The organism is Ruegeria sp. AG1 (assembly GCF_056541705.1).
Window position 1 is genome coordinate 113,333 of the sequence record NZ_JBQFYU010000007.1, and the last position, 53,446, is coordinate 166,778.

Genomic DNA, 53,446 nt, shown 5'->3' on the forward strand with positions numbered 1-53,446 from the left:
ACGCTCGGGCATCAATCTCTACAAATACTGGTTCTCGGTCACGCAAGAAGAGCAACAGCGCCGCTTCAAGAGCCGTGAAACCGATCCGTTGAAACAGTGGAAGCTGTCGCCCATCGACAAAGCGAGCCTGGACAAGTGGGACGATTATACCGAGGCGAAAGAGGCGATGTTCTTCTACACCGACACCGCTGACGCGCCATGGACCGTTGTCAAATCCAACGACAAAAAACGCGCGCGCCTGAACTGCATGCGCCATTTCCTTTCGACGCTGGATTATCCGGACAAAGACGTCTCCGTAGTTGATCAGCCTGACCCGCTGATCGTCGGTCAGGCGCATCATGTGATTCACCGCTCGGATCATATTCTGGGAACGGCGCTGCACCCGGACGCCAAATCCAACTAAAACGCAAAGTGGAAAGAAGCCGTTGAGTGCCAACCCGCAACGGCTTCTTCTTTTGGTGGGCATCTATCTAAAGTCTCAAATCGAGTTTTTCTTTTCTGCCTTGATTTTGGGCAGGGCGCGGGCCTATGGCTGGCGAGATGACGAAAGTGATGACATATCCCGCCCATTTCCGGGCGATTGCTGTGCTTGGCTTGCCGCTGGTTGGCGGGCATTTGGCGCAGTTCGCAATCGGCCTGACCGATACGGTGATGCTCGGCTGGTACGGGGTTGAGGCCCTGGCCGCAGTGACGCTGGCGAGCAGCTACTACTTTGTGTTGTTTCTGTTTGGGGCCGGATTTGGCTGGGCCGTTATGCCAATGGTTGCGACGGCCGCGGCGGAAGAGGACGAGACTAGCATCCGACGCTCGACTCGCATGGGCTTGTGGCTGTCACTGCTCTACGCCGCGTTGATGATGCCGCTGCTGTGGTGGTCCTATCCAATCCTGATTGCCCTGAAACAGGAGCCGCAGGTGGCGCAGACCGCCTCGGAATATCTTCGCGTTGCAGGATGGGGGTTGTTTCCTGCGCTGCTGGTGATGGTGCTGAAGTCTTATCTGGCCGCGTTGGAGCGTACTCAGATCGTGCTATGGATCACCGTGACCGCTGCGGTCGTGAATGGCGTCACGAATTATGCATTGATCTTCGGCAATTGGGGTGCGCCCGAGCTTGGGGTCATGGGGGCAGCGATTGCGTCCGTGGTGACACAGATCGTGTCTCTGGTTGCGGTTATCATCTATGCGGTTCGGGTTCTTCCGGAGCATAGTCTGTTTCAACGCTTCTGGCGCCCGGACTGGGATATGTTTGGCCGGGTTCTGCGGCTGGGCGTTCCGATTGGTTTGACAACGCTCGCCGAAGTCACTCTGTTTGCGACCTCGGCGATCATGATGGGGTGGCTGGGGCAGGTGCCGCTGGCGGCGCATGGGATTGCGCTCAACCTCGCTTCGGCGACTTTCATGGTGCATCTCGGCCTGTCAAACGCGGCGACCATTCGCGCGGGCAACGCGCTGGGCCGCCGCGACCGCGCGCATCTGGAGCGTGGCGCGATTGCGGTGACGGGGATGTCTCTGGTCGTGTCCGTGCTGACGATCATACTGTTCCTAACCTGTGCCGAGCCTCTGATCTCGCTATTTATGGAGGCCGACAACGCGCAGCGCGGCGAGATTTTGGCGATTGGCACAGGCCTTTTGGCCATGGCAGCCCTGTTTCAGCTGGTCGATGGTGCGCAGGTTATAGCGCTGGGCCTGCTGCGCGGGTTGCAGGACGCACAAGTGCCGATGATCATGGCTGCCCTCAGCTATTGGGTGATCGGAATCCCGGCCTCTTACTATTTCGGCTTCGTGCAGGGCATGGACGGGATCGGCGTCTGGATGGGCCTTGTGCTTGGGCTGGCCTTTGCAGCCGTCCTGCTGATGGCACGGTTCTGGATGCGATCTGTCCGCGAGGTGGGCGTACCGGCCGAGTAGCCCTCAGCCGCCTTTCAGCCGGTCCGCTTTCTTGCGCACTAGAACCGAGCGCAAATCGTGCATCGCCATCAACAGCCGGTCGGTCACCTCTTCAAGCTGTTCTTCCGACGCTTTGGACTGCGCCCATTGCGTGGTCAGGTTCAGGTAGTCGACGGCCCGGTGAATATCGTCAATATCGCGCTGGGCCAGCAGGGCCTTGCGCGCATCCATCCATCGGGCGATCTCGGCCTTGTCGGCCTCGGTCAGGCTGCGTTGACCATGCGGCTTGACCTCTCCGTTGCGTATGTTGATGACCGCGATCTGATCCATCTCGATCCGCTGCTGCCGATTCTCGGTGTCGATCCTAAACACTGCGGCCCCGTTTTCTCGGATGCGGAAATAATACTCTGGCAGCTCTGCGGTCATGCGTGGCTCCGGCTTAGGTCAAAGAGGCACAGAAACGCTGGATACGCGTGCAGGCCTCGGTCAATGCCTCATCCGAGGTTGCGTAGCTGACTCGGAAGTTCGGCGACAGGCCAAAGGCTGCACCGAAGACGACGGCAACGTCATGTTCTTCCAATAGGGCGGTGGCAAAGGCCTCATCCGAGTCGATCACTGTGCCTTGCGGCGTGGTCTTGCCAATCAGCCCCGCGATTGAGGGGTAGACATAAAACGCGCCTTCAGGCGTCGGGCAGGTGATTCCGTCGATGGCGTTCAACATGCCGACGACCAGATCGCGGCGGCGTTTGAATGTCTCATTGTTGGGGGCCAGAAAGTCCTGCGTGCCGTTCAGTGCCTCAACCGCCGCCCATTGGCTGACCGAGCACGGGTTCGACGTGGACTGAGACTGAATCTTGCGCATCGCGGCGATGATTTCAACCGGACCGGCCGCGTAGCCAATCCGCCAGCCGGTCATCGCATAGGCCTTGGAGACGCCGTTGCAGGTCAGCGTGCGATCATAAAGACCCGGCTCAACCTCGGCTGGGGTGCAGAACTCGAACCCGTCATAGGCGAGATGTTCGTACATGTCGTCCGACATGATCCAGACATGCGGGTGGCGCACCAGAACGTCGGTCAGCGCTTTCAATTCGTCCTGGCTGTAGCCCGCGCCCGTGGGATTCGAGGGCGAGTTGAAGATGAACCATTTGGTCTTGGGCGTGATCGCGGCTTCAAGCTGTTCGGCCGTCAGCTTGAAGCTGTTTTCCAACGTGGTCTCGACCACAACAGGCGTTCCGCCGGCCAGCAGGACCATATCGGGATAGCTCACCCAGTAAGGCGCGGGGATCAGAACCTCATCGCCTTCGTTCATCGTCGCCATCAACGCGTTGTAGAGCGTCTGCTTACCGCCCGTTCCGACCGAGATCTGCGCGGGTGTGTAGTCCAACCCGTGATCTCGTTTCATCTTGGCACAAGCCGCCTGTTTCAACTCGGCAATGCCATCGGGCGCGGTGTATTTCGTCTTGCCTGCCGCAATGGCTGCGACGGCTGCATCCTTGATGTTCTGCGGCGTATCGAAATCCGGCTCACCTGCGCTGAGGGCGATGATATCGCGCCCGGCGGCTTTCAACTCGGCCGCTTTTGCAGTCATCGCGACGGTCGGAGAGGGTTTTACGCGTGACAATGTCGCAGACAGGAAACTCATGAGCGGCCTCGGTTTGTATGTTCAACTTGTCTGTCATAGGGTGCGCCCGATGGACGATCAAGCTGTATGACACACCAGAATTGGAGACCCCGATGAACGACGAAACCGACTGGTACGGACCGGATGCTGCAACGTTCGGAGACAGACTGGCCGGGGCGCGCGAAGCGGCGGGGATGACGCAGTCACAATTAGCACGCCGTCTGGGGGTCAAGAAGGCGACGATCGCGGCCTGGGAAAACGACCTGTCCGAACCGCGCGCCAATCGCTTGTCGATGATGGCGGGCATGATCAATGTCTCGATCATGTGGCTGCTGACCGGGGAAGGCGAGGGCATGGAGGCCCCGGTAGAAGAGGGCGAAGCCAGTCTGGAACTGGCGGGCGCGGTTGCCGAATTGCGTGCCATTCGTGGCGAGATGCGGGCCAGCGCGGAGCGGGCCGCCCGGTTGGAAAAGAAACTGCGTTTGATGCTGGAGCAGGACAAGAATGACTGAAACACGCGAGGTTCGGATCAAACGCCTGCAGATGCGCTCCATGCGGCGGGGGATCAAAGAGATGGATTTGATCCTGTCGGCATATGCCGAGCGCAATCTGAACGCGATGGATGCGGCCGGGCTGGACTTGTATGACGCGCTTCTAAAGGAAAACGATCAGGACCTGTATCAATGGGTCACAGGGCAGGTGAATACGCCTGATCCTTTTGCTGAACTGATCTCGGATATCGCGCAAACGTTTCAAAAATAAAGAAAATCAGACTTAACCGATTTTTCGGAAATTCAGGTCATCGTGTCTAAAACGACACGGCTGAATCGGAGGGTCGGATGAGTATGGAAATGCAGGTCTCTGCGTCGGGGGCCAAAGGTTTCATGACCAGCTATCTTGAGGCGCTCGCGCTGGTCGAGCGTCTGCATCGTCTGTTGCTGGATGTCATCAAGGATGAGTTCGAACGGGTGGGCGTGCTGGAAATCAACGCGGTTCAGGCGCTTTTGCTGTTTAACATCGGCGACCATGAGGTGACCGCCGGCGAATTGAAAAGCCGCGGCTACTATCAGGGCAGCAATGTCAGCTACAACCTCAAGAAGCTTGTCGAGATGGGGTATATGCACCACCAACGCTGCGAGATTGACCGGCGCTCGGTCCGGGTCCGTCTGACACCTCAAGGCCGCGAGATTCGTGATATCGTGTCCGAGTTGTTCTTGCGCCATGCCGAAGGGTTGCAGAAGCGCGGCGTTCTGGGGGCGGAAGGGATCGAGGATATCACCACTTCGCTGCGTCGGGTCGAACGCTATTGGACGGACCAGATTCGTTATATCTACTGATCAGAGGCTTGGGATAGGATGATCCCCTGCAGCTCTCGGATCAGTTTGCGGGTCATGGCATCCTCATAGGCCTCAAAGCCAAGTGCGACCTCGACAAACGCATCAGGGCCGAGGATGACCCAAGCGTTGTAATAGGCGGACAGCTCTCCAATCTGGACATCCCGTTGGTCGCCATAGTTGGAGTCGTCGACACCGATCACCAAACCGTTGATGGTGATGCCGGTATCCTGCAATAGCGCTTTGGCTGCGCGCGGGTGGAGACCGAGATTGTGCTTCCCATCTCCAGACAAATCCAAAGTGTGCTTCCAACACTCCGGTTGTTGGTTCAGGAGGTCCGCGCCAAACAGCATCGCATCGCCCACTGCTGTGCCTTGCGGCGCGGCGCTGCGGGTCACGTCGCCCAGTCTCGCCGCGATCTTGCCTAGATCAGATTCGGTGCGAATTTCGGTCCATTCCAAGAGCACGCGATGATGGCCGGGTTCGCTCCATTCGAACACCGCGAGGCGAACGGGAAATGCGGGGTTTGCCAAAATGATCTTGCGGATTTCAGGGCGCCGCAACGCAGCAGCCAAACCATCGATCTGCAACCTGTACTCGTGAACGTCGACAGAGCCGGACACATCCAACCCAAGCGCCAGAGCTTGACGGCATTGCGCCGAAACGGATCCTGCCAGAAGGCAACAAACAAGCGCGAGCAACCGTGTCATCTATGGCCTGTTTCTTGCAGAGATCCCAATTGTAGGCCGCTCAATTCTCGTTCCAGCTTGCGGCGCATGGCACGCTCAAAGTCTTCAAACCCCTGCGCGATTTCAAGAAAAGCACCCGGTCCATGCAGGACGTTTTCTTCGAAGAAAGGAACCAGAAACAACTCGCCCTCGAAATCGGCGGCATTGATCACCAACCCGTTCACCGTGACAGCATCGAAGGGAAAATGTTTGTAGGCGATTTTAGGGCCATAGCCATCATTGTTCGCTCCGTCTCCGGAAAGATCGATGGTTTGAAACAGACAGTCCGGACCATCCTGCAACATGGTAGCCCCGTAAGCCAGCGCATGCCCCATCGCGGTGGCAGACCCGGAATCCGAACGCTCGGACTGGCTGATCCGGGTTGCCGCGGCCAGCAAGTCGCCTTCGTTTTCAATCATCTTCCACGGCAAGACGACATGCTGGGTGGATCGGCCGCTCCATTCATAAACGGCCAGCGCAACAGGAGCGGGAGACGAGAAAAAAGCGGCCTGAACCTCGGGCGCGAGCATCGCGGCGGCAAGGCCCTGACGTTGCAGTGCATCCTCGGCCTGATCTACGGAGACCGAGATATCCAGCGCCAGCAAAAGGGCCAACCGGCAGCCCTCGGCCTGCGCGGGGCTGGCCAACGCGGCCAACCCCAGTGCTGTCAAAGTGCGGATCACCAGTGCCCGGTACTCTCCATGCTGCTCCATGGCTCGGCGGGCTCGAGTGCGTCACCGTTCTGCAGCAGCTCGACAGAGATGTTGTCGGGCGAGCGAATGAACGCCATCCGACCGTCGCGAGGCGGGCGGTTGATCACGATGCCATTGTCCTGCAGGTGCTGGCAGGTCTCGTAGATGTTGTCGACGCCATAGGCGAGATGACCGAAATGACGACTGTCACTCGGCAGCGCATCGTCACCGTCCCAGTTATAGGTCAGCTCAAGCGGGCGATCCTCCTGCCCGGGAGGGGCCATGAAGATCAGCGTGAACCGGCCTTGTTCACTTTCGTGGCGGCGCGTTTCCTTCAGGCCTAGCAGCTCATAGAACGCCATTGATTTCTCAAGATCCTTCACGCGGACCATGGTGTGCAAGTATCTCAGCCCCATCTTGGCCTTCCTCCTTTTCTTCGCTTGGTGCGCAGCTTAGCGCGGTTGCGCGAGGTGTCGAGAGGGGCTGGGAACACGATTTCGAACTTCGCGGCGCTTACGGCAGATATCGCGGTTCCAGTGGTGGAGTTGACGATATATAGTGGGTGTCGACTCATTCTTGGAAAGGATAATTTCATGCCTCTGTCTGCCGACCAACTGGCCGAGATCGAAGCGCAGCGCGCGCAATCGCATCCAACTCGCCGCGTTGTAGCACCGGGCATGGAAGACCATCTTTACACGGCCCATCAGGTGCTGGACCACGGTTTTGTCCGGGTCATCGACTATATGGGCGACGATGCAGCCATTTGTCAGGCGGCGCGCGTGTCCTACGGCAAGGGCACCAAGTCCGTGCAGAATGATGAGGGACTGATCCGCTATCTGATGCGTCATTGGCATTCGACCCCGTTTGAGATGTGCGAGATCAAGCTGCATGTAAAACTGCCGGTTTTCGTCGCGCGCCAGTGGATTCGCCACCGGACCGCCAATGTGAACGAATACTCGGCGCGCTATTCGATTCTCGACCGTGAGTTCTATATTCCCGCCCCTGACCACGTGGCCGCGCAGTCCGAAGTCAACAACCAGGGTCGCGGGTCCGCCTTGGAAGGGGAAGAGGCCGCGCGTGTGCTGGAAATCCTAAAGGCCGACAGCGCCCGGTGCTATGACAATTATCAGGCGATGATCAATCAGGACGGGCAACAAGGTTTAGCGCGCGAACTGGCGCGGATGAACCTGCCTGCAAACATCTACACGCAGTGGTATTGGAAGGTAGACCTGCACAATCTGTTCCACTTCCTACGTCTGCGCGCCGACCCGCATGCCCAGTACGAGATCCGGGTCTATGCCGATATGATGTGCAAGATCGTCGCCGATTGGGTGCCTTTCGCCTATAAGGCGTTCGAGGATTATCGACTGGGTGCCGTTAACCTCTCGGCCCAAATGGTCGACAGCCTGCGCCGGATGTTGGCAGGTGAGACTGTGACTCAGGAAAACTCGGGCATGACGGCGCGGGAATGGCGTGAGTTTGAGGACGTAATCCGCAAGGATTGATCCTCAGAAGCATATCGTTTGTCTATACGTTTTGTCATGAAGCTGTTACATTGGCTTAATGACCTATCTGTTTCGTCTGATCCCACTGTGCCTTGTGCTGGCGTCGTCAGCGCAGGCCAAATCACCCATAGCCGAAATACTGTGTGAAGCGACCCCACGGCTGCAAGAGAAACTGACCCGCCAATTCGGCGCCGAACGTGTGGCAACCGGCATGCGCGGGCCCGAGCAGATCATGGAGGTCTGGAGCAGCGACCGCGGTGATTGGACCATGGTCGTTACTTACGCGACAGGAACGTCCTGCATCGTGGCAATGGGCGAAGACTGGCATGCCCGCGCCAGCGAAAAATCGACACGTGGGTAACGCCGATTTCTAGGGAATATTTGGCTGACGGCCTGAAATTGGCCGTCAGCCTTGATTGGAAACACCCCACATCTGGCGGGGTGGAGGTTACAACGGCTTCAAATCAGCTGCCATCTGGCGGCCGTCACGCCCGTCCTGCAACTCGTACGAGACTTTCTGATTGTCTGCGAGTCCGGTGAGGCCGGATCGTTCTACGGCCGAGATATGAACAAACACATCTTTGCCCCCCTCATCAGGGGCAATAAACCCATAGCCTTTGGTAGTGTTAAACCATTTCACGGTGCCGGTTGGCATGTCCCGTGTCTCCTTCTACTTGCGCATTGTCCCACAAATTGGTGGGGGCTGTGTCGACGTCATGGCGTATCAGGCTGATTTCTGGGTCAGATACAGTCCGAAACGCACGTTTCGTCTTTTTCAACATTGCACGGTGAAGTAAAAAATCAAGAAATACCGCTGGGAACCAACCAGTTTGCATAAAAAAGTTACAAATGCAGGAGCAGCCCAAAAATGCGCCTTTATGGTTTGAAAAACTGCGATATTTGCCGTAAGGCACTGAAATCGCTTCCAGAAGCGACCCTCGTGGATGTAAGGGCGGACGGCGTTCCGGCTGAGACCCTTTCGCAAGCTTTTGCCGCGTTCGGCGAGGCTTTGCTCAATACACGGTCAACAACCTGGCGTGGATTGGACGATACCGAGCGCGCGCGGCCACCGTTGGAGTTGCTGGCCGATCACCCAACGCTGATGAAGCGCCCTCTTATCGAAAAGGACGGAGAGTTGTTTCTGGGCTGGACCGCTGAAACGCGGGCTTCTCTTGGTGTTGCGTAGCCGCGTACCTATCTGCTGATACGAACTGTAAAGGAATATACATGCGGAACGCTGCCATGATTTTGGGCGTCATCGCCGGTTTGATCGGTATGATTGTCGGTTTTTTCGGGTATGGCTATGTCGAGGCAATCAAGCATTTTGGCGATATCGAAGGGATTGCCGAGCAGGTGGATAACCCCGACCTGATTCAGGCGGCCTCGATCCTTGCGCCTTTGTTGGCGATTGCGGGCGGGGCCATGGCCCATGCGCGGGCGTTGATTGCAGGGATTTTGTTGTTGGCCTCGGCTGCTGGGATGTACTACGCGTTCGGTTTCGGCGTCTTCACCATGTTCCCGATTGCCTTTGCCGCGGTAGCCGGGGTGCTCGGGCTCGCCGCGGGAAAACCGGACGAACCCAAGGCTCATTTCTGAGCTATTTTAGGCGCAGGATGCGATCCAGGGACAGCGGGCCTGCGCCATTGATAACCATCACCAGGAACAGGAAGGTCCACATTGTGCGCTGATCCGCCAGGTCAGGCGCAGCATTGAACAGGCTACCCAGTTTCACGCCGTGGCCAGTCACGTCGACAATGGTCTGCACCCAGACAAACCCGATCATTGCGACCGCCGCCAGACGAGTGAACAGACCAACCAGCAGCAGCGCGGGCAGGACGAACTCGGCCACGGTGCCAAGGAAGATCACGATCCGCTGGAAGAACGTCATCTGCGTGACGTCCCAAAGTACGGCCTCGGCGGCTTTCGGAAAGATTTGCCCAAATGCACCGCTGGAGGGCGAGAAGATCGACCCATCAATCTTCAGCATCGCCGAATTCCAGTAATAGACGAGCAATACAGCAATAAACACGAGCCGGGCGAGGGTAGGCGTCAGCCAACCGGACGCATGGTCCACCTTTCCCAAAACGGAGTTGTGGATTGAGATGAGCGCAGTCATGACTCCAGCCTTTCGATAGTCACAGAGGTTATTGCACCGCCTTGCAAAAGCAGTGCCAGAGTGGTTCCAAGATCAAAGTCGGGCGTGTTAGCGGCGGTTTTTTCGAACGCGCCGCCGATCGTGTCGCCCGCTTGCATATGTGCGATCCAGTCTGCTCCGCCTTTTGGCAGCAGATGTGGGGTGGGATCATATTCGAGGCGGGTGACCAGAACGTCCTCAGCCTGAGCGACCGGTTTGGGGGCGTCCGCTTCCGAATTGTAACGCCAGATCGCATGGATCGGCCAATCCGACCGGATCACCCGCATCGCCGGGGCAAAACTCAGCCGCGCGCGCATCACGTCTTCGGGGGGAACCGCCAGCGCATCGGCGGGCGCAGGTGTGCTGTCTGCCGCGTGGTAGGAGTGGCGTAGGGCAAGTTCCAGCCGCGCCATGTCGGCAAGGTAACCCAGATGGGACAGCTGGGGCATTTCGGCTACAAAAGCGGGAAACGCCTCACCATAGAACATCATTAACGGGGATGTAGGTGGGTGCTGGCGCAGGAAAATGCCCGAAAGGCCATCCATATTCTGTGGCCCCAGCAGCTTGGTTATCACGGGAAAGGCCTGCTGCATGGCCTCGGTCAGTGAGACGGCGACATTGTTGCGATAGACGCTGAACCGACGTCCGGCAGGTTGGTTCTTGGAGTCCAGCAACCCCTCCGGAACCGGGGTCGAGGCGTCCAGAAGCGCGGCGCTGAACTGGGTTTGCGACACGCTCATGCCGGGATCCGCTCCAGTGCCGCCTGGGCGCGCACGGCCTCGTCCCGCAGGACCGGCCAGTCGGGGACATCTGTGTCCCACTCGACCAAGAGCGGCTTCGGCCCGGACCGATCCAGAACATAGTCCAAAAGCGCCCAGACCGGATCAACGACCTCGCGCCCGTGGCTGTCGATCAGCAGGGGTTTGCCGTGGTCGTCTTCGTCTTCATCGTGACCGCCGAGGTGAATCTCACCAACCTTTTCAAGCGGATAGGCGTCGATATAGCTCTGAGGTGAGAAGTCCAGATTGGTGGCTGAGACAAAGACGTTGTTCACATCCAGCAACAGCCCGCATCCGGTTCGGTTCGAAACTTCGCGCAGGAAATCAGGCTCGGACCAGGTGCTTTTCTCAAATGCCAGATAGCTGGAGGGGTTTTCGAGCAGCATTTGCCGTCCGACCACCTCTTGCACCTGGTCGATGTGATCGCAGATGCGGGTCAATGTGGCATCGGTGTAGGGCAGCGGCAGAAGGTCGTTCAGGAAGTGGCTGTCATGGGTCGACCAGGCCAAATGCTCGGAGAAGCTGGCCGGATTCAGCCAGCCGATCAAATGTTTCAATCGCGCCAGATGGTCGCCATCCAGCGGGCCTTCTCCGCCGATCGACAGGCCAACGCCATGGACTGAGATTGGGAATTGTTCTGACAGATGGCGCAGTTGCGCCAGTGGGCGGCCGCCGTCGCCCATGTAGTTCTCGGCATGGATTTCCAGCCATGCGACCGGCTGTGCGTGTTCAAGGATCTGTGCAAAGTGCTGCGGTTTATACCCAACACCCGGTGCTGCGGGCAGGCGGTTCGACCTAAGTGCGTCGTCCAGCATGAGGCAGTTCCCTATGATCACGTGAAAAGGGGCGGGCGATTTGGCCCGCCCCTTGGATTTCGTATGGCAGATATTATGCCGGCAGGTCGCGGTTCAGTTCTTCCAGCGAGCCTTTGCGCGGGGTGCCGTCTGCCTGTGCGGGCAGTTCGATATCGGCGCAGGTGCCTGCATCAACCAGAGTCCAGGCGTTGCCCTGATAGTCAACGGTCGAGGTGCCCGCGCATGTGGTGCCGGGGCCTGCGGCGCAATCGTTCTGACCGGCCAGCGAAACGCCATAGCATTTCTCTTTCGCTTGTGCGGAGGCGGTGGTTGCTGCGCCCGAAACGGCGGCTGCGACTGCTGTTGCGATAACCAGGGATTTGGCTGTGTTCGACATCTCGGTAATCCTTTTGATGACTGCGTATGTCTGCTTGTGACAATGACAAAGGTAACGACTAGTGAGCCACAGTTAAATTCACGAGGCCGTGTCTCACAAGCGCGTCAGGCATTGTCATGCCCTCTTGCAGGTTAACAAATTGTTTTTGAATTGAAAAATGGAAAATGTTTCAATCCGGCCCCGATTTCAGGGCCGGATGAGGGGTCAGAAACTGACTTATGTTACAGCAGGTCCGGAGGAGTGGCTGCCTTGGACAGCTCATTTGTTACAGTCTCAAGAGATTGAACCTGCGTTTGTTTTTCGCCCAGTCGGCGGACACTTACAGTGCGCTCATCCACCTCGCGGTGACCCACGGCCAGAATGACCGGAACCTTGCCGACCGAGTGCTCGCGGACCTTGTAGTTGATCTTTTCGTTGCGGATATCCGCCTCGGCCCGGACACCAGCGGAGCGGAGCGTTTCAACAACCTCGGCCACATAGTCATCCGCATCCGAGGTGATCGAGGCCACAACGACCTGCCGCGGCGCCAGCCAGAACGGCAACTTGCCCGCGTGTTCTTCGATCAGAATGCCGATGAACCGTTCGAACGACCCAAGGCAGGCCCTGTGCAGCATGTAGGGGCGATGCTTGGACCCGTCAGCGCCGATGAAATTCGCATCCAGACGCTCGGGCAGGTTAGGGTCGACCTGAAGCGTGCCGCATTGCCAATTCCGGCCGATGGCATCTGTCAAAGTGAACTCCAGCTTCGGACCGTAGAATGCGCCCTCGCCTTCCAAGACCTCGTACTCATACCCAGCGGCCTTGCAGGCATCGCCCAAAGCTTTCTCGACGAAATCCCAGCTTTCATCGCTGCCGATCCGCTTTTCCGGGCGGGTGGACAGTTTGATGGTCCAGTCGTGGAAGCCAAGGTCGGCGTAGACCTTCGACAGGAAAGCAATGAACTTTGCGGTCTCGGATTCGATCTGATCCTCGGCGCAGAAGATGTGACCGTCGTCCTGAGTAAAGCCGCGCACCCGCATGATCCCGTGCAGCGCGCCCGAGGGCTCATACCGCGCGCAGGAGCCGAACTCTGCCATGCGCAGCGGCAGATCACGATAGGATTTCAGGCCCTGATTGAACACCTGCACGTGGCAAGGGCAGTTCATTGGCTTCAGCGCGTTGATCGCCTTTTCGCGGGCATGCTCTTCGTCGACTTCGACGATGAACATGTTCTCCTGGTACTTGTCCCAGTGACCCGAGGCTTCCCACAATTTGCGGTCGACGACCTGTGGGGTGTTGACCTCGACATAGCCGTCACGGTCCTGCATCCGGCGCATGTAGTCCTGCAGGGTGGTGTAGATTTTCCAGCCGTTGGGATGCCAGAACACCTGACCCGGAGCCTCTTCCTGCATGTGATACAGGTTCATCTCGCGGCCCAGCTTGCGGTGGTCGCGCTTGGCGGCCTCCTCCAGCATGTTCAGGTGCGCTTTGAGCTTTTCCTTGCCCGTGAACGCTACGCCATAGATGCGCTGCAACATCGCGCGGTCGCTGTCGCCACGCCAATAGGCGCCCGCAATGCTCATCAGCTTGAAGGCGTCGCCCGGCAGTTGACCGGTGTGCTGCAGGTGCGGGCCGCGGCACAGATCCTGCCAGTGGCCGTGCCAGTACATGCGCAGTGGCTCATCACCCGGAATGGCTTCGATCAGCTCGACCTTATAGGGCTCATTGTTGGCCTTGTAGAATTCGATCGCGCGGTCGCGATCCCAGACCTCGGTGGTGACGGGGTCGCGCTTGTTGATGATCTCTTTCATCTTTTTCTCGATGAGGCCGAGATCTTCGGGCGTGAATGGCTCTTCGCGGTCAAAGTCATAGTACCAGCCGTTTTCGATAACGGGGCCGATGGTGACTTTGGTCGCGGGCCAGATTTCCTGCACGGCGCGGGCCATGACATGCGCCAGATCGTGGCGGATCAACTCATTGGCCTGCGCTTCATCCTTCATTGTGTGGATGGCGATTTGGGCATCTGCATCGATGGGCCATTGCAGGTCCCAGTGCTGACCGTTCACTGTGGCCGAGATGGCCTTTTTCGCGAGCGAGGTCGAAATATCGGCAGCCACCTGCGCAGGCGTTACGCCTGCGTCATAGGAACGTGCATTGCCATCGGGAAAAGTGAGAGAGACGGATTTTGAATCCAAGGCCATATCGGCTCTCCTCGTCGGTTTGGCGCCCACTGAACGCCCGGTTGCGGGTTATTTGCGTTTGGCTGCTTTGGCAGGTGGTTGTGCTTGTGTCAAGTGGTGGGAGCGAGGGGCCAGCCCCTCGCGCTCCCCGAGGTATTTTTAGCCAGATGAAGGAGGATCACGGAATTGCACTTGGGCGGGGGGCGTGCATGATGTCAGGAAAGCAAAGAGGGCTTCATGACAGCAACAGATTTTTTGGAAACGGCGCAGGGGCGGCGGTTGGCTTTTCACAAGAGTGAAGGGGCCGGTCCGACCATTGTTTTTCTGGGCGGTTTGAAATCGGATATGGAGGGCACCAAGGCCGTTCATCTTGAAGCTTGGGCGCAAGCCCGGGGGCAGGCGTTCTTGCGGTTTGACTATTCCGGTCATGGAGAAAGCTCTGAGGCGTTCACTGACGGCTGCATTGGCGATTGGCACGAAGACACGCTGGCAGCGGTGAGTGCTTTGACTGAGGGGCCTTTGGTGGTCGTGGGGTCCTCGATGGGCGGTTGGCAGGCGCTGCTGCTGGCAAAGGCGTTGCCGGAGCGAATTGTTGGCATGGTGACCATCGCGGCAGCCCCGGATTTTACCGAGGACGGCTATTGGGCGTCCTTCTCAGATGCGCAGAAGGCGGCGATGGAGGAGGTTGGGCATGTGGAATTGCCCTCGGATTATATGGAGCCTTACATCATCACAAAGCGTATGATCGAAGATGGTCGGAAGCGCCTGGTTCTGCGGGACGTGTTGGATCTGCCGTTTCCCGTACGTTTTTTGCAGGGGACGGCTGATACGGCGGTGTCGACTGAAACAGCCGTACGCCTACTAGAGCATGCGACCGGACCGGATATGCGATTGTTGCTGGTCAAGGATGCGGATCATCGGTTCTCCGACGGGCCGTGCCTTGGCTTGATCGAGATCGCCGTTCTCGACGTTTTGGGGGATGAATGATGCGCTGGTTCGGATGGGTGCTGGGTCGGGTTTTGCTGGTTCTGATCGTTGTCGGAGGCCTGATCTATTGGTTCGGGCCGCGGGAAGAGGTGAACCTGGACCCCGATTTCGACCCCCGCAAGTTTGGCGAAGGCGTTCAGGTCTATTTTGAAAGCACGGAATCCGCCTTTGACGATATTGTTCCCGGCGTTGAAAAACGTGTGATCTGGCAGGACGGGTTCAAAGAACAGCGCACGCCTTTTTCGGTGCTATATGTCCATGGCTTCTCGGCCAGTTCAGAAGAGATCCGTCCCGTGCCTGATATGGTCGCTGATGCTCTGGGGGCCAATCTGGTTTATGCGCGCTTGCAAGGACATGGGCGCGGTGGGGCCGCGATGGGCGATGCGACCGCCTCGGGCTGGATGCAGGACATAGCCGAAGGGCTGGCGGCGGCCAAGGCCGTTGGGGAAAAGGTCGTAGTCATTTCGACATCGACCGGGGGCACGCTGGCAGCGGCGGCCGCTTTGAACCCGGACCTCAGCGAGGATGTCGCGGCAATGGTGTTTGTGTCGCCGAATTTCGGAGTGAATGCGACAGGGGCGTTCATACCCGGTCTGCCTTGGGCTCGGGATTGGTTGCCACTGCTGATGGGGCCGGAACGAGATGTATCCGGGCCAGATCCAGAAAAGAACAAGTACTGGACTTCGGTTTACCCGTGGGAGGCCGTGGTGCCGATGACAGTTCTGGTCGAAACGGTCTACGGTCTTGATTTCTCGCAAGCTTTGGTGCCAGCGCTGTTCTGGTTCTCGGATGATGATCAGGTCGTGCGCCCGGACAAGACCCACAAGGTGGCCGAGGCCTGGGGTGCGCCAGCAACGGTTGAGCTTGTCACGATGGGGCCGGGGGATGATCCGATGTCGCATGTGATTGCCGGTCGCCTGATGTCTCCGGACCAGACAGAGCCGACGGTGAATGGGATATTGGCATGGTTGAAAACGCAGGGGATCGAATGACCCTACATTCAAGGGCATAGCGATGCGCAAGCCGGGCAGTATGTGGAGCCTTGAGACGCTGGGCCGTGTGCGTCTGTCCCGGCATTTCTTCATGCGCGATTTCCTGTACTCCGAGATCGGGAATTTCCACCAAAAGCAGAACCTGCCTGAGAACCCGGATCTGGCCATCGAAACCGGTAGCGCCTTTTGCCAAACCTTGCTTGACCCGCTGGAGGAGACCTTTGGCCGGGTCGCGGTGCGCTCGGGCTACCGGTCGCCGTCCTTGAATGCCTTTGGCAACGAAAACCGGCTGAACTGCGCGCGTAATGACAATCCGTTGGAGTGCCATATCTGGGACTGGGGGCAGGGTGAGGCACGGGTCGCTGGTGCATCTATCGTGATCCCCTGGTTTGCGGATCGCTACGCGCAGGGTCGGGACTGGCGCGATCTCGCGTGGTGGATGCATGATCATCTTGACTACTCCGAGATCTGGTTTTTCCCGAAACTCTGCGCGTTCAATCTGGTTTGGCGCCCCACGCCTCAGCGTCGGATCGACAGTTACATCGCGCCCAAAGGCTGCCTTTTGCGGCCGGGTGCCGAGCCAGTCGAAACCCTTGCTGCCCGTCGGAAACGCTATGCTGATTTCCCGCCGTTCCGTGGAATCGCCTATCCGTAAAGATTCACTTGCTGGGCTGATCCAAACCTTCCATCCTGATGAGAGGGAACGACTCGGATAACCGAGCAGAAGGAGGCCCCACGTGATTGAGCCGCTGGTGTTGTTGCCGGGTTTGATGTGTGATGCTCGGCTGTTTCATTCCCAAATTGATGCGTTTTCGCGCCGCCGCGCCGTGGTCGTCTCGGCGATCAGTCGGGGGGAGCGTATTGAAGAGATCGCCTCGGATTTGCTGGATCAGTTACCCCTTCGGTTCGCACTGGCCGGGCATGGGCTGGGCGGTGTGGTGGCGTTGGAGCTTGTCCGTCGCGCCCCGGATCGGGCGTCGCGGCTGTGCCTGATCTCGACCGACGCGCAGGCCGACACCCCGCAGATTGCGGCGGGGCGGGAAGATCTGATCATCGGCGCGCAGGCCGGTCGGCTTGAGGAGGTGATGCGGCAAGTTGTGGGGTCAGACACTCTTGCGCCGGGGTCGCAGCGCATCCCTGTGTTGAATGACCTACTGGCGATGGCACTGGACTTGGGCCCGGAGGTGTTCGTTACCCAGATGCGCGCTCTGCAGAGGCGCGCGGATCAGCAGGGCACGTTGCGACGGATCAAAGCGCCCAGCCTGATCCTGTGTGGAAAACATGACCGGCTGACGCCCGAGCGCAAGCATGCCTTCATGGCGGACATGATCCCGAATGCGGTGATGCACACAATCGACGCGGCCGGATATCTGCCAACTCTGGAAGCGCCCGGGCAGGTGATCGACCTGATGCAGGCGTGGCTGGATGAACCCTTGCGCATGGCCTAGGGGTAAAGCGCTGCGCGTTTCTCTTTGCTGATCACCGTCGGTGTCACGACGGGTTCAAAACTCTCAGGATCAAAGAACGGCGTGTTTTTCCACCCACCGGATAGTCTTGATTTGATCACGCGGCGCAGCAACCCGATTGCCGCCGGGGCCAGATTTTCGTGCTTTTGCTTGCCGTTGGGCCGAGGCACGAACCCACGAGTCGCAATCGGGCCAAGCCGCGCGTGATCGGCGATACGCAAAGCGATGAACCCCGCAAAGGGAAATCTGGCGGTGCGTGGCGTGGTTGCCAAGGGTGCATTGCAACACTTGGCATACCATCGCAGCATGCCCTTCGGACTCAGTGACATCGCCGCCAAATGTTGGGCGCCGCTGTCAATCGTGACCTCGTCGGGGGCGATTTGAAACACCTCAACCGGGCCGGGGGCCGGGTCGGGTTGGCCGAAGTAAAGCTGGGCCGCACGGCAGTCGTGGCAAAAACACTCGGCATGGGTACCCAGACGCGTACCATCAGATGTGATGCGGCCTGTCAGTTTCCCGCAGGCGCAAGAAAAGGTGAGGTCAGACTCTGACGCCAAAGCCCTTACGCGACTTTGTTGCTGTTGGCCGCCCGACGACGCGGTTTGCGGCTGTTCTCGTTCATGAAGTCGATGACCAGTGGGCGGATATTGTCGCGCCAGCTGCGGCCAGCGAAGATGCCGTAATGCCCCGCACCGGGTTCGACATGGCTTGCTTTCTTGCTGTCCGGCAGACCGGTACACAGATCAAGCGCGGCGATACATTGTCCGGGGGCCGAGATATCGTCATTCGCGCCTTCAACGGTTTTCACGGCCACATCGGTGATTTTGCCCATATCCACCTTGTGCCCAGCGACGACAAATTCGTTCCGCCCGATCTCGCGGTTTTTGAAAATGCGTTCGACCGTGGAGAGGTAAAACTCGGCTGGCATATCCATGACAGCGAGGTATTCATCGTAGAAGCGGTTATGGGCGTCATGGTCCGAGGCTTCCCCCCGCATAACGCGCTGGATCTGATCCGTGAAGGCTGTGGAGTGGCGTTCGGCATTCATCGACATGAACGAAGCCAGCTGCAACAGGCCGGGATAAACCATCCGACCCACGCCTTTGTATTTGAAACCAACGCGCTGGATCATGGTCTCTTCCAACTGGCCCATCGTGACGCGGCGGCCAAAGTCGGTCACGTCAGTCGGCGTAGCGTCGGGATCGACCGGGCCACCGATCAGGGTCAGGGTGCTGGGCTGGGCCTTTGGTTCGACCTCAGCCAGATAGGCAGTTGCGGCCAGTGTCAGTGGTGCAGGTTGGCACACGGCGACGACATGGGTGTCCGGGCCAAGCTCCTTCATAAAATCGACAAGGTAGAGGGTGTAATCCTCGACATCGAACTTTCCGGCGGACACGGGGATATCGCGCGCGTTATGCCAATCGGTGATGTAAACTTCGCAATTGACCAGAAGGCTTTTGACGGTCGAGCGCAGCAAAGTTGCGTAGTGACCGGACATCGGAGCCACCAAAAGCACCTTGCGAGGTTGCGTTTCGCGCCCGTTTACCTTGAAATGGAGAAGGTCCCCAAAGGGACGCTCCAGAACCGAGGTGACTTCGACCAGATGATCTTTGCCATCTTCACACGTGAAAGTCCGGATGCCCCAATCGGGCTTCGCGACCATGCGTTGAAAGGTGCGCTCGGTCACTTCACCCCAGGCGGCCATCCAGCTGAAAGCCGGGTTCGGAACCATCGAAAACAGCGGGTAGGAGGCCATCGCATTTGCCGTCGAACCAAGCCATTGGTTCGTATTGCGCATGGTTTCCATCAGATCGTAGGTCATCATGTAGCGCATCGAAGGATCCTCCGGAGTATCAACCTAAGAGTTCGGACCATTCGTCGCTTTGTCGACCAACGTCCGCGACGTTATTCTGCATAGCAGCGAGAGTAGGGGTGAATTGTTAAAATGACAACAAGTGAAGACAATACGGGCCAAGTTACCGAAGAACATATTGAACGCATTAAAGAAAATATGGAGAAGGTTGAGGCTCTCTCCAAGCGCCTGATCGAAGTCATGGCTTCGAAAAAGTCTCATGTCCCGGCATTGGACGGCCCGAATCAAGAGCTTTATGCACGTGCGGCAACGGCCTATTGGGCCGACGCCTTGCAGAATCCTGCCAAACTGCTGGAACAGCAGATCGAATACTGGGGCAAGTCCGTTTTGAACTTTGCCGAGGCTCAGCAGGCCCTGACCACAGGTGAAGTCGATGAAGACGAACCCAAACCCAAGGATAAACGCTTTTCCAACCCGCTTTGGGACACCAACCCCTATTTTCGCTTGATCCGCCAGCAGTACCAGACCAATGCCGAAGCGATCGCGCAGGCGGTGTCGTCGGTTGAGGACCTTGAAGAGAAGGACAAGCAGCGCCTTCAGTATTTCTCGCAGCAGATCATTGACCTGATGGCCCCCACCAATTTTCTGGCAACCAACCCCGATGCCTTGGAGAAAGCTGTCGAAACCGAGGGGCAATCCCTGATCCAAGGGCTTGAGAACCTCGTCTCGGACCTAGAGGCCAATGATGGTGAGCTTGTGGTCAAGCTTGCGGATGACAGTGCATTCGAGGTTGGGGTCAATATTGCGACCAGCCCCGGCGATGTTGTCTATCGCAACCGTATGATGGAGCTGATCCAATACAAACCGGCAACCGAGACGGTGCACGAAACGCCCATCGTTCTGTTCCCGCCATGGATCAACAAATTCTACATTCTCGACCTCAAAACCCAGAACAGCCTAATCAAATGGGTGACCGAGCAGGGGTACACGCTGTTTGTCGTCAGCTGGATAAATCCCGACTCCACCTACGCCGATGTGGGGATGGAGGACTATATTCAGGATGGGTTCCTGACTGCGATCGAGACGGTCAAGAAGATCTGCAAAGTAAAACAGGTCAACGCCGTTGGGTATTGCATTGCGGGCACGACGCTTAGCCTGACCCTGTCACTGCTCAAACAGCGCGGGGACAAATCGGTCAAGTCGGCGACCTTATTTACGGCTCTGACCGATTTTGGCGATCAAGGAGAATTCACGCCGTTTTTGCAAAACGACTTTGTGGATGGGATCGAGGATCAGGTCGCCAAAGATGGCCTTCTGCGCGCGTGGATTCTTGGACGCACCATGTCCTTCCTGCGTTCGCGCGACCTGATCTACACGCCTGCGATCCGAAGCTATATGATGGGCGAGACCCCTCCGGCCTTTGACCTGCTGTATTGGAACGGTGACGGCTCGAACCTGCCGGGGAAGATGGCGGTGCAGTATCTGCGCGGCCTGTGCCAGCACAACGAATTCGTGGGCGACGGCTTCGAGATGCTGGGCCACAAGCTGCATGTCAGGGATGTGGACGTCCCACTGATGGCTATCACCTGCGAGACGGACCATATCGCCCGCTGGAAAGACTGCTATCGCGGTGTTCAGCAGATGGGGTCCAAGTCCAAGACTTTTGTCGTATCAGAGTCCGGCCATATCGCCGGAATTGTGAACCCGCCCAGCAAGAAGAAATACGGCCACTACACCAACCCAGATCTGAAGTTGGATGCCGAGGCCTGGTTAAAAGACGCTGACTTTCACGAAGGATCCTGGTGGCCGATGTGGGGCGCTTGGCTGAAGAAACGGTCTGGCAAGCAGGTTCCGGCGCGCGAAACGGGTGATTCGGAGCATCCGAGCCTGTGTCCGGCGCCTGGCAGCTATGTTTTGCTAAAGGCAAATCGTTGAGCAAATCGCTGATTTCAAAATGAAATTCGATTTTTTTCTGCATTGCAGCAAGAAAAAACTTGAAATGCTGCGATGCAGAAATCATATTGTCCTCAAGCCGATGGAAACCGGGGTGGGCCCGGTTCGGTGAAAAGGATTAGGACAATGGCAAAGACCCAAGACTTCACCGCGATCATGAAAGACGTCATGGGCGCGTTTCCGGTAGACACCACCGCAATGGAAGGTGCCTTCAAATCGACCGCAGCGCTGAACGAAAAGCTGTCGGGCGTTGCTCTGGACGCGGCTGAGAAATCGGCTGAAATCTCGAACAAATGGACCAAGGACACCCTGGCCAAGCTGACCGAGATGTCGAAAGCAAAGGCCGAGCCTGCTGACTACGCAAAAGCCGCAACCGACTTCGCAAGCGCGTCGGCTGAAGTTGCTGCTGAAAACCTGGCTGCATTCGCTGAAATCGCAAAAAAAGTTCAGTCGGAAACCGTAGAGCTGCTGATGGCCGCTGGCAAAGACGCTGCTGAAGAAGCAACCGCAGCTGTCAAGAAAGCAACTTCTGAGGTGACGACTGCTGCCAAGAAAGCAGCAGCTGCCAAGTAAGAACGTCCGCGACGGGCATCTTATCCTCCCTATAGGTGCCATCGCGTTGGGCAGGTCGATTGACCTGCCCTTTCTTTTTGTGCTGCAGTCGCATAACCTCTGCTGCAACGCATCATCCTTGGGGAGGGTACAAGGTGTCGGACAAAGAAAAACCGCTGTTGATCAAGCGCTATGCCAGCCGTCGGCTGTATAACACCGAGACCAGCGATTATGTGACGCTCGAAGATATTGCGGGGTTCATCCGCGACGGGCGCGAAGTTCAGATCATTGATCTGAAGACGGGCGATGACCTGACCCGCCAGTACCTTTTGCAAATCATCGCCGAGCATGAAAGCCGGGGCGAAAACGTCCTGCCGGTGAATGTTCTGAACGATCTGGTGCGCAGCTACATGGTGCCGGGTGGGGGCATGATGCCGCAATTCCTGCAAAGCTCGTTCGACATGCTGCGCGAAAGCCAAAGCAAGATGATGGAGAATATGAACGCCATGAACCCGATGTCTCAGATGCCGGGGTTCGAGGCGATGCAGGCGCAGCAACAGGCGTTCCTCAAGGCGATGACGGGCGGGTTGTCCGGCAACTGGTCAGGCCCTGACAAAGAGGATGAGTCCGAACCGAAAGAGGATCTGGACGACATCAAAAAACAGCTGGCCGAGTTGCAGCAAAAGCTTTCTAAACTGAATTAAGAGCGCAGGCGATGCGCTGGCTGGTCCTGTGTGTCGCTGTTTTGTTGTCGCAAGCCGTTTGGGCGGAGGGGCAGTTCACTGAAAACTGGTCAGCAGTTTGTCGGTTGGGGACAGATACCTCTGCCGGATGTCAGGATATTCGGGCGCGTAAGATTCTCGATGCGTCCGAGACCCCTTGGCGCGCGATTGGTCGTGTGAACTACGCCGGGCGGGATCAAAGATCGCACTGTACGGGCGTTCTGATCTCGGAAAACCATGTGTTGACGGCGGCGCATTGTCTCTACAATCGATCACGCAAACGCTGGATACCACCCGAGAGTATTCGATTTGCTGCCGGGTACCAGAGGGGCGAGGCGGTCTCGGTTGCGCGGGCTGATGACTATATCTTGCCCGCGGGCCAGGAAGTATCAGCCGGCTTCTCCGATCAGCCCAAATTAGACTGGGCTATACTGGTGCTGGACGCTCCGATCGGGGCCGAGGTCGGTTTCGTGAAACCGGCGGACCAAGAAGTCGAGGCAGGCTTCGTCGCGGGCTATCCGGGTCTGAGGCCTCATGTCCTGAGCCAGACAGAGATCTGCGACATGCGTCCATATGCAGACCAACTGCTGCGTGGAATTTGCCCCGTGATGATGGGGGATTCCGGCGCGCCCCTGTTGGTGAATACCTCGGACGGGCTGCGGGTTGCTGGTGTCCTGTCCCGCATTGCGCCGACCCCCGAAGGGATCGACGCGTTGTTCGTCGCAGTGCTAGGCGTTCAGGTGCCGTAAGCAGGAACTGGACCAATGACCTCACCGACCGAGGCCAGCAGGATGTCGGCGATCACGTCCAGTTCCTCGCGCGTCAGGCGCACGGGCAGGCGCACGTCACAGGCTGTCATCAGCATGGCACGGGTTTGCGGCAGCTCAAACTGCTCAGGCAGGAACTGCCAGTTCCAGAAGGCGCGGGCATTGTCTTCGCTCATGCCAAAGACCTGAACTTTGACGCCGCGCGCCTCAGATGCTGCGGCAAAGGCGCGGATTTCACCCTCATCCATGCCGACCAGATTGAACTGAATCGAATCCGGTGCACGACGTTCGGGCGCAAGCGGGGCGGGGACATCGATATAGTCCGAACTGTTCAGACGTTCCGCAACATAGTCGTGGTTCGCCAGTCCATCGCGCACGCGGCGCGCCAGTTCCGGGATTTGGGGGCGGATCACTGCAGCGCTGAGGTTGCTCATCCGCAAATTATAAAGCGGCAGTTTGTTCTGCCAGCGGGCAAAAGCCTGCTCCAACTCAGGTGAGTTGTCGCCATGCGGGGTTTTGTGCTTCTTCCAGTTATGCTCATAGGCCCCTGACATGATCACGGTACGGGCCACCAGATCGGCGTCGTCAGTGATCAGAATGCCACCTTCGCCCGCGTTGATCATCTTGTAGGACTGGAACGAGAAGCAGCCAATTTTGCCGATGGTGCCGATGTTGCGCCCATGCCAGGTGGTGCCCAGCGAATGGGCGGCATCTTCGATCACCGGGATATCGCGCGTGTCGCACAGCGCCATGATCGCATCCATATCCGAGGTATGGCCGCGCATATGGCTAATGATGACCGCCTGCACATCGTCCAGCTTGGCCTCGAAATCAGCCATGTCGATGCGGTAGTTCGGACCAACTTCGCACAGAACCGGAACGCAATCCGCATGCACGACCGACGATGGCACAGCGGCGAAAGTGAAGCCCGGGATCAGAACCCGCGCATCCCGCGGCAGGCCCAGCGCCTTCAGCGACAGAAACAGAGCAGCCGAGCAGGAGGAAACAGCCAATGCGTATTTCGTTCCCAGCAGCGTGGCGAACTCGGATTCCAGCAAAGCAACCGGCGCGTCTTGCGGCGCGGTGTAACGAAACAGGTCGCCTGACTGCATCAGGGCGTCAATTGCGTCTCGTGCGGCGGCGGGGATGGGTTCGGCATCATGAACGTTGGGTGGCAGCGTCATATTTGGTTTTCCCGAATTCTAACTTTCACTTTATTAAATCAAGCGTGCCGCTCGTGCCAAGCCCCCAATCGCAAGATCGGCAAAATTTCACCAAATTGTCGTATGGAAAGCGGGGGCTAGATCCCCAGCCGATCCCGCATCGCGTACCAGGTCATCGCGAGTACCAGCAGAGGGCTGCGTAGGGCAGGACCACCGGGAAAGGGCAGGGCTGGGACGCGGGCCATTGTATCGAACCCTTCGGCCTGTCCCTGGATGGTCAATGCCATTAGCTGACCGGCATGTGTTGCCGTGCCGATGCCATGGCCGGAATAGCCCGAGGCGGACAGGATATTCGGCGCGACACGCGTTAGATAAGGCATCCGCCGCATTGTGATCGCCAGAGTGCCTCCCCATGCGTAGTCGAGCCTGACGTCCCGCAGATGCGGAAAAATCTCGGTCATTGGTTTGCGCACGGTGGTCGAGATATCCGAAGGGAACTGGTAGCCATAGCTTTCGCCTCCGCCAAACAGCAGGCGCCCATCGGCGCTGAGGCGGAAGTAGTTCACCACGAATTTCGTATCCGCAACAGCGACATCCTGCGTCAGCACGCGTGCGGCCTCACCCCCGAGCGGTTCTGTCGCGGCGATGAAGTTGTTGATGGGCATTACCCGCGCCGCGACCTGCCGGTTCAGTGTCCCAAGGTATCCGTTGCAGGCCAGAATGACGTGTTGGGCGCGAACCTTGCCGCCTTCAGTTAGAACCGTGGCCGGGTCGCCTTGTTCGATCCCTGTCACCTCGGTGCCCTCAAAGACACGCACACCCGCGGCCTCAGCAGCACGGGCCAGACCGAGCGCATAGTTCAACGGGTGCAAATGCGCCGCCCCCATGTCCAGATACCCCCCCTTGTAAGCAGGTGAGGGGCAGAGGGCGTGGCCCGCCTCTTCATCCAGCAGCTCGATCTGATCGTAGCCGTAACGGTCCGACAAATGCGCCGCATGGGCGTGCAGATCGCTGCGCTCGGAAGCTGACAGACCTAGGTTGGCGATACCGGGCTTCAGGTCGCAGTCAATTTTGTGTTTTTTAACCAGAGATTTGACCAAGATCTTCGCATCCTCGGCCAGTTCCCAAAGCTTGACAGCGTCGTCCTGCCCGACGAGCCGCTCCAGATCCTCCTGGTCCATGCGCTGGGCGCTGCCCAACTGGCCGCCATTGCGGCCTGATGCGCCAAACCCAACACGGTGCGCCTCAAGCAGGACAACGTCCATCCCGGCCTCGGCCAGATGCAGCGCAGCGGACAAACCAGTATAGCCGCCACCGACGATGCACACATCGGCGCGCGTTTCGCCCTTGAACTCAGGGAACCGCGCGAGAGGATTGGCTGTCGCGGCATACCAGCTTGCCGGATACTCGGCTTTGCTATCGTTAGAATAGAGAAGGTTCATCCCTGGCGACCCCAAAAGGCTCAGACGTTCAGCAAGAGATGTTCCCGTTCCCACGGAGAGATCACCTGCAAAAACTCTTCATACTCGGCCCGTTTGACGATGCCGTAGACGCGGGCGAATTCGGGGCCCAAAATCTCATGCAACTCAGTGGCTCCGTCAAACAAGTCCAGAGCATTCCCCATCACCTGCGGGATATCCCCTTCGCCCTCATAAGCGTCACCGTAGAACTGCCGACGTGGACGTTCCTGTTGGACCAGCCCCAGATAGCCACAGGCCAGCGACAGCGCGATCCCGAGATACGGGTTGCAGTCCATCCCGGCGATACGGTTTTCCACGCGCCGCGCCTCAGGCCCCGACAGAGGCACCCGGATGCCCGTGGTGCGGTTGTCCCGCGCCCATTCCAGATTGATCGGCGCGGCATGGTCTTTCACATAGCGACGGTACGAGTTCACATACGGCGCCATCACGGCAAGACCGGCGGGCAGGTGGGTCTGCAGGCCCGCGATGAAGTGGTAAAACGCGTCCGTCTCACCGCCTTGCGGACCGGAGAAGATGTTCTGGCCGGTCTCTATGTCGATGATCGAATGGTGGATATGCATCGCCGATCCCGGCTCATCCTCGATCGGTTTCGCCATGAAGGTCGCAAAGCAATTGTGACGCAGCGCGGCCTCGCGGATCAGGCGTTTGAAGTAGAAAACCTCGTCCGCCAGCTTCACTGGATTGCCGTGGCGCAGGTTGATCTCAAGCTGGCCTGCGCCGCCTTCCTGAGTGATCCCGTCAATCTCAAACCCCTGATGTTCGGCGAAGTCATAGATGTCGTCGATCACCGGGCCGAATTCGTCCACGGCCGTCATGGAATAGGCCTGACGCGCGGCGGCAGGACGGCCCGAGCGGCCCATCATCGGCTCAATCGACTGCGCCGGGTCAACGTTGCGGGCGACCAGAAAGAACTCCATCTCCGGGGCGACCACCGGCTTCCAGCCCTTGTCGTGATAGAGCTGCACAACACGCTTCAGCACGTTGCGCGGGCTGTAGGGGATCGGGTTGTCGTCGCGGTCATAGGCGTCGTGGATCACCTGCAGCGTCCAGTCGCCAGTCCAAGGCGCCGCCGATGTGGTCGAGAAATCCGGTTTCAGGATCATGTCGCGTTCAATGAATCCGTCCTCACCCGCGGCTTCACCCCAGCCGCCCGTGATCGTCTGGTAGAAGATACTGTCAGGCAGGTGGAAATAGGATTGCCGCGCGAATTTCGATGCGGGAACGGCCTTGCCGCGGGCAATGCCCGGCAGGTCCGAGATGATGCACTCGACCTCATCCAGCCGATGTCCGGCGATATAGTCTTGTGCGGCCTGCGGTGCTGCGTCTGTCCAATCGGCCATCAGGCCCTCGCTTTCTTCAGAAAATCCGCCATGATCTGCGCGATCCGGGCATTGTGATCCGGTGCTGTTTGTCTGTTCGCTGCGGCTTGCATGAGGTCATCAGGCACTAACCCTTTGCCCCGCGTGCGCATCAGGCCCGAGACGAAATCGTTGGAAAATTCAGGATGCGCCTGCACGGTCCAGATCTGGTCACCGTAGCGCAGCATGGCGTTTTGGCAGAAATCGTTGCTGCCGATCACCTCGGCCCCGTCCGGCACGGCCACGACCTGGTCCTGATGCCAGGCGTTCAGCCAGACGTTATCGCCATCGAAGTCATATTCGGTGCGTCCAACCGACCAACCACCTTGGTATTTTTCGACTTTGCCGCCCAGCGCCTGCGCGATGATCTGGTGACCAAAGCAGACACCCACCAGCGGCTTGCCGCTTTGGTGAATTTGGCGGATCAGGTCCTCAAGCGGGGGAATCCATGGCAGGTCCTCATAGGCCCCGTAGCGAGAGCCTGTGATCAGCCAGCCATCTGCGTCTTCTGCGCTGTCGGGGAAGATCCCGTCAACGACCGCGAACGTTTTGAATTCAAACCCATGTCCGTCCAACAATGCTGGAAACAGAGAGTCATAGTCCCCGAAATCCTGCATGAGCGCATCAGGGGTGTGGCCAGTTTGTAGAATGCCGATTTTCATAAGTCACCGAATTTGATCAAATTCAGAAATACCCGAGAGCGGGCCTTCGGGCAAGGGGTCACACGGCCTCGAGATAGTTTAGCCAGTGTTCGTCTTCGGGGCGGTCTGCAAAACGTGCAATTTCCTGCCGTTTGGTCATCGCCAGATTGCGGATCAATTCCGATGGGAAAAGCCGGGTTATGATCGGGTCACTCTCGAACAGGTCGATGGCGGCGGCCCAGTTGCCAGCAAGCTGAGGCAGACCGTCAATTTCATAAGCATTGCCCGAGATCGGGGCAGGGGGCACCATGCCGTCCTCGATACCGACCAGCGCCGCGCCCAGAACGGCACTCAGCATCAGGTAAGGGTTGATGTCGCCACCAGCCACGCGGTGCTCGATACGTCGGGCCACCGGGGCACCGCCCGGAATACGGATGGCAGCGGTTCTGTTTTCGTAGGCCCAGCTTGCACCGGTGGGCGCATGCGCGCTGGGCACTAGCCGTGCGTATGAATTCCCATGAGGGGCAAAGATCAGAGTGCTGGCGGGCATGGCGGCGAGGCACCCGGCCACTGCTGAGCGCAGCAGGTCGGTGCCCTCGGGCCCGCCATCGTCGAAGATGTTCCGCCCGTCTCGGTCCAGGACCGAGAAATGCACATGCATGCCGTTTCCCGCGTCCTCAGCATAGGGTTTCGTCATGAAGGTCGCGGCAAAGCCGTGTTTGCGGGCCAAACCACGCGTCAACGCTTTGAAAAGCCACGTATCATCGGCGCAGCGCATGGCGTCTTGATGATTGAGGTTGATCTCGAACTGGCCGATCCCGCTTTCGGATATTGCAGTTTGCGCGGGGATGCCCATTGCAGCGCACCCGTCATAGAGGTCGGTGAAGAACGCCTCGAACGCGTCCATTTCAGCGACGGAAAGAACCGCCTCGTCCGTCAGGCGGCGACCAGTGATGGGGTTGAGGGGCGGTAACGGTTGGGGGCCGGACGCGTCAACAAGGGTGAATTCCAACTCGGTCGCCGCAACGACTGACCAGCCGCGCTGCGCGTAGCGCGACAGCACGGAGGCTAGCGCATGGCGCGGGTCGCCCGCAAAGGGAACGCCGTCGTCGTCATAGAGGCTCATGGGAACCAGGGCGGTCGATGTTTCCAACCATGGCACTGGCACAGCCCCGCGCTCGGTCGGAAGCAGGATGCCATCGGCGTCACCGGTTTCGAACACGAGTGGGCTTCCGTCGATATCCGCGCCCCATAGATCGACATTCAACGCTGAGAACGGCATGCGCACGGCACCCTTGCTCAGCTTGTCGGCATAGGAAGGCGGGACACGTTTGCCACGCATCTGACCGTTCAGGTCGCAGGCGGCAACGCGGAAATTGTGCAAGGCGTTCAGGTCCATTGGGGCGGTAGCTCCTCTCGGTTATCCGAGATGTAGCGAAGCCAAACGGCCTTGTCACGAAATTTGATCAAATTTCAGGGGTGGAAAAAGGCGTCGGCACAAATTGCGCCGACGCCACGTGTTTTAGGATCAGACGAACGTTACGCCGTTTTCCGCCATGGGCAGGGTCGTGACCTTCACGCCCGAAAGAGCGCGAATGGCATTCGCCAGGGCCGGGGCGGACGGCGGTGTGCCCGGCTCGCCCACGCCCGTGGGCGCTTCGGCTGACGGAACTATATGGACGTCAATCGCCTGGATATCACCGATCCGCAGAGGCTCGTAATCCGGGAAGTTGAACTGGTCTACCGCGCCGCTGGTCAGCGTGATCTGGTCGCGCATGACGTGACCAATGCCATAGCCGACACCACCTTCGATCTGTGCTTTGACCACATCGGGGTTCACCGCGATGCCGCAATCAACGGCACAGGTGACTTTTTCGATGCGAACTCCGCTATCCAAATCGCCGGACACCTCGACTACTTCGGCCACATAAGAGCCAAAGGACTTGTGAACTGCGATGCCCTGCGCGCGCCCGGCTGGAGCGTTGCCCCATCCGGCCTTCTCAATCGCCAGCTTCAGAACTCCGGCCTTGCGAGCCTGATCTGCGTTGCTGTCATCGCTCAGATGCGCCAAGCGGAACTCGACCGGGTCGCGACCGGCGGCCTCTGCGGCCAGGTCCATCATGGCCTCCATCGCATAGCCCGTATGGGTGTGCCCGACCGAGCGCCACCACAATACCGTCGTGGCTTTCGGTGTATCAGTCAGACCTACGGCCATGCCGGGGATGGCGTATGGGCTGTCAGAAACCCCTTCGACCGAGCTGTGGTCGATGCCGTCATGCACCAGAACGGCTTCGAAGGGCGTCCCCTTGATGACCGACTGACCGGCGATTTGATGGTGCCATCCGACGATGTTTCCTTCACCGTTCAGACCGACGCGCACTTTGTGACCAAAGGCAGGGCGATAGTAGCCGCTGCGTATGTCATCTTCACGCGTCCAGACCAGTTTGACCGGGCGAGAGCGGTCTGTGACCACGAAGGCCAACGCAGCCTCGACCTGATAATCCGCATCAGGTGTTGCGCGGCGGCCAAAGGACCCGCCTGCCAGCATCGTGTTGATATGGATCTTTTCGGCCGGAAGCTCGAAGATCTGCTGGTAGGCCATATGCGGGCCGGTCGGCATCTGCGCGCCATCATGCAGGACAATGTCTCCGTCCGCAGTCTGTTCGATGGTGCAGTTCAGCGGCTCCATCGGCGCATGGGCCAGAAGCGGGAAGTAGAATGTCCGCTCAACCACCGTGTCAGCGCCGTCGATGGCGGCAGAGACGGTTGCAAAATCAGCCTTGTTGACATTGTAGGTCGGCTCGGCATCGAGCGCGTCCATGATCTCGGCCTTGATCTGGTCCGAGTCGCGGGTTTCAGCGCCCGACATATCCCATTCGACCTCAAGCGCATCACGCGCCTGGATCGCGGCCCAGGTGTTTTCCGCGTAGACGGCGACACCCGCTTGGTTGGGTAGAACTGCGGCACTGATGTAGCCTTTGACCTCTTTCGAGGCGCTATCATCAAACCCTTGCGCAATTCCGCCCTTGGATTCGGGGCGTTTGATCATAGCGATCATCTGGTTGGGCAGGTGGACGTCCATGGCATACATGGCCTGACCATTGCCCTTGATCGCCGAATCTTTACGCCGAACGGTTTCATTTCCGATCAGGCGGAACTCGGACGGGTCCTTCAGACGCGGCTCGGTCGGGGCGTCCAGCTGAGCGGCTGCGGCCACGAATTCGGCAATCGGAGCCGACTTGTCGCCGGATTTGACAATGCCTTCTTCGATTGTGACGCCCGATGCGTCGACGCCCCAGCTTTGGGCCGCCGCGTTGATCAGCATCTCGCGTGCGGCAGCACCGGCCTGACGGTATTGCAGCCACGAATTCGCCATCGCGGTCGACCCGCCCGTGCCTTGGAACGGGCCGAACAGAAGGTTGTTGTAGACGTTGGGATCAGAGGGCGCGAATTCGTATTCGATCTGGTCCATTGTCAGGCCGATTTCTTCGGCGATCAGCGTGGGCAGACCGGTCGCAGGACCCTGACCCTTCTCAAAGTGTTTGACGATTGCGGTCACAGTGCCGTCGGCATCAATTTTAACGAAGGGGTTGAACTGAGCGGTCTCGGTCGAGGTCGCCGCCAAAGCGCCATCCGGACGTGCGCCAACTAGCAGGACGGCACCAGCAGCAGCGGCGCCTTTCAGAAATCCACGGCGAGAGGTGTTGATGTTCATGGATCAGGCCTCCAGAATTTCAGATGCGCGCTGGATGCCGGCGCGGATACGTTGATAGGTGGCACAGCGGCAGGCATTGCCGTACATGTACGCGTCGATTTCCTCTGCGCTGGGCTTGGGGTTCTCAGCCAGCAGGCCAACGGCCGACATCACCTGACCCGACTGGCAGTAGCCGCACTGAACCACGTCCAGCTCGACCCAGGCCTGTTGGACAGCTGCGCCGATCATGTCCTCACCGACGGCTTCGATTGTGGTGATCTCGGCGTCTTCGACGTCTTCGATATAAGTCTGACACGAGCGGACGGGCTCGCCATTCAGATGCACGGTGCAGGCGCCGCAAGACGCGACGCCGCAGCCAAATTTGGTTCCGGTGAGCTTCAGCTCATCCCGGATCACCCAGAGCAGGGGCGTGCCGGGTTCGGCGTCGACAGTATGCGTCTCGCCGTTCAGTTTCAGATTGATGGCCATGAGGGGATACTCCGTGTTGGCTTGCTACCTGAGTCGGTAAACTTGCGGGTTTACATGTCGCACAGAAAGTCGCGCCTGTAAACTCCTGCGTTTACCTAGTGTTTGACCCGATGCTGTCAATGGGTCTATAGCAATGGAATGAATGAGATCAGCGCGCCCAATGCGTCCAAATATGCACAGATCATCGAAGCTGCTGTGGCCGAATTCCAGGAAAAGGGGTTCGCGGCGGCCAGCATGGATCGAATTTCACGTCAGGCCGAGGTGTCCAAGCGGACGCTCTATAAGTATTTCGAAAGCAAGGAAAATCTGTTCCGCTCAATCGTGACGGAACTGTCCAGTCGCTTTGCGGAAGTGCTTGAGATTAGGTACGAAAAAGGGCGCGATGTTCGTGAACAACTGACTGAACTGGCCTGGGCCGAGGGGCGCATTCTGATGCTGCCGGATGTGATGGCCATGTCCCGCATGGTGATCAGCGAAATCCTGCGCAACCCTACCTTGGCTGAACAAGCGCAGGGCAAGCTGGACAAGACGGCCTCGTTCATCGACATGCTGCGGGAAGCCGCCGCAGACGGGCAACTGAAGATCGACGACCCCGAACAGGCTGGGCGCGAATTCATCGGCCTGATCAAGGCGCGGGCGTTCTGGCCGCTGTTGTTCTCAGGCACGGTTCTCAGCCATGAGGAAATGGCGGACACAATCAACAACAGCGTCGAGATGATGATGCGCAGATACGGCCCGGGCACCGCGTAGCGTTTAGCGCCATAGGGCGGACAAACCCGCCCCTACATGCCGTTGCGCGGGATCACGTGATTCCATTCCGTTTTGAAGAACAGCGTGTCTCCGTCCCAGCATTCGACCGTGGCGTTCAGCACGAAATCACTTGCCGTGGCCGTCTGCTGAGACCAGGTCTTGATACGCGCATCCCAGTCTCCACGCTCAAAGCGGGTTTCTTGCCGCATGGTCGCGACCGCGGATAGGGGATCATCGGGCAGGATGGAGTAAATCCGCTCGGACGTGTCGGAAATCTCGGTCCCTGTTTCGAGCACCTTCTTTGACGACGGTCCCATGACGCCGCCGCCGATGAAGACGCGCTCCGTCAGTCTGCCGGTGTGGGTGTCCCGTGTCAGCGTCGTCTCGGATCCGCCCTGACCTCTGGTCGAGGTCTCGGGTACCGAACCCGGGGCAGGAACCGGAAGGTCCCGAGGGGTCGACGCATCCGGCGCATTGGTGCGAACGGGCAACGACAAGGCCGAGGAGCCGGGCACGACAGTCGCGCAAACTGGATTCGGGGCGGGCCACAAGATGGGCCAATAGGCGGTCGCAAGCTGCACCATGATCCGGTGACCGACAGGTACGTTGTAACCGATGGCGTGTAGCTGGATCGAGATATCCATCTCTTCTCCGGGCACGACCGGGGTAGGTTTTGTGTCACTGTCGCGGTGCATCAGGTTGAAGAACCCACGTGAAATCAGGGTTTGCGCGCCGTCGGGGGCTTCATCGATCAGCAGGGCAGCGACAAAGGCCTGAGGCTGGTCGACACTGACCCGCAGCGCGACTTCAGGTTGGCCCAGAATGTCCAACGATGACACCAACTTGTCACTGCGGAACACCATCGCCCCGGCGGCATCGATCCGACAATCCAGAGGTAAATCGCCCGGAATACCGAAGGAACACATAACCCCACCGGCCGAGCCGAACGTCTGCGGAGAGGTAATCTGCATCGGCGCGCCTGTTTGCGCTTGTGCGTCCAACGATCCCGCGTTCAACCAATAGGTTTCGTTCGACACATTGGGCGAGGGCCAGCTGGGCTCCTCGACCCAGCGACCGGGGCGGTGTGTTTGCGTTCCAGCGGGGCGCGCGCTGTCCATCATGTACAGGTGCAGCGGCGGCTCATCCATGATCCCGGTGTCGATCCCCTTCAGCCAATAGTCCCAGAACCGTAATACCTCGGCGATGAAATCGACCTGAGGGGTGGGCTTGCCCTCATGCGGGTAGAGATGAGACCACGGGCCCATCATCACCTTGACCGGCACGTTAAGGTGTTCCGAGATCCGGAACGGCGTGTCGCGATACAGATCTGCCCAGCCGCCGAAATAGTAGACGGGCACGTTGATTGCGTCATAGTCCTCGCAGATCGAGCCGCGTCGCCACATCTCGTCATGGGTCTGATGTTCCAGCCACATGGCGGGCCAGAACTCCATCGCTTCAAGCCGGTCACGCCAGAGGTCGCGCCACTTGTCCTCGCCTACGATTTCAGGGTCCGGTGGGAAGGCGTTCAGCAGTTGCATGATCGAGCCCCACCAGAAATTGTCGCCAGCCAGGACGCCTCCGTAGAAATGGATGTCTTCGCGCCAGCGGTCGTCGCAACCCATCACCGGCGCGATGGCTTTCAGCGCAGGGGGGCGTTTGGCGGCAACCTGAAATGAGTTGTAAGCACCCCAGCTTTTGCCAAACATACCGACATTGCCGTCGCACCACGGCTGTTCGGCCAGCCACGCGATGATATCAACACCGTCCTGGGTTTCCTGATCCGAGTATTCATCCTCGGCCAGTCCACCGCTATCGCCGTTGCCGCGAATATCCACCCGGATCGAGGCATAGCCCGCCTCGGCAAAGCGCGGATGCATTGTTTCGTCGCGCAGACGCGTGCGATCTCGGCGACGATAGGGGATGTATTCCAACAGGCAGGGCACCGGAGTCTCGTGCGCATTGGGTGGCAACCACAGACGCGCGGCCAATTGCGTGCCATCGGGCATCGGAATCCAGACGGTTTCGATCACCTCTACGCTATTCATGGCCGGGTCCTTCCTGTTGTTTTGGCTTGTGTTTCACTCAAGCACCTATGTCGCGTCGCCGCTTTTGGTCGTATGAAACGCACAACCCGTTCAGCGTGCAAGCTAATAGGAGGCTTCGGGCTGCAAAATGTGACTCAAGTTTGCCGTTCCGCTGTGATAGCCACACGCAGGCACAGACCGGGATTTGTCAGGTGACAGAGAAAAACGTGAAAAACTTGGACCGAGCAGCGCGTTTGAGCGTAGCACCCATGATGGATTGGACGGATGATTTCAGATTTTAATTCTTTAAATCAATATATTAGGATTTCTTTTTTCTTCCCTGTTTGCACAAGTGTTTGCTTTTCTGAACTTCTGCTCAAGTAAGGGGAATTTTGTCGTGCGGTCGAAAACACAGTTTGTGGAACGCCATTGGCCTGTCACTGTTTACTGTGGTTTTTGGTTCTTAGGCAGCACTAAGGACGGTGCATTCGTATATACCGTTCTATAGATGGGTTCACTACTTTTTGTACCAGTTCGATTCCCTCGGGAGTAAGCTTGGCGACCTTCCTTGAAGTGGGATGACTATCAGAATCCTTTTCTCGAAACTTGATCCAAGCGAGCAAAGCGGTCACACCAGCTAACATCAATGCCACAACAAGATGAAACTCCGATACGCCGGATTGTCGTATACCATTGGCCGCAAAATAGCCCAGCAGCATAGCTGAGGAAAACGCAAAGACCACGAGCAGCGTATTTTTTGGATCGTTTGACAATGAGATCAAAGACATCTTTTTGAGTCCCCAAAGCGCTTCAATGTTTGTCTCCACGCGTATGGGCTCCCCTTCAATCAAAGCTTTTGCGCGTGGGCCTGACAATCGTGACAAGCAATCAATCGCTGACAAGTCGCTTTCCCCAACGGCCGATTGCTTTGTAAGTCGGATTATGTCGTTCCAGTGTTCTTCCCAGTTAAGCTGGGATCTTATCCGAGAAATGTCTTCGGGCATAAGTACTACGCCTGCTTCTCTCTTTTTTCTGAGCTCTTCAAGCGCTTCATCCGAAAGGAGCGACTCCGGAATTTCCTCTTGGTCGAGTTCGAGGCATTTAGTGATCTTAAGCGCCAATTCCCGTCCAATGACTTTGCGGCCTTTTTCGTAGTGGTTGATATTCGAGGGTCCGTATTTTCCCATTCGAGCGCATTCGGCAAGAGAGTCTTGGGTCATATTCTGTTCTTCGCGGACGCGTCTCATGAGTTCGCAAAAGACTATTGAATCTCTTTTTCGTTCTTCTTTTGATAATTGTCTTTTCATTTAAGAGCCTGAAATAAAAACAAATTTTTACAGTTTTTCGTGCGACTTGTCGTGTGAGGACAGGCCGATGACAGCACGGCGACAATAACAATGATCCAGGATTTCCGCAAATTGGACACTGTGTGCACACAGCTTTCAATCAACTTTAACTCGAACAGAGGAAAACCAAAATGAGCACTAAGACGAAAACCAAAAAGCAGATCTCCATCAACGCTAAATCTACTTTTGTCGTAGCCTTGCTTGCAATGGGTACAATCACAACAGTAGTTTCGGTTACTCAATCGCCGGCGCAAGCCGCGCAGACCAAAACCTACTATGGTTGCGTGGGTGAAACACGCGGAGGATGCGAGAGAAAATTTCCACAGCTCAAAGATAGCGAGTATTTCTTCAAGGACTGCGGTTGGCATGGCGATCAATACCCCAATAGCACTACTCAAGCCTTTGCTCGCGACATCTGCAAGCTCAGCGACGGAAGCGCTGTTCACCGTGCAAACCGTTTGAAAACCAAACCCGGTGGCGCGTGCGGCTACGGCATGGAAAAAATTGAGTGCGACTTCTAAAATAGCCGCACTCCCAAAATAGATATCGTGAGTGCATCAGGCCTACTGATGCACTCACTGCGTCTTTTTTCTTACAATGAGCTTCTTTTGCTGTTCGCGATCCGTACGGGTCGAACACGCAGGTAGAACGCCGCCAGTAACTTCTTGGGTGCTATGCTTGCAAAAAGTGCAAGCGCGGATCATATTGATTTGATGAACAGTAGGCAGTTGAAGACGCTCAAGGCGGTATTCAAAGACCCCGTGAGCGTAAACATCCGGTGGCGGGACATTGAAAGTCTGTTAGTGGCTGTCGGTTGTGACGTGATTGAAGGCAAGGGGTCTGGTGTAAAGTTTGTGTCGCAAAGCAGGTTGATCCTTCGCGTTCATCGTCCGCACCCGGAGCCTGAAGCAAAACGCTACCAAGTGAGGGACGCAAGGGACTTTTTGGAAAAGATCGGAGTAACCCCGGAATGAAAAACGTGCTGGAATATAAAGGATACAAAGCCCGGATCGATTTCGAGCCGGAAGATGGAGTGCTTGCCGGTCGCATTCTGGGTATCGACGATGTTGTCGGGTTTCACGGTGAAAGTGTTCCGGAAGTAACCGAGGCGTTTCACGAGGCTTTGGACGACTACCTTGAAACTTGTGAAGCTATCGGCAAAGAGCCTGACAAATCATACTCTGGACAATTATCTGTTCGGATTTCCCCAGATGCACACCGTAATGTCTCAATGGTTGCAGCCGAGGAAGGCATCAGTGTCAACAAGCTGATTGAACGGATGTTCACCGATAAAAAACTGAGCCCTAAAAAACAAAAGGCCAGATCATCATCATCTGGCGTATACTATAAGCGAGTGGTGAAGTCGGGTGGCCTGACACGTATGTCCAGCAGCGGACGGATGATGAGGCAGGATAAGATGTCTAAGATATCAAGCAAAAAGCCGCGCCGGGCATAATCCAAGACTAAAAATGCCCAACCGGGCCTTTTTGCTCAGGTTCCACTGGCAGCGGTTGGTCGGGCGGCTGGACGCCGTGTTTCTCCAGCCATTCTAGGATCGTGCCCCATTGCGTTTGAATCGACGGCGCGTCGCGGTACTCATGCAATTGCTCTAGGCGACAGCGTAGGTCGTAGGGGATCGTTCGCGGCCAGCGTATCAAACGTTTATGTCCTTGAGGTGCAAGTCTAATGCTTAGATGTTCTATTTTTGTTCCAGTGCAGTCAAGGGAGCACTTCAATTGAAAGCTCTGCTACCTACCTGCTAAACCGCTATTTGTTCCTAGCTGATTTCTTTAGCTTTTTGGCAGCCAAGTTTAATTCACTGGTAGCGTTAAACAGTTCGTGACCAGCAGCTATCGCCTTTTGGATTTCTTCCGTCTCGCGTGCGTCAGCTTTTTTGCGGTTATCAACTATGGCAATAATCTTGAAGATTGGCTCAAAACCGGCAGCAATCATTGGCTCAAGGAAAACTGCAGAAGACGCGCCGGGCCGAAGCTTTAGATGTTCTTTTATTCTCCGTTTATAGTTGACCGTTTGACCAATGTAGAGCGGTGAACCTGTTTCGGGATCGTCAATCGAATAGATCACGTGAGGCCGTTCAAACTTCGCAGCGTTTTGTTCCTTCATCTTTGAAGTCCCTAAACTCTAAGTGTCGCAGGTTTTTGCGATGCCTCACTCATCGCCAATGCCATGTTTAGTCCAAGCATTGATCGCAACCTTCACGTAGTCCAGCGCATAGGTGTTGAAGTTGCCGTTCGACCAGACAGAATAAGGCGGAATAGTATTGCCTATGGGGTTTATGAAAGAAATCTCTTCCCGGTTCGGGTTGATCATTGTCGCGAAGAACGTGGAGTTGACATAGCCGACGCACAGGCCATCACCAAGTCGCTGACCGACAACGTTCACCCACAGAATAACACCGTTTTGGTACAAAGCGGGACTAGGCTCCCCGTCCGGCACAACAGGCTCGTCTACTACATTGAAGCCAGCAAGCCGCATCTGGTCTTCTGCATAAGTTTGAACCTCACCTATGTTGGTCCAACACCCGTTCTTTGCCTCGTCGACTACTTGAACCCAAGCCACGCTAAAATCCTGTGGGGTATAGATTGTGTTTTGCGCTAGCGAAGCGCCAGCGCTGGAAAAGAAAGCGACGGTTGCGAGTAACTTTTTCACGACGTAAATCCATTCATTTTCAGGGCTTTAGTTCGGAACTAACCTCTATCTTCAAAATTGCTTGTGAAAATCTGACAAAAGTTTTTCATAACTAGACAATTTTGCCACCAACTTAGGCCTTGGGAAAACGTACGGTCATATCAAAGACATCGGCTTCAGCCTGAGCGATTTTCGTCATAGTCTTTAACAGGCAATGGAACACCTTCCGGATTAGCGCGATAAATGCCAATTGATCGTGCCACTTAAAGAACTGCAAGCCTTCATAGTGTTGGGAGAATATCGCGAAGAACGGTTGATCTTGGTTCACGTCGAATCCTCTGCGCGATGCTCAGCTTCTTTGGCGCGATCTTCCTCTTTTTCGATTTCAGAAATTTCACCTGCAACAAGGCAACTCATTCGATCCAACTCGGCACGCGCCCGGCGTATGTCGAACAGAACTTGTTCCAGTTCCTCGGGTGACTTTCCATCGATGTCAGTGTCGATTTCCTCCAACTCACGCTTCAGCACGGAGCACTTACTATTCATTTGTTCTCGTATCCCCGTCTTCATTCTGGCGCTTTCGCTTTCAAGCCTTCCGGTTCGACGGTGCAGATAGTGAGTGTTTTTTCGCAGGGAGTTGATTTCTAGCGGCAACATTTGGGCTAAATTGAGTGCTTCGCTATGTTCACTCAGTACTAGCATACGAAGGTCTTGTCGCCGGTAGGATTTACTTATCTGAATGGCTCGATGCGATTGCCAAATCGCGATAATCGAAATGATGATTGCTGCGCCGCTGATGTAGTGTTCCAAATAAACAACATGCTCCTTCTGAAAACCTACGTTCGTTCAATGGCCACAAGATGGCACGCTTACCAGACGCTGTCATGAGTTCTAGGAAGTGGCGGGTGTTTCAAGGCGGATGTCATGTTGCGCATCTGTCGGACATGATCTGCAATTGTAGGCCATTCCTGAAGCCTGCCTGGCCAATGCACGTTTGTAACTCTGTTGGGCTAGACGCAGGTAAGAACATCGGTAGGTTGGTCTGAACAGACTTTAAGGGCCTCTAAAATTGAAACCAATATCTAAGTTCGCCATCGCCTTCGTTTTGGTTGTGATCCCGCAAGTTTCTTATAGTCTTTGCTACTACTGCAATCGCGGTGACTGGAACCAAATGAGTGCAGGCAACAAGCACGGATTCGTCGCAGGGGTGCTGCAGGATATGACCATACATATCGTTGGAGTCGACAACAGCTATAGTGAGGATTTGACAAAGTGTTTGATCGAATTGGGACTCAACACTAATGATCTTGTTGACGTGGTTGAGAACCAATATCAAGATTTGAAAAAATGGGAACTCCCACCGGAAATTGTCCTTTCAATGGGGCTTCGAAATGTTTGCTTACCTTTTATCAATCGGGCGCGCGTCGCGCGAGGCGATGAGCCATTAGAGCCTTGACTAGCGCACCGTGATCCGCATCTGCACCAATTCACAATCGACCTTGTGATCGGTCATGCCCAGTTTGCTACCGATAAAGCGCGACGGGTGTTCACTCCAAGGAAGTTCGCCAATACCTGTACCGCAACGGATGGCCACGCTGAAGGATCACATGGCTGGACGGACTTCAGCGGTAGAATTACTCTGCAGATGATTGAAATCAGCGCTAACGCCAAAATTAAACCTATTTATCTTTAGGACGAATATGCGAAATCAAAACAACCACAACGAACGCCCATTTAATAAGCTTTCGCGCTATTTCTTGTTCAGATTGTTTTTTTCTTTCAGTGTAGCATTTACGATTTTGGCGGTTGGAGTGGCATTCGTGTACTTTGCCATGTACTACACATCGGACACTGTAAGTGAAGACTTCTCGGTGGTTGAGAAAACACGCGCGATGGTTTTTCGCCCGGAATTCATCACTTTTTGTTTCATCGTTGCTTCCTTTTCTGCGCTTTTCGATGGCGCAGAAAGTGAAAAAAAACTTAAAAGAATTATTTCGAGCTTGTCCGGTGTCTATTTTGAGGATCGCCGTTCTACTGGGCTAAATGAATATCACAAAAGAATTCGCAATATTGAGAACAAATTATCGCAACTCACAACTGGAGCGAGCACTGAAGACACTGTAAAAGCACTTGTCGACGATTTATCTCCAAAGATCGATCAGTCTTTAATTGAAGCCTTGAAAAAGCAATATAGCTCCAAGTTTCAAGAAGACCTAAGGTTTACTTCTGTTGATGAAACCATGTCGTCTCTACTGGACCGCCTAGAATCTGGTAGGCAAACAATGACTTTCCGTACATTTGGGAACCTACTAGCAGGAGTAGTCATTGCCATAATCGGCGCTTGGTGGCTGTTTGCGATGGTTGTCTCTATTGACTATACGGTAGTAACTGAGGAACAACTCCCCTTTTTAATTGTCGCCCTTGTGGCACGACTTTCAGTGGCTGTTTTGATTCAGATTTTCGCATATTTTTTCCTCAACCTGTATCGTAACGGACTTCAAGAAATCAAATTTTATCAGAATGAGATCACTAATGTGTTGAGCCGCCAAGCTGGTATTAGAGCTGCCTTGCTTGGCTCGAATAATTCGGTAATAAATGAAGCTATTCTATTGCTACTTAACACCGAAAGAAATTTTGTACTTAAAAAGGGTGAAACTACAATTGGCCTTGATCAAAACCGGATAGACAGAAGCTCCGATAACTCGCTACTTGGCAGCGTAACAGGCGCAGCGAGGTCTGCCACGCAGAAATTCACTGCATCCGATGAAGATAAAACTGAAGGCACATCGGATGCAAACAAATCCAAGTGAAAGAGATTCTTCAAGAAATGGCGGCAATTTTCTTAAGTTTACTAGTGATTGGATGACGTCCAAAGCTAACCTTTTGACCTAATGGTGCACTATACCAAGGGCAACCAGCCTTGTGTCGCCAAAACATCAAGGTCGGCATCGGTAGGACTGTGCAGCGCCGCCCTCGGTAGTTGGTAGAAACTGCGGACACGACCTTGCAGCGGTAGGCGACTGACCAAAGTCATCGGAACCATATCCGGCGGACAGTCCAGCAGATCGGCTTCGACCGCTGCCGCATCGGCAGAGACGCCCAAGGCCTCGATGGTGTCATCCGGGCTGTGCATCTTGGCGGCATCTGGCAACATCTCGCCCCGGCAATATGTTCGGAGTCGATGGCGTCTATTGGGGTGTTTGGCGAAATACCTGCGGTCGCCTTTGAGCCATGCCGGGTCTGGTGTATAGTTTGGCATCGGTGGCCTTTTCCTTCGTTTCTGAAAACCCACCCCCAGCCGTCGGCATCAGCTGGGGGTTTCGCATTTCCAAGGTGCCCAACGCTTTCGGAAACCCTCGGAAATTCCTAATCCTTGCGCAGCGCCTGACCGGCAGCGAATAGCGCGTTGATCCAGCCGCGCCCGTACCCGATCATTTCGTGTTTGCGGTAGTCCTTGGACGGGGCGAACGGCGCGCCGATCACGCCACGAATATGCGCAAGCTGACCAGGGTGCGTGATCTGACGCGCGCCAAGGTTCAACGCCTTCTCTGCGTCCTCATAGCTGACCGTTGCCAGCCATGCCGCGCAATCGCTTTCGGCCTGCGTTTGCGCCGCCTCTTGCTCGCTGTAATACTTGGCACGCATCGCCTGCGCGCTGTCGGATTTCTTCTGTCGCTCAGCCAGACGTTCGCGGCGTGCGGCCTCTGCCGCCTCGGCCTTGGCCTGTTCCTCGCGCGCCCGGCGCTCTGCGGCCTCGCGCTCTTGGCGTTCCTGCTCGGCCTTGCGTTCGGCTTCCTCTCTGGCTGCCGCCTGCCGCCGTTCGATCAGGTCAACGCGTTCAGCTTTCAGTCGTTCAATCGGGTGCATGTTTCACCTCTCGGATAAGGTCAGCCATCGTTCGCGCGCCGCTGTCGGCGGCATGCTTGGGCGCGTCTGCCTGCCAGGCAGCCGCGCCGCCGTCTTTCGCCAGTAAGGCCTCAACGCGGGAAAGCCCTAAATCCGCGCTTTCAGCGCGTTTAGCGGTGTCCGAAGTGCTGGCGGTCATTCGCGCCGCTAGATGGGCCTGCTGCGCCAGCACACGGTCCAGAACGACGTCTACGGCCTTGCGGTGCTGGGCCTCTTTTTCGATTTCCGCCCGTTTGGCCGCATCCTCGGCCCAGCGGCGATCACATTCAGCCAGATAGGCCGCGCGCTTGGCTTGGCTTTCCTCGTGCAACACCGCTTGCCGGTCTGGGTCGTTGAGTATCCGGCTCATGCCCGCCAGCGCCGCGTCAGACTTTGCGCGGGCCGTGTTGCCGCGAAGCTTGGTCAGCAGGTCGTCCCATTGCTTGTCAATCTTGGCCATGTGCCGCGCGTGGCTCTTGGCGGCGCGCTCTGACCTGACCCGCATACGGGTGTTAAACTTCCGCATTTCCCAGTTCAGATCACGGTTGGCCTTGTCGATCTCGGCGGCAAAATCCGCGATCTGTTCGCGGCCCTCGTCGCCGACCGGATCAATCTTGGCCAGCGCTCGTTCCAATCCTCGGGCCAGGCCCTCGCCGATAGCGTGCGCTTGACTCTCATACGGCAGGGCCGCGGCCTTTCGCGTCGGCGCTTTTGGCGCGTCGAACAACTCCACAATCTGCCGTTCCTCGCCGCGGCTCAGTTGCGTTTTATCGAACGTGAAACCCATCAACACCGCCCCGCCGGAAAGTGGCTGCTCATACAGGGGTCAAACTCGCGCAGCCAGTTGTGCATGTAGACCGGATTTGCGCCCGGTATTTCTTTGGCCTCGGGCACCGCACGAAACGCCGCCAGAGTATCCGCGCCCATGGCCTCGGCCAGATCACCGGGCGCGTATAGGTCGCTCTGCGCGGCCAGAAACGCCCAGTAGGCGCTCACCTCGGGCCAGCCCAGTGCGGCAACCGTGCCCGTCGATATATCCAGCCGCAAAACACCCATCAGACCGCCGCCGGTTGGCTCTTGGTGCGCCACGGCTCTGCCATGCCCTCAGATCCCGCAAAGGTCATGCGGTCGTCAGTGATAGACACGCTGGTAAATGCCGCGTCAGCCATGCCGAACGCCTCGCGCATCGGCACAACCTCATGCGCCCGCAATGCCAGCGATATGCGCGTTTTAAGCGCGTCACCTTGCAATGGCGGCTGCCTGTCTGCGTTATAGTCGGCCACGGCCTCGGCCAGTGCCGCTATCGCGTCGTCAACGCGCTCCGCCTTGCTGCGGTCGGCCTTATCCTTGGGCATTGGCAACCGCCTCGGCGTACATCTTGAACGCCCGAAACTTGGCCTCGCTCGTGCTTTGAGCCAGTTGCCCCAATGCTTTCATCACGCCGTCGCTGCTGTCCGTCATGGCCTTGCCTTTGTCGGTCTTGTGCAATCCCGCCATGAATTCAGCACGGGCTGAAATGGCGTCATTCGCCATGTGCCGCGCACGCTGATAGTCGCCGTCCGGCAGGTCTAAACACTTCGCGATCAAACCCAGCCCGATTTCATCAGCCTTGGCTATCATTTGCACCCTCTTGGTCATTGTTCTGTCTTCCTTCGCTATGAGGTCGCGGACATATTCAGACCGGCTTGCACCACCTCGCAAACGATCCAGCTTGGCAAGATCATCAGCGCCAAATCCTAGCGATGTGGGTTTCAGTGGCATGTCGAACCCGCGTTGTTAAACCTTAACAACGGTTGACCGGATAGAGTGATTCGTCAATATATTGTATCTATCTGTGATACAGGAAGCTGTAAGATACCATATCTGGTATTGTCAGATTTCAGGGTCAAAACCGGGTGCTGCGCTCCTGCCGGATCAGGTTGAGCATGTCACGTTTGGCCTTGGTCGTTGCGCCACGATTGGTGGCTGCGGTGAGTGCTTGCAAATACTCTTCCCGCGTCATGACCGGCGCGGCTTTCTCGGCGGCAGTAGACGGCTGTTCAGGTGGGATCACGTCCTGTTGTGGGTACTCAGGCGCTGGATCAGGCCTTGGGGCTTCACCGGCTGGCTGTGGCGGTGCCAGCAGGTTCAAGGTCTGAGGGTTGATGGCGCGCATGAAGGCCGGTGCGTGGGTGCGGAAGTAATCGGGATTCTCGCGGCGTAGTTTGAGCAGGTAACGCCACCTTAGCTTCGGCTTGTTGAGGATCGCGGTGATCAGTCGGTCCAGCCGTTCGAAATGCGTGAACGCGTTGATTGCGCCGTCTTCACCATTCCAGTTCTTGTGCACGCCCAAAAGTTTGGATAGGTCGAACCCCTTGAGCAGATCAGCGGCAGCGGTTCGGCGTCGCACTACTTCTGCCGTTCCGGTCGGCACAAGGCTATTGGTCAGATCGTTGACCACGTCACAAACCACGGCCAACGCCTCGGCATCTTGTTGCTCCTGATGCTGGGTGAGAACCTGCGCCTCTAACCGCTCTAGCCGTTCCAATATCTCGGCGTCATCGCGCGCTGTCTTAGGCATTCTCCATTCCTTTCAACGGCTTAGTGCAAATTTCAGTGCAAGCGGGTATGGTGTATATACATGCAACCCATTGAAAGAAATGGAGGTTATCGTGCTGGTCGGTCCAATCATGTGTCGGAGCTACGGTCATAGGCCGCTCTCCGGTGTCCAGTCCGCTGTTGGTTCGGGTGGTGGTTCGCTGCGCTGTTGCGTCAGGAGTTGCGGGTTCTCAGCGATCTCGCTGAGCCGTTCTATCCGTTCGCGGATTTCCTGACGGTGACGCTCGTCGGCGATAGCCTCGACGATCTGCACGCCGGTTTGTGTGACAACGCGATAGGCGGCAACCCTTACCGCTGCGCTCACTTCCTTGTCTTGTGCTAAGGCCAGCGCGCCGTCGAATGCTTCGTCCATACCCCTTATATACTTGCCCACATCAATCGACGCGGCAGCGTCCTGTGCCGCTTCAACATTGGCCTTTGCGACCTCTGCGCCGAAGTTCACCAGCTTGTCGCAATTATCCCGATGGTTCATCACCGACGTGTGAGATACACCAAGTTGGTGCGCTATGGTGCGTAATGGCAAGCCATCCTGCAGACCTTGGTCTGCAAGGCGGCGGGCATCATCGCCTTGGGTGCATATTCCACATCGGTTTCCCATGGTCCGAATTCTCGCAAACCCAGCCGGTAGGGTCAAAGGTCACCCTGAAAACCCTAAAAACCCTGAGGGTTTAGAGCTTAGACACTCCCAAAATGAAACAAGACCCTTCATTTTTCGAACCCGCCGGCGATGTAGGCTCAGGGTTTTTAGGGTTTTCAGGGTAAAATCGAGTTGCAGAGGTGCAAAAACACCCTCAACCCACCTAATCCCCGCCCGTCGGGAATTTCGCCAGTGCACTCTCCAACGGCGCTTTTTGCCGCCCGTCGTCATCGACTTCGGGCAGTTTGGCTTCGACGTTGCGTCGAACTCGAAAAGCGACCCGTTCTTCCCCGTTCGTTCGTTTCCCCAGATTCACCCGTCCTTTCCGAATTGTGAACACCCCGTCATCGCCGCGCTGCGGATTGTCGACGACCTTGTTCAACAAGGCTCCGAGGCCGCGCGCGTCTGGTATTTCGTCATAGTTGGCGTTCATCAGCACCTGCAATGCATCCGCCTTCAACCGCGCTACTAGCTCGGTCGTCGTGAACCACTCTCCATCTATTGACTGCACTTTGTCCTTGGTTCGAATGGCCGAGATGGCCCGCAGCAGGTCGTACATACCTTTGTATTTTATCCCCTGCGCGTCCTGCTCTGCCGCTTCGATCCACGGCGCAAAGTGACGCTTCACCGGTATGCCCAATGCGGTCAGGATCGGGTGGGCGACTACGCGACTCCACTCGGGAAAACCGCCGATGGGCTTAGCGCTGCATTCCACAGCCATGATGACCTTCAGCGCGGCGAGTATCTTGCCCCGGTTCTCGACCGTCCACCTCAGCAGGTTCTTGTGGCGAAAATCGCGCGTCGCGAGGTTTTGGTCGCCCCTCGGCACCAACCGACACCGCAAGAAGCGCCGCGCCATGTCTTCGGCGATGTTCAGGTTCGAGCCGTTCACAACCACGGTCAGACCGGCAGGGCCTTCGAACCCTTCCATCGCTCCCAACGCCCGATCAGACCAGATGATCGCCGTGATTAACTGTGTCAGCGCGCGGTGTCGGTTGTCGATGTCCGACCCCGACTTGATGTTGTCGAAGTTCAGCAACGGCCACCCTTCGCGCACGGCGGTGGAGATTGCTTTTTTTCGTTCGGTTTCGTCTTCGGCGTAGGGCACCACAGGCGGCGGCATTCCCGTGACCGCCATCGCAAGCGCCGTGGTCAACAGGCTCTTACCGACACCGGCACTTGGCGCGCCGATATCGATGCCCGGCGGCCCCATTGCATCCCTTAGCGTCGTGCGTGCGTGTACCATGTTGGCGCAGACGAACAGCGCGTTCGCGAAGCTGTGGTCGTCTTCGAATGGGAAATCGCCCAGCCAGTCGTCCCGCAGGAACGCCACCGCCTCTTCAACTGTTGGTTCCCAAGTCACGTCGACCCCCGCCGATTGCAGGTACAGACCGCTGCTGACGTGGTAGCCGCTGCCGGTCAGAAACTCACCTTTCCACATCACCGGGTATTTCGCGATCCCGGCGAGGGGCGGCAACAGCGGTGCCCACAATGCAGGCATCAGGCCGGGCATGGGTGGTGCGGCAGGGGTCAGCTTGCTGTCGCCCATGGTGAAGAACGTGCAGGCGTCCAGAGACACGATCCGGGCTTCTGTGCCGCTCATCTTAGTCGCCCGTGTAACGACCGCAGGTTCGGTTTCTGGCTCGCCCTCTGCGTCGAGCACCTTCTCGCCGTTTTCGTTGCGGACATAGATGCGCCCGATGGCGCTTTGGTGGTCGAGCATCATCACCGGCATCCCACCGAACGTGAACCCCAGCTGCTTTTGGGCAACGACAGTGCCGACATAGCGCACGTCTTCGTTCACATCGTTGATGCCGCCCAGAATGACGGTTTCACGTCCGCTTGCTTCGCCCTTCTCGCGGAACTGCTGTGCCTTTAGGTTTCCGACGCACTTTTTGACTCTCTTCCTGAAGTCGCCGACGCACTTTGCTTTCTCGGCGTGCACGATCAGTTCGTCGAAAAGCCTATCACCGTTCTCCGGGTCTTTGATCATCAGGGCGGCGAGGGCATCCACGGCAGCCATTATCTCTTTGCGTTTCATTGTTCGTCACCTCCCATTAGCTGTTTCATCAGGTCCATCCCGGCACCTGCTAACAGGGCGATCCGTTCGTTGGCGGACCCCAGTTCGTATTTCAGTTTCATGTTTGCGTGGCTGTTCAGGATCGGGACGTTGTTCATGAACAAAGTGCCTGCGCCCCGGTATTCCGGTTCTAGCGGATCGGCGACGACAGCCTTGTGGTATTCCATTCCACCCTGCAGCACTTCGCGCACGGTCCGCACGGTGCCGTCCCGAAAAAGCAGGTGGAAGTCTAGGTCGAGCTTTTGCCTTTCAGTCATACCGCTCAGCGTCGCGACAGCCGCTTCGACCTCGCCCCCTGTGGGTGTCCTCCCCAGCCGCCGTGTTATCAGTTCGGTTGCATGTTCATGCCTGGCGGTGTCACACGCGGGTTTTACTTTTGCCTTGGCTTCGGCCACCAGCGTCTCGTATCGGTGTTGCTCGTCCTGTGAGAGGTCCGACAACATAGCCTTGGTGTCCATTACCTCAGCGCCTTCGAAGATCACGGCTTCGCGGTTGCGTTGTTCGACACCGCCGAGGCACAGTGCCCCGGCAGCGAAACAGGGCTGACAAGAGGTCACCATGGCGCGGTCGTAGATGGTACGCTCCAACGCAGCCCCGGCTTTCGAGACGAGGATATGGCCGTGCCCGGCGAGCCAGAGGCGCTTGAACAGCACTTCACCGGCGCGAGGGATATCGCGGGCGTCCTTCACTAAGAAATAGAAGTGTGAGCCCCGCCGACCGGTCAACTCTGTCCCGTGCTGGTTGTAGAGCCATGAAGATGAACTCGGCCGCCAGACACACCCCACCTCTTTGATTCCGGCGTTGCGCAACATTTCGAGTACGACGTGCGGGTCCAGTTTGTCGTCGCAATCGACGACGAAGACACCGCCACCCTCAGCGAAGGGCACTGACTTGGCGGTCTTTTTGAGGTGCTTGGTCTCTTTCTTGGTGGCGACGAACTTACCCGCCACGGTGTCTGGAACACCTGCGGTGAAGAACTCGCGCCCCGGCTCCAGCCCTTCGAGCAGATCGGCGAGGCCTTCGAGATCGTCTACGGTGACCACTTCATAGGTGCCGGTCCGGTAGCGCATCTCGGTTTTTGTGCCGACAGTGCCCCACGTCATAGTGAACTCTTCGTCGGGTTTATCTTCGCCGAAGTCCTGCACGATCTTACCGATGTGCCTTGGCCGTTTGATCGTGTAAATTGTCAGTCGGGCTTCCGGTGCCGGATCGCGCACGGCGCTTTCCGCTGCGCGTTCAGTTTGTGAACGGAGGACAAGGCGCGGCGTTGCGCCGCCCATGAGTGGGCGCTGTTTCACGCCGCCTTGCCCCTATTGCCGTCAGCGGCAACGACGTCGCGCCCCTGTTCCAGCCACGCCAACACATCAGCCTTGCGGTAGAATACCTGCCGCATTACGCGGATCGGGACAGGGCCGGTGCCTTGGACACGGGCGCGGGCCATGGTGTCATAGGATTTGTCGAGCAAAGCCGTCAGGTCGTCGTCGTCGAGCAGATCAAGGTCGCGTTTCAGGCGGCAGCGTCGCTCTGCCGGGGTTTCGCTTGGAAACTCGACACCGGCTTTGACGAGTGCAGCGCGGACGTCGGGGGGCAGGGTGTTATACGCTGCTTCGGTTGCTGCATCGGGGTCCGGCAGCGACTCGATCAGGTCGCGGTTTTCGGGTTGTGGATTGCGGTTTGGTCGCGCCATTCAGGTAGCCTCACTTGTTTCAGTCAGGCCTCCCAATATTCACACATTTTTCCGCGTGTCGTGACGCTAACAATGTAGATGTCAAACTTTCTGCATCCAGCGCCGAATTGTTCTCTGGTCGGGAGCCGGACCATCGTATTCGTCGAGCGCCAAGGAGATCAGATTCGCAACCGACAGGTTGGGCCGTCGGCGGCGCACCCCTTCGACCAACGTCAAGATCGTTTCGCGGTCGGTGTCGCTATATGTGGATCGACGGGATTTCTGTGCCGCCTTGGCGTTGCGCTTGCTGACGGCTTCCGCTTCGTCGTTCTTCTGGGCCAAGGCCGCTTTCAGCGCCATCTCATAGAGCTTGAATTCAGCGCTGTCGCGTTCGTGTGGCGCAAAGCTGCCTACTTTGATGGCCAGCCAATCTGCGCTGTCTACGGACTTAGGTGGCATCGTGCAGGCTTTCCGGCTTCAGCTGGGTGTAGCGGCGCAGCATGTTCCAGTCGCGGTGGCCGGACACTAGGCTGACCTGTTCAATGGCGAAGCCCGCTTCGAACAAGCATGAAACTCCGTGATGCCGCAGGTCATGAAATCTCAGGTCTTCGATCTCGCAAGAGGCAACGGCGCGGGTGAAAGACGTGCTAATCGTTGCCGGATCGAATGGAAATATCCGGGGTTCCTCGCGCGGCATGCTCTGGATCAACGCCAAGGGGTCTATGGTCTCGCCGTCGATACGGCAGGGGCCAGTCAAGAGCGGCACGGTCTGGTCATTGCCGATCTTGGCACGCGGGTGTTTTCGGTCACGGATTGTGATGACCTTGGCCTCGACATCAAGGTCATCCCAACGCAATCGGGTGATCTCGCTCATCCGCATCGCGGTGGCGGCAGCGAACTGAACGATCTTCCACATCGGAATGCCACGGCGTCGTCTCGCCCAGAAATCCCGCAGCGCGATGAGTTCGGCGTCTGTGGGCCGCCTGTCGCGTTCCTTGGGCCGTCCGACGCGCCCAGAAGCACCCAGTATCTTGCGGGCGCTGCTGTACGTCGCCAGAGCCCCTTCGACCGGTATCTCGGCCAAGGGACCGCCTGTGCTGAGCAGGGTGTGGATATAGGACAGGTCTTGGCCGATGGTGGCTGGTCCTGCACCTTCAGCGGCGCGCTGACGGGCGAATTCGCGGAAGCGCGCAACGGTCATGCCTGAGATCGGAACGCGGCCCAGCAGTTCGGATATGTGGCTGATCGCACCCAGTTTGGAGCGGCTGGATTGTTCGCCGAATTCGTCCATGTAGGCAGAGATCACGTCATTGAAGATTGACCCGTCAGTGGTGTTGACCTGAGCGCTGCCACGCTTGTCGATCTGCGCCTCTTGCTGCCGCGCCCAGCGTGTTGCATCGGTTTTCTTCGGGAAGGTCTTAGATCGACGATTGCCGCCGATATTGACCTGAGCAGTCCAGCCGCCGCCCTTGCGACTTTGGTATATTGATGCCATGTCTCTGTCCGTCCTTTAATCGGGATGTGCGTCGGGCAGATGTGTGCAAACGGAAGCCCGGCGCGTTTGCAATCTGGTATCAAGTTTGCACAGTGTTTGCAAATACAACGCAAGTCAGTGCAATCGATACTACATTGAGCGCAAACGAGACGCGTATGAACTTGGGTTAACTGTATGGCAGATAACAAAAAATATAAGGTTATCAAGGCGGCACGTTTATCGGTTGCACCTATGATGGATTGGACCGACCGCCATTGCCGGTTTTTGCATCGGCTGCTGAGTGAGCAGACGCTGCTTTACACCGAGATGGTAACCGCGCCCGCGCTGGTGCGTGGTGGAGCGTTGCATCTGTTGGATTATAGCCCGCAGGAACATCCTGTTGCTCTGCAGTTAGGTGGCTCGGATCCAGAAGAGCTGGCGCAGGCCGCGCGGCTTGGAGCTGAGGCCGGGTATGATGAGATCAACCTGAATTGCGGCTGCCCCTCGGACCGGGTGCAATCGGGCACGTTTGGGGCTGTATTGATGAAAGACCCTGCGCGGATCGCCGACTGCGTTGCCGCCATGGGGGAGGCTGTTTCGGTCGATGTGACCGTCAAATGCCGAATTGGCGTGGACGATCAGGAACCGCGCGACGTGCTGCCGGACTTTCTGGACAAGATACAGCAGGCTGGGTGCCGACGGGTGACGATCCACGCGCGCAAGGCGTGGCTGCAGGGCCTCAGCCCGAAAGAGAACCGCGATATCCCTCCACTGGACTATGACCTCGTTCATCAGATGAAGGCCGATTTCGCGGATCTCCACATCTCGATCAATGGCGGCATCACCTCGTTGGACGAGGCGCAGACGCATCTAGAGGCCGGGCTGGACGGGGTGATGATTGGACGGGCGGCCTATCATCAGCCTTCTGACATCCTCTCTGAAGCGGATATGCGAATTTACCAGAGCGGCAACGCTCGGGACCCGATCGAGGTGGCCCGGCAAATGGTGCCCTATATCGAGCAGCACCTTGTCAACGGAGGGCGTTTGCACCAGATCACGCGGCATATGCTCGGCCTCTTTGCCGGTCGCCCCGGCGCACGGGCCTGGCGGCGCGCGCTGTCGGAAGGGGCGGTGCGGGATGCGGCAGGGCCCGAAGTGATGCTGAAGGCGCTCGATCACGTGGCGCCTCTGGCCGAGGTTTGAACGAATGAAGCCCGGTCTCTGACCGGTTTGGGGGGAAGATGCCCGAGACGATGTTGCTGGCCCAGATGCTGGGCCTTTTGCTTGTAATTGGCGCACTTGCGGGCGTTCTGGCGGGGCTGCTTGGCGTTGGCGGAGGCATCGTGCTTGTGCCCGCGTTTTTCTATGCGTTCCAAACGCTTGGATATGGTGGGCCGCAGTTGATGCAGCTGTGTCTGGCGACCTCGCTGGCGACGATCATCGTAACTTCGATCCGGTCGGTGCTGGCCCACAACAAGAAGGGCGCCGTGGATTGGCAGATCCTGCGTGGATGGGGGCCGGGTATTGTCGTGGGGGCGATTATTGGCGTGCTGGTCGCCTCGGCCCTGCGGACAGAGGCCCTGCAGGCCCTGTTCGGCGTTTTGGGCATGGTGATTGGTGCGTATCTGGGTTTTGGCCGTTCGGAATGGCGCTTGGGGGATGTGATGCCCACGGGAATCAAACGTGCGGTTTTGTCCCCATCCGTAGGCTTCCTGTCGGTACTTATGGGAATCGGTGGTGGCAGTTTCGGCGTCCCTCTCATGAGCCTATACAACACGCCCATCCACCGCGCCGTGGCAACGGCCGCAGGGTTCGGAGTGATCATCGCCGTGCCGTCGGTGCTGGGCTTTCTGTTTCTGGAGATCGCCCCTGAACACAGGCCTCCGCTGACGATCGGGGCCGTGAATCTGGTGGCCTTCGGGATAGTAGTCGCGATGACGATGATCACCGCCCCGTGGGGCGTTAAACTCGCTCATGCGATGGACCCGAAGCCGCTCAAGAGGGTCTTTGCACTGTTCCTGACACTGGTCGCTTTGAACATGCTGCGGAAGGCTTTGGGATGGTAGAGGATTTCTGGGAAAAGGGCTGGGTCAAATTCCCGTTTGATCCGGCTCTCGCGGAATGGGTTGGGCAGGTTTTGCCCGCCGCTCGGCAGTCGGTCACCGCCCCTGAACATGCCGAATGGCTGGATTGTGAAGGCACGTGGTTCATTGGCGTCGACGCCTTGCCCAA

Annotated in this window: 64 protein-coding genes (2 of these 64 cut by a window edge); 26 read left to right on the forward strand and 38 right to left on the reverse strand. The window is 57.4% G+C overall.

Annotated elements, in window-relative coordinates; all coding sequences use genetic code 11:
* Both ppk2 and ACR0B5_RS12255 read left to right on the forward strand, forming a co-directional pair.
* Positions 1-403: the final stretch of a polyphosphate kinase 2 gene (gene ppk2 / locus ACR0B5_RS12250; protein WP_170767004.1), read on the forward strand. 527 nt of this gene lie to the left of the window's left edge; only the last 403 of its 930 coding nucleotides appear in the window; the start codon falls outside the window, past its left edge; its stop codon occupies positions 401-403.
* A gap of 149 nt (positions 404-552) precedes the next feature.
* Entirely contained in the window at positions 553-1,905 is a 1,353-nt protein-coding gene (locus tag ACR0B5_RS12255) for an MATE family efflux transporter (protein WP_480540728.1), read from the forward strand.
* Positions 1,906-1,908: 3 nt separating this feature from the next.
* Here ACR0B5_RS12255 and ACR0B5_RS12260 read toward each other — a convergent pair whose 3' ends face one another.
* A complete protein-coding gene (locus ACR0B5_RS12260) occupies positions 1,909-2,310 on the reverse strand; it encodes a hypothetical protein (protein WP_480540730.1) in 402 nt (133 codons plus the stop codon).
* 13 nt (positions 2,311-2,323) lie between these two features.
* Positions 2,324-3,526, reverse strand: coding sequence for a pyridoxal phosphate-dependent aminotransferase (locus tag ACR0B5_RS12265; RefSeq protein WP_480540732.1), 1,203 nt, complete (start codon positions 3,524-3,526; stop codon positions 2,324-2,326).
* 92 nt (positions 3,527-3,618) lie between these two features.
* Between ACR0B5_RS12265 and ACR0B5_RS12270 the strand changes: the two genes are divergently transcribed.
* From ACR0B5_RS12270 to ACR0B5_RS12280, 3 genes are all read left to right on the forward strand, one after another.
* Positions 3,619-4,017, forward strand: coding sequence for a helix-turn-helix transcriptional regulator (locus ACR0B5_RS12270; RefSeq protein ID WP_170459087.1), 399 nt, complete (start codon positions 3,619-3,621; stop codon positions 4,015-4,017).
* Positions 4,010-4,267 carry a succinate dehydrogenase assembly factor 2 gene (locus tag ACR0B5_RS12275; RefSeq protein ID WP_170721662.1) on the forward strand — a complete coding sequence of 86 codons (258 nt, stop codon included), beginning with the start codon at positions 4,010-4,012 and terminating at the stop codon, positions 4,265-4,267. The genes ACR0B5_RS12270 and ACR0B5_RS12275 overlap by 8 nt, the downstream gene beginning before the upstream one ends.
* A 77-nt stretch (positions 4,268-4,344) precedes the next feature.
* Complete coding sequence (locus ACR0B5_RS12280) at positions 4,345-4,842, forward strand: MarR family winged helix-turn-helix transcriptional regulator (protein WP_480540735.1); 498 nt, start codon at positions 4,345-4,347, stop codon at positions 4,840-4,842.
* On the opposite strand, the gene ACR0B5_RS12285 is transcribed toward ACR0B5_RS12280, so the two are convergent.
* From ACR0B5_RS12285 to ACR0B5_RS12295, 3 genes are read right to left on the reverse strand one after another with little or no spacing between them, the layout of a single operon-like run.
* A complete protein-coding gene (locus tag ACR0B5_RS12285) occupies positions 4,836-5,549 on the reverse strand; it encodes a DUF1194 domain-containing protein (RefSeq protein ID WP_480540737.1) in 714 nt (237 codons plus the stop codon). The two genes, ACR0B5_RS12280 and ACR0B5_RS12285, sit on opposite strands and share 7 nt — an antisense overlap.
* Positions 5,546-6,280 (reverse strand): DUF1194 domain-containing protein, encoded by a 735-nt coding sequence (locus ACR0B5_RS12290; RefSeq protein WP_480540739.1) that lies wholly within the window; start codon positions 6,278-6,280, stop codon positions 5,546-5,548. The genes ACR0B5_RS12285 and ACR0B5_RS12290 overlap by 4 nt, the downstream gene beginning before the upstream one ends.
* On the reverse strand, positions 6,247-6,675 hold the full coding sequence (locus tag ACR0B5_RS12295; protein ID WP_425083125.1) for a VOC family protein: 429 nt from the start codon (positions 6,673-6,675) through the stop codon (positions 6,247-6,249). The genes ACR0B5_RS12290 and ACR0B5_RS12295 overlap by 34 nt, the downstream gene beginning before the upstream one ends.
* A gap of 177 nt (positions 6,676-6,852) precedes the next feature.
* On the opposite strand from ACR0B5_RS12295, the gene thyX reads away from it, so the two are divergent.
* Both thyX and ACR0B5_RS12305 read left to right on the forward strand, forming a co-directional pair.
* Entirely contained in the window at positions 6,853-7,764 is a 912-nt protein-coding gene (gene thyX, locus ACR0B5_RS12300; RefSeq protein ID WP_480540741.1) for an FAD-dependent thymidylate synthase, read from the forward strand.
* Positions 7,765-7,822: 58 nt separating this feature from the next.
* Positions 7,823-8,125, forward strand: a complete 303-nt coding sequence (locus ACR0B5_RS12305) for a hypothetical protein (RefSeq protein ID WP_480540743.1) — start codon at positions 7,823-7,825, stop codon at positions 8,123-8,125.
* A gap of 87 nt (positions 8,126-8,212) precedes the next feature.
* Here the strand turns inward: ACR0B5_RS12305 and ACR0B5_RS12310 are convergent, their stop codons facing one another.
* Positions 8,213-8,419 carry a cold-shock protein gene (locus ACR0B5_RS12310; protein ID WP_008758035.1) on the reverse strand — a complete coding sequence of 69 codons (207 nt, stop codon included), beginning with the start codon at positions 8,417-8,419 and terminating at the stop codon, positions 8,213-8,215.
* A 213-nt stretch (positions 8,420-8,632) separates the two neighbouring features.
* On the opposite strand from ACR0B5_RS12310, the gene ACR0B5_RS12315 reads away from it, so the two are divergent.
* On the forward strand, positions 8,633-8,950 hold the full coding sequence (locus ACR0B5_RS12315) for an ArsC/Spx/MgsR family protein (protein WP_480540745.1): 318 nt from the start codon (positions 8,633-8,635) through the stop codon (positions 8,948-8,950).
* Between the two features lie 41 nt (positions 8,951-8,991).
* The gene (locus ACR0B5_RS12320) at positions 8,992-9,360 is read left to right on the forward strand and encodes a hypothetical protein (RefSeq protein WP_170459066.1); all 369 of its coding nucleotides are present in this window, start codon (positions 8,992-8,994) and stop codon (positions 9,358-9,360) included.
* A gap of 1 nt (position 9,361) precedes the next feature.
* Here the strand turns inward: ACR0B5_RS12320 and ACR0B5_RS12325 are convergent, their stop codons facing one another.
* The 5 genes from ACR0B5_RS12325 to thrS form a co-directional block, all read right to left on the reverse strand.
* Positions 9,362-9,880 (reverse strand): DoxX family protein, encoded by a 519-nt coding sequence (locus ACR0B5_RS12325; protein ID WP_480540747.1) that lies wholly within the window; start codon positions 9,878-9,880, stop codon positions 9,362-9,364.
* The gene (locus ACR0B5_RS12330) at positions 9,877-10,638 is read right to left on the reverse strand and encodes an HvfC/BufC family peptide modification chaperone (RefSeq protein ID WP_480540749.1); all 762 of its coding nucleotides are present in this window, start codon (positions 10,636-10,638) and stop codon (positions 9,877-9,879) included. The genes ACR0B5_RS12325 and ACR0B5_RS12330 overlap by 4 nt, the downstream gene beginning before the upstream one ends.
* Complete coding sequence (gene bufB / locus ACR0B5_RS12335; protein WP_480540751.1) at positions 10,635-11,492, reverse strand: MNIO family bufferin maturase; 858 nt, start codon at positions 11,490-11,492, stop codon at positions 10,635-10,637. Before bufB ends, ACR0B5_RS12330 begins: the two co-directional genes overlap by 4 nt.
* A gap of 73 nt (positions 11,493-11,565) precedes the next feature.
* Positions 11,566-11,868: a BufA1 family periplasmic bufferin-type metallophore gene (locus tag ACR0B5_RS12340; RefSeq protein WP_170374122.1), complete on the reverse strand. Its 303-nt coding sequence runs from the start codon at positions 11,866-11,868 to the stop codon at positions 11,566-11,568.
* 221 nt (positions 11,869-12,089) lie between these two features.
* The gene (gene thrS / locus ACR0B5_RS12345) at positions 12,090-14,048 is read right to left on the reverse strand and encodes a threonine--tRNA ligase (protein ID WP_480540753.1); all 1,959 of its coding nucleotides are present in this window, start codon (positions 14,046-14,048) and stop codon (positions 12,090-12,092) included.
* Positions 14,049-14,264: 216 nt separating this feature from the next.
* Between thrS and ACR0B5_RS12350 the strand changes: the two genes are divergently transcribed.
* The 4 genes from ACR0B5_RS12350 to ACR0B5_RS12365 all read left to right on the forward strand — a co-directional run bounded on the left by ACR0B5_RS12350 (position 14,265) and on the right by ACR0B5_RS12365 (position 17,454).
* Positions 14,265-15,014 carry an alpha/beta hydrolase gene (locus tag ACR0B5_RS12350; protein WP_480540755.1) on the forward strand — a complete coding sequence of 250 codons (750 nt, stop codon included), beginning with the start codon at positions 14,265-14,267 and terminating at the stop codon, positions 15,012-15,014.
* A complete protein-coding gene (locus ACR0B5_RS12355) occupies positions 15,011-16,006 on the forward strand; it encodes an alpha/beta hydrolase (RefSeq protein WP_480540757.1) in 996 nt (331 codons plus the stop codon). Before ACR0B5_RS12350 ends, ACR0B5_RS12355 begins: the two co-directional genes overlap by 4 nt.
* Before the next feature lie 40 nt (positions 16,007-16,046).
* Entirely contained in the window at positions 16,047-16,661 is a 615-nt protein-coding gene (locus tag ACR0B5_RS12360) for a hypothetical protein (protein ID WP_480541026.1), read from the forward strand.
* Between the two features lie 82 nt (positions 16,662-16,743).
* Positions 16,744-17,454: an alpha/beta fold hydrolase gene (locus ACR0B5_RS12365; protein WP_480540759.1), complete on the forward strand. Its 711-nt coding sequence runs from the start codon at positions 16,744-16,746 to the stop codon at positions 17,452-17,454.
* Here the strand turns inward: ACR0B5_RS12365 and ACR0B5_RS12370 are convergent.
* Complete coding sequence (locus ACR0B5_RS12370) at positions 17,451-18,029, reverse strand: DUF6151 family protein (protein ID WP_480540761.1); 579 nt, start codon at positions 18,027-18,029, stop codon at positions 17,451-17,453. The two genes, ACR0B5_RS12365 and ACR0B5_RS12370, sit on opposite strands and share 4 nt — an antisense overlap.
* Positions 18,030-18,034: 5 nt before the next feature.
* On the reverse strand, positions 18,035-19,306 hold the full coding sequence (gene phaZ, locus ACR0B5_RS12375; protein ID WP_170374116.1) for a polyhydroxyalkanoate depolymerase: 1,272 nt from the start codon (positions 19,304-19,306) through the stop codon (positions 18,035-18,037).
* 111 nt (positions 19,307-19,417) lie between these two features.
* Between phaZ and ACR0B5_RS12380 the strand changes: the two genes are divergently transcribed.
* The 4 genes from ACR0B5_RS12380 (at position 19,418) to ACR0B5_RS12395 (ending at position 23,261) form a co-directional block, all read left to right on the forward strand.
* A complete protein-coding gene (locus tag ACR0B5_RS12380) occupies positions 19,418-21,220 on the forward strand; it encodes a PHA/PHB synthase family protein (RefSeq protein WP_480540763.1) in 1,803 nt (600 codons plus the stop codon).
* Between the two features lie 144 nt (positions 21,221-21,364).
* On the forward strand, positions 21,365-21,811 hold the full coding sequence (locus ACR0B5_RS12385; RefSeq protein ID WP_170374114.1) for a phasin family protein: 447 nt from the start codon (positions 21,365-21,367) through the stop codon (positions 21,809-21,811).
* A gap of 134 nt (positions 21,812-21,945) precedes the next feature.
* The gene (phaR, locus tag ACR0B5_RS12390) at positions 21,946-22,494 is read left to right on the forward strand and encodes a polyhydroxyalkanoate synthesis repressor PhaR (RefSeq protein ID WP_170552879.1); all 549 of its coding nucleotides are present in this window, start codon (positions 21,946-21,948) and stop codon (positions 22,492-22,494) included.
* An 11-nt stretch (positions 22,495-22,505) separates the two neighbouring features.
* Positions 22,506-23,261 carry a trypsin-like serine peptidase gene (locus tag ACR0B5_RS12395; RefSeq protein ID WP_480540765.1) on the forward strand — a complete coding sequence of 252 codons (756 nt, stop codon included), beginning with the start codon at positions 22,506-22,508 and terminating at the stop codon, positions 23,259-23,261.
* Here ACR0B5_RS12395 and ACR0B5_RS12400 read toward each other — a convergent pair.
* From ACR0B5_RS12400 to ACR0B5_RS12430, 7 genes are all read right to left on the reverse strand, one after another.
* On the reverse strand, positions 23,249-24,463 hold the full coding sequence (locus ACR0B5_RS12400; protein WP_480540767.1) for a DegT/DnrJ/EryC1/StrS family aminotransferase: 1,215 nt from the start codon (positions 24,461-24,463) through the stop codon (positions 23,249-23,251). The two genes, ACR0B5_RS12395 and ACR0B5_RS12400, sit on opposite strands and share 13 nt — an antisense overlap.
* A 116-nt stretch (positions 24,464-24,579) precedes the next feature.
* Entirely contained in the window at positions 24,580-25,884 is a 1,305-nt protein-coding gene (locus ACR0B5_RS12405) for an NAD(P)/FAD-dependent oxidoreductase (RefSeq protein ID WP_480540769.1), read from the reverse strand.
* A 20-nt stretch (positions 25,885-25,904) separates the two neighbouring features.
* Positions 25,905-27,263, reverse strand: a complete 1,359-nt coding sequence (locus tag ACR0B5_RS12410; RefSeq protein WP_170374109.1) for a glutamine synthetase family protein — start codon at positions 27,261-27,263, stop codon at positions 25,905-25,907.
* Positions 27,263-27,943, reverse strand: a complete 681-nt coding sequence (locus ACR0B5_RS12415) for a type 1 glutamine amidotransferase (protein WP_170374108.1) — start codon at positions 27,941-27,943, stop codon at positions 27,263-27,265. The genes ACR0B5_RS12410 and ACR0B5_RS12415 overlap by 1 nt, the downstream gene beginning before the upstream one ends.
* Before the next feature lie 58 nt (positions 27,944-28,001).
* Complete coding sequence (locus ACR0B5_RS12420; protein ID WP_480540772.1) at positions 28,002-29,321, reverse strand: glutamine synthetase family protein; 1,320 nt, start codon at positions 29,319-29,321, stop codon at positions 28,002-28,004.
* Between the two features lie 129 nt (positions 29,322-29,450).
* The gene (locus ACR0B5_RS12425) at positions 29,451-31,637 is read right to left on the reverse strand and encodes a xanthine dehydrogenase family protein molybdopterin-binding subunit (protein WP_480540774.1); all 2,187 of its coding nucleotides are present in this window, start codon (positions 31,635-31,637) and stop codon (positions 29,451-29,453) included.
* A gap of 3 nt (positions 31,638-31,640) precedes the next feature.
* Positions 31,641-32,105: a (2Fe-2S)-binding protein gene (locus tag ACR0B5_RS12430; RefSeq protein WP_480540776.1), complete on the reverse strand. Its 465-nt coding sequence runs from the start codon at positions 32,103-32,105 to the stop codon at positions 31,641-31,643.
* Between the two features lie 138 nt (positions 32,106-32,243).
* Between ACR0B5_RS12430 and ACR0B5_RS12435 the strand changes: the two genes are divergently transcribed.
* Positions 32,244-32,855, forward strand: coding sequence for a TetR/AcrR family transcriptional regulator (locus ACR0B5_RS12435; RefSeq protein ID WP_480540778.1), 612 nt, complete (start codon positions 32,244-32,246; stop codon positions 32,853-32,855).
* Between the two features lie 32 nt (positions 32,856-32,887).
* Here ACR0B5_RS12435 and ACR0B5_RS12440 read toward each other — a convergent pair whose 3' ends face one another.
* Together ACR0B5_RS12440 and ACR0B5_RS12445 are read right to left on the reverse strand one after the other, a co-directional pair.
* The gene (locus ACR0B5_RS12440; protein ID WP_480540780.1) at positions 32,888-34,900 is read right to left on the reverse strand and encodes a CocE/NonD family hydrolase; all 2,013 of its coding nucleotides are present in this window, start codon (positions 34,898-34,900) and stop codon (positions 32,888-32,890) included.
* A 452-nt stretch (positions 34,901-35,352) separates the two neighbouring features.
* Positions 35,353-36,186: a helix-turn-helix domain-containing protein gene (locus ACR0B5_RS12445; protein WP_480540782.1), complete on the reverse strand. Its 834-nt coding sequence runs from the start codon at positions 36,184-36,186 to the stop codon at positions 35,353-35,355.
* 170 nt (positions 36,187-36,356) lie between these two features.
* On the opposite strand from ACR0B5_RS12445, the gene ACR0B5_RS12450 reads away from it, so the two are divergent.
* The 3 genes from ACR0B5_RS12450 (at position 36,357) to ACR0B5_RS12460 (ending at position 37,681) form a co-directional block, all read left to right on the forward strand.
* A complete protein-coding gene (locus tag ACR0B5_RS12450) occupies positions 36,357-36,746 on the forward strand; it encodes a hypothetical protein (RefSeq protein WP_480540784.1) in 390 nt (129 codons plus the stop codon).
* Positions 36,747-36,938: 192 nt separating this feature from the next.
* Entirely contained in the window at positions 36,939-37,199 is a 261-nt protein-coding gene (locus tag ACR0B5_RS12455; protein ID WP_480540786.1) for a type II toxin-antitoxin system HicA family toxin, read from the forward strand.
* Entirely contained in the window at positions 37,196-37,681 is a 486-nt protein-coding gene (locus ACR0B5_RS12460) for a type II toxin-antitoxin system HicB family antitoxin (protein ID WP_480540788.1), read from the forward strand. Before ACR0B5_RS12455 ends, ACR0B5_RS12460 begins: the two co-directional genes overlap by 4 nt.
* Before the next feature lie 311 nt (positions 37,682-37,992).
* Here the strand turns inward: ACR0B5_RS12460 and ACR0B5_RS12465 are convergent, their stop codons facing one another.
* The 3 genes from ACR0B5_RS12465 to ACR0B5_RS12475 all read right to left on the reverse strand — a co-directional run bounded on the left by ACR0B5_RS12465 (position 37,993) and on the right by ACR0B5_RS12475 (position 39,684).
* On the reverse strand, positions 37,993-38,349 hold the full coding sequence (locus ACR0B5_RS12465; RefSeq protein WP_480540790.1) for a GIY-YIG nuclease family protein: 357 nt from the start codon (positions 38,347-38,349) through the stop codon (positions 37,993-37,995).
* A 45-nt stretch (positions 38,350-38,394) separates the two neighbouring features.
* Positions 38,395-38,895, reverse strand: a complete 501-nt coding sequence (locus ACR0B5_RS12470; RefSeq protein ID WP_480540792.1) for a hypothetical protein — start codon at positions 38,893-38,895, stop codon at positions 38,395-38,397.
* A 303-nt stretch (positions 38,896-39,198) separates the two neighbouring features.
* A complete protein-coding gene (locus ACR0B5_RS12475; RefSeq protein WP_480540794.1) occupies positions 39,199-39,684 on the reverse strand; it encodes a hypothetical protein in 486 nt (161 codons plus the stop codon).
* 361 nt (positions 39,685-40,045) lie between these two features.
* Between ACR0B5_RS12475 and ACR0B5_RS12480 the strand changes: the two genes are divergently transcribed.
* Complete coding sequence (locus ACR0B5_RS12480) at positions 40,046-40,330, forward strand: hypothetical protein (RefSeq protein WP_480540796.1); 285 nt, start codon at positions 40,046-40,048, stop codon at positions 40,328-40,330.
* A 244-nt stretch (positions 40,331-40,574) separates the two neighbouring features.
* Positions 40,575-41,684 carry a hypothetical protein gene (locus ACR0B5_RS12485; protein WP_480540798.1) on the forward strand — a complete coding sequence of 370 codons (1,110 nt, stop codon included), beginning with the start codon at positions 40,575-40,577 and terminating at the stop codon, positions 41,682-41,684.
* An 89-nt stretch (positions 41,685-41,773) separates the two neighbouring features.
* On the opposite strand, the gene ACR0B5_RS12490 is transcribed toward ACR0B5_RS12485, so the two are convergent.
* The 13 genes from ACR0B5_RS12490 to ACR0B5_RS12550 all read right to left on the reverse strand — a co-directional run bounded on the left by ACR0B5_RS12490 (position 41,774) and on the right by ACR0B5_RS12550 (position 51,235).
* Positions 41,774-42,133, reverse strand: coding sequence for a hypothetical protein (locus ACR0B5_RS12490; protein WP_480540800.1), 360 nt, complete (start codon positions 42,131-42,133; stop codon positions 41,774-41,776).
* Positions 42,134-42,240: 107 nt separating this feature from the next.
* Complete coding sequence (locus ACR0B5_RS12495) at positions 42,241-42,741, reverse strand: hypothetical protein (protein ID WP_480540802.1); 501 nt, start codon at positions 42,739-42,741, stop codon at positions 42,241-42,243.
* Positions 42,728-43,546 (reverse strand): hypothetical protein, encoded by an 819-nt coding sequence (locus tag ACR0B5_RS12500; RefSeq protein ID WP_480540804.1) that lies wholly within the window; start codon positions 43,544-43,546, stop codon positions 42,728-42,730. The genes ACR0B5_RS12495 and ACR0B5_RS12500 overlap by 14 nt, the downstream gene beginning before the upstream one ends.
* A complete protein-coding gene (locus ACR0B5_RS12505) occupies positions 43,546-43,848 on the reverse strand; it encodes a hypothetical protein (RefSeq protein ID WP_480540806.1) in 303 nt (100 codons plus the stop codon). Before ACR0B5_RS12505 ends, ACR0B5_RS12500 begins: the two co-directional genes overlap by 1 nt.
* Positions 43,815-44,114, reverse strand: a complete 300-nt coding sequence (locus tag ACR0B5_RS12510) for a hypothetical protein (protein WP_480540808.1) — start codon at positions 44,112-44,114, stop codon at positions 43,815-43,817. The genes ACR0B5_RS12505 and ACR0B5_RS12510 overlap by 34 nt, the downstream gene beginning before the upstream one ends.
* Positions 44,101-44,520, reverse strand: coding sequence for a ribbon-helix-helix domain-containing protein (locus ACR0B5_RS12515; protein ID WP_480540810.1), 420 nt, complete (start codon positions 44,518-44,520; stop codon positions 44,101-44,103). Before ACR0B5_RS12515 ends, ACR0B5_RS12510 begins: the two co-directional genes overlap by 14 nt.
* A 124-nt stretch (positions 44,521-44,644) precedes the next feature.
* A complete protein-coding gene (locus ACR0B5_RS12520; protein ID WP_480540812.1) occupies positions 44,645-45,319 on the reverse strand; it encodes a hypothetical protein in 675 nt (224 codons plus the stop codon).
* 126 nt (positions 45,320-45,445) lie between these two features.
* Entirely contained in the window at positions 45,446-45,955 is a 510-nt protein-coding gene (locus ACR0B5_RS12525; RefSeq protein WP_480540814.1) for a hypothetical protein, read from the reverse strand.
* A gap of 202 nt (positions 45,956-46,157) precedes the next feature.
* Positions 46,158-48,035, reverse strand: coding sequence for a hypothetical protein (locus ACR0B5_RS12530; protein WP_480540816.1), 1,878 nt, complete (start codon positions 48,033-48,035; stop codon positions 46,158-46,160).
* Positions 48,032-49,372, reverse strand: a complete 1,341-nt coding sequence (locus ACR0B5_RS12535; RefSeq protein ID WP_480540818.1) for a bifunctional DNA primase/polymerase — start codon at positions 49,370-49,372, stop codon at positions 48,032-48,034. The genes ACR0B5_RS12530 and ACR0B5_RS12535 overlap by 4 nt, the downstream gene beginning before the upstream one ends.
* A complete protein-coding gene (locus ACR0B5_RS12540; protein WP_480540820.1) occupies positions 49,369-49,761 on the reverse strand; it encodes a hypothetical protein in 393 nt (130 codons plus the stop codon). Before ACR0B5_RS12540 ends, ACR0B5_RS12535 begins: the two co-directional genes overlap by 4 nt.
* 81 nt (positions 49,762-49,842) lie before the next feature.
* Positions 49,843-50,199: a hypothetical protein gene (locus ACR0B5_RS12545; RefSeq protein WP_480540822.1), complete on the reverse strand. Its 357-nt coding sequence runs from the start codon at positions 50,197-50,199 to the stop codon at positions 49,843-49,845.
* Positions 50,189-51,235: a tyrosine-type recombinase/integrase gene (locus ACR0B5_RS12550; RefSeq protein ID WP_480540824.1), complete on the reverse strand. Its 1,047-nt coding sequence runs from the start codon at positions 51,233-51,235 to the stop codon at positions 50,189-50,191. The genes ACR0B5_RS12545 and ACR0B5_RS12550 overlap by 11 nt, the downstream gene beginning before the upstream one ends.
* Positions 51,236-51,409: 174 nt before the next feature.
* On the opposite strand from ACR0B5_RS12550, the gene dusA reads away from it, so the two are divergent.
* The 3 genes in view from dusA to ACR0B5_RS12565 are tightly spaced (at most 38 nt apart) and all read left to right on the forward strand, a layout consistent with a single transcriptional unit that may run on beyond the window.
* Complete coding sequence (gene dusA, locus ACR0B5_RS12555; RefSeq protein WP_480540825.1) at positions 51,410-52,417, forward strand: tRNA dihydrouridine(20/20a) synthase DusA; 1,008 nt, start codon at positions 51,410-51,412, stop codon at positions 52,415-52,417.
* Positions 52,418-52,455: 38 nt separating this feature from the next.
* The gene (locus tag ACR0B5_RS12560; RefSeq protein ID WP_480540827.1) at positions 52,456-53,280 is read left to right on the forward strand and encodes a sulfite exporter TauE/SafE family protein; all 825 of its coding nucleotides are present in this window, start codon (positions 52,456-52,458) and stop codon (positions 53,278-53,280) included.
* On the forward strand, positions 53,274-53,446 hold the start of the coding sequence (locus tag ACR0B5_RS12565; protein ID WP_480540829.1) for a hypothetical protein. It continues 613 nt past the right edge of the window; 173 of the gene's 786 nt are visible here — the first part of the coding sequence; it begins with the start codon at positions 53,274-53,276; the stop codon falls past the right edge of the window. The genes ACR0B5_RS12560 and ACR0B5_RS12565 overlap by 7 nt, the downstream gene beginning before the upstream one ends.

Coding starts and splice junctions, on each gene's coding strand:
- ACR0B5_RS12255 (WP_480540728.1), top strand. CDS start 553: ATGACATATCCCGCCCATTTCCGGGCGATTGCTGTGCTTGGCTTGCCG.
- ACR0B5_RS12260 (WP_480540730.1), bottom strand. CDS start 2,310: ATGACCGCAGAGCTGCCAGAGTATTATTTCCGCATCCGAGAAAACGGG.
- ACR0B5_RS12265 (WP_480540732.1), bottom strand. CDS start 3,526: ATGAGTTTCCTGTCTGCGACATTGTCACGCGTAAAACCCTCTCCGACC.
- ACR0B5_RS12270 (WP_170459087.1), top strand. CDS start 3,619: ATGAACGACGAAACCGACTGGTACGGACCGGATGCTGCAACGTTCGGA.
- ACR0B5_RS12275 (WP_170721662.1), top strand. CDS start 4,010: ATGACTGAAACACGCGAGGTTCGGATCAAACGCCTGCAGATGCGCTCC.
- ACR0B5_RS12280 (WP_480540735.1), top strand. CDS start 4,345: ATGAGTATGGAAATGCAGGTCTCTGCGTCGGGGGCCAAAGGTTTCATG.
- ACR0B5_RS12285 (WP_480540737.1), bottom strand. CDS start 5,549: ATGACACGGTTGCTCGCGCTTGTTTGTTGCCTTCTGGCAGGATCCGTT.
- ACR0B5_RS12290 (WP_480540739.1), bottom strand. CDS start 6,280: ATGGAGCAGCATGGAGAGTACCGGGCACTGGTGATCCGCACTTTGACA.
- ACR0B5_RS12295 (WP_425083125.1), bottom strand. CDS start 6,675: ATGGGGCTGAGATACTTGCACACCATGGTCCGCGTGAAGGATCTTGAG.
- thyX (WP_480540741.1), top strand. CDS start 6,853: ATGCCTCTGTCTGCCGACCAACTGGCCGAGATCGAAGCGCAGCGCGCG.
- ACR0B5_RS12305 (WP_480540743.1), top strand. CDS start 7,823: ATGACCTATCTGTTTCGTCTGATCCCACTGTGCCTTGTGCTGGCGTCG.
- ACR0B5_RS12310 (WP_008758035.1), bottom strand. CDS start 8,419: ATGCCAACCGGCACCGTGAAATGGTTTAACACTACCAAAGGCTATGGG.
- ACR0B5_RS12315 (WP_480540745.1), top strand. CDS start 8,633: ATGCGCCTTTATGGTTTGAAAAACTGCGATATTTGCCGTAAGGCACTG.
- ACR0B5_RS12320 (WP_170459066.1), top strand. CDS start 8,992: ATGCGGAACGCTGCCATGATTTTGGGCGTCATCGCCGGTTTGATCGGT.
- ACR0B5_RS12325 (WP_480540747.1), bottom strand. CDS start 9,880: ATGACTGCGCTCATCTCAATCCACAACTCCGTTTTGGGAAAGGTGGAC.
- ACR0B5_RS12330 (WP_480540749.1), bottom strand. CDS start 10,638: ATGAGCGTGTCGCAAACCCAGTTCAGCGCCGCGCTTCTGGACGCCTCG.
- bufB (WP_480540751.1), bottom strand. CDS start 11,492: ATGCTGGACGACGCACTTAGGTCGAACCGCCTGCCCGCAGCACCGGGT.
- ACR0B5_RS12340 (WP_170374122.1), bottom strand. CDS start 11,868: ATGTCGAACACAGCCAAATCCCTGGTTATCGCAACAGCAGTCGCAGCC.
- thrS (WP_480540753.1), bottom strand. CDS start 14,048: ATGGCCTTGGATTCAAAATCCGTCTCTCTCACTTTTCCCGATGGCAAT.
- ACR0B5_RS12350 (WP_480540755.1), top strand. CDS start 14,265: ATGACAGCAACAGATTTTTTGGAAACGGCGCAGGGGCGGCGGTTGGCT.
- ACR0B5_RS12355 (WP_480540757.1), top strand. CDS start 15,011: ATGATGCGCTGGTTCGGATGGGTGCTGGGTCGGGTTTTGCTGGTTCTG.
- ACR0B5_RS12360 (WP_480541026.1), top strand. CDS start 16,047: ATGTGGAGCCTTGAGACGCTGGGCCGTGTGCGTCTGTCCCGGCATTTC.
- phaZ (WP_170374116.1), bottom strand. CDS start 19,306: ATGCGCTACATGATGACCTACGATCTGATGGAAACCATGCGCAATACG.
- ACR0B5_RS12380 (WP_480540763.1), top strand. CDS start 19,418: ATGACAACAAGTGAAGACAATACGGGCCAAGTTACCGAAGAACATATT.
- ACR0B5_RS12385 (WP_170374114.1), top strand. CDS start 21,365: ATGGCAAAGACCCAAGACTTCACCGCGATCATGAAAGACGTCATGGGC.
- ACR0B5_RS12395 (WP_480540765.1), top strand. CDS start 22,506: ATGCGCTGGCTGGTCCTGTGTGTCGCTGTTTTGTTGTCGCAAGCCGTT.
- ACR0B5_RS12400 (WP_480540767.1), bottom strand. CDS start 24,463: ATGACGCTGCCACCCAACGTTCATGATGCCGAACCCATCCCCGCCGCC.
- ACR0B5_RS12405 (WP_480540769.1), bottom strand. CDS start 25,884: ATGAACCTTCTCTATTCTAACGATAGCAAAGCCGAGTATCCGGCAAGC.
- ACR0B5_RS12410 (WP_170374109.1), bottom strand. CDS start 27,263: ATGGCCGATTGGACAGACGCAGCACCGCAGGCCGCACAAGACTATATC.
- ACR0B5_RS12415 (WP_170374108.1), bottom strand. CDS start 27,943: ATGAAAATCGGCATTCTACAAACTGGCCACACCCCTGATGCGCTCATG.
- ACR0B5_RS12420 (WP_480540772.1), bottom strand. CDS start 29,321: ATGGACCTGAACGCCTTGCACAATTTCCGCGTTGCCGCCTGCGACCTG.
- ACR0B5_RS12425 (WP_480540774.1), bottom strand. CDS start 31,637: ATGAACATCAACACCTCTCGCCGTGGATTTCTGAAAGGCGCCGCTGCT.
- ACR0B5_RS12430 (WP_480540776.1), bottom strand. CDS start 32,105: ATGGCCATCAATCTGAAACTGAACGGCGAGACGCATACTGTCGACGCC.
- ACR0B5_RS12435 (WP_480540778.1), top strand. CDS start 32,244: ATGAATGAGATCAGCGCGCCCAATGCGTCCAAATATGCACAGATCATC.
- ACR0B5_RS12440 (WP_480540780.1), bottom strand. CDS start 34,900: ATGAATAGCGTAGAGGTGATCGAAACCGTCTGGATTCCGATGCCCGAT.
- ACR0B5_RS12445 (WP_480540782.1), bottom strand. CDS start 36,186: ATGAAAAGACAATTATCAAAAGAAGAACGAAAAAGAGATTCAATAGTC.
- ACR0B5_RS12450 (WP_480540784.1), top strand. CDS start 36,357: ATGAGCACTAAGACGAAAACCAAAAAGCAGATCTCCATCAACGCTAAA.
- ACR0B5_RS12455 (WP_480540786.1), top strand. CDS start 36,939: ATGAACAGTAGGCAGTTGAAGACGCTCAAGGCGGTATTCAAAGACCCC.
- ACR0B5_RS12460 (WP_480540788.1), top strand. CDS start 37,196: ATGAAAAACGTGCTGGAATATAAAGGATACAAAGCCCGGATCGATTTC.
- ACR0B5_RS12465 (WP_480540790.1), bottom strand. CDS start 38,349: ATGAAGGAACAAAACGCTGCGAAGTTTGAACGGCCTCACGTGATCTAT.
- ACR0B5_RS12480 (WP_480540796.1), top strand. CDS start 40,046: ATGAGTGCAGGCAACAAGCACGGATTCGTCGCAGGGGTGCTGCAGGAT.
- ACR0B5_RS12485 (WP_480540798.1), top strand. CDS start 40,575: ATGCGAAATCAAAACAACCACAACGAACGCCCATTTAATAAGCTTTCG.
- ACR0B5_RS12490 (WP_480540800.1), bottom strand. CDS start 42,133: ATGCCAAACTATACACCAGACCCGGCATGGCTCAAAGGCGACCGCAGG.
- ACR0B5_RS12495 (WP_480540802.1), bottom strand. CDS start 42,741: ATGCACCCGATTGAACGACTGAAAGCTGAACGCGTTGACCTGATCGAA.
- ACR0B5_RS12500 (WP_480540804.1), bottom strand. CDS start 43,546: ATGGGTTTCACGTTCGATAAAACGCAACTGAGCCGCGGCGAGGAACGG.
- ACR0B5_RS12510 (WP_480540808.1), bottom strand. CDS start 44,114: ATGCCCAAGGATAAGGCCGACCGCAGCAAGGCGGAGCGCGTTGACGAC.
- ACR0B5_RS12515 (WP_480540810.1), bottom strand. CDS start 44,520: ATGCCACTGAAACCCACATCGCTAGGATTTGGCGCTGATGATCTTGCC.
- ACR0B5_RS12520 (WP_480540812.1), bottom strand. CDS start 45,319: ATGCCTAAGACAGCGCGCGATGACGCCGAGATATTGGAACGGCTAGAG.
- ACR0B5_RS12525 (WP_480540814.1), bottom strand. CDS start 45,955: ATGGGAAACCGATGTGGAATATGCACCCAAGGCGATGATGCCCGCCGC.
- ACR0B5_RS12530 (WP_480540816.1), bottom strand. CDS start 48,035: ATGAAACGCAAAGAGATAATGGCTGCCGTGGATGCCCTCGCCGCCCTG.
- ACR0B5_RS12540 (WP_480540820.1), bottom strand. CDS start 49,761: ATGGCGCGACCAAACCGCAATCCACAACCCGAAAACCGCGACCTGATC.
- ACR0B5_RS12545 (WP_480540822.1), bottom strand. CDS start 50,199: ATGCCACCTAAGTCCGTAGACAGCGCAGATTGGCTGGCCATCAAAGTA.
- ACR0B5_RS12550 (WP_480540824.1), bottom strand. CDS start 51,235: ATGGCATCAATATACCAAAGTCGCAAGGGCGGCGGCTGGACTGCTCAG.
- dusA (WP_480540825.1), top strand. CDS start 51,410: ATGGCAGATAACAAAAAATATAAGGTTATCAAGGCGGCACGTTTATCG.
- ACR0B5_RS12560 (WP_480540827.1), top strand. CDS start 52,456: ATGCCCGAGACGATGTTGCTGGCCCAGATGCTGGGCCTTTTGCTTGTA.